Here is a 44,342-nt window from a genome sequence, read left to right as displayed (position 1 = left end):
TAGCTCAAAGAATTTCTCCTCATGGTTTGTCTAGCAACTACCATTGTAAAGAATTCTTTGGGTTTTTTGTTTTTCAATTATCGTTCGAATTAATTATAGAATCTGCCATTTACTAAAATAAAACTTTATTGCTCAATTATTCAGTAAAAGATATTTCTGCCACTTTAATTCTTCCTAAAATCTGGGGCTTTTTGCTGCTCTTTATTTCTTCTTTTTTCTCGGTTCAAATTCTGGTTTAAAGCCAATATATTGACGCTTGCGGTAAACCTGTTTTGCTAATTTACCAGAAACTTCGTATGGTCGGCCATATCGACTCTTAGCTTGAAAGTGGATGGTTTTGCCTGCTAATAAATCAGCAGTTTCTTGCTCTGTAAAGCGGTGACCTGAGAATTCATTGCTAAAGGAGACCTCGCTCCCCTGCCAAATGCCGGTTGCCTTTTCCTTTTTGGGAACGCTCTTTTTGGCCTTTGCTTGCGGCTTTCCTAAGACTGCTTCTAGCTGGTTAGCGTTATTCATCATCACGGGAATGTCATGATTCACGGTTTTAACGATTGAGTCCAGTGCCTGGTCGGCGTTCATTTCAAATTTGCCAACTTGATCAAAAATATCAAAGACCCGCTTGGTAGTCTTGGGGTTGGCTAACCAAGTGTTTTGGGCCAGAATGGCAACGGCCTGTCCGTCTGTTGTGAGGTCAATTTTAGCCTTTTTATCAATAATATAGGCATTTTTACCACTCGATAGTTCACCGTAGGTACTTGTCCGCGTGGCCCCTGTGCCAATCTCATTCTTTTCCAGAAAGGTCTTGAGCCACTGCCAGGTTGGCGTTGTTGGCTTTGGGCTCTGCCCCTCATGAACAAAGAGGTCCGCTGTTTGCCCCAGGGCTTTTTGCTTGGAGTCGTCCTCATCTTGGTCTTGATTTTGATCCTGGTAGACGGCCTTCCATCCCAACGAAAGTGGGTTATTCAGGGTCGTTTTAAAATCAGGGTACTCAACGATAGATCCTTTAATTTGCTGGTAATGATAGTCTTCGGCCAACATCGCTAAAAAGTTTTTCGCTAATGTTTGATAGATCCGCTTAGCAGATGGACCGTATGATTGTAGTGCTGCTAGACTTGCGGGAACCTTTGTTCCGGGCCGGTTCGCCCCGTGGGCACCCTCTTCCTTGACATGTTTTTTACGAGGATTCCTATGAGTAAGTAAACTTACGTCGGCACCCACTACTTGCGCAATTTGGTTGACTAACGGCAGCATATCTTGGAATTGCTCGGGGGTAATCGTCTTATCTTCAGTTCGTGGATAAGACACGATTTGCACTTCGTATAGTTTTTGGTAGGTGGCGAGGACTTCCTTGGCCTTGTACCCCTCTTTGGCTAAAATGGCCGAGAGCGATGACAAGTCTAGCAACTTTGGTGGCTTAGTACTTTTTTTAGTCACTGAATCTTGCTGAACCTGTCCTGATTTTGCAAAGGATTCCGCGGCTTTTAGGGCCTCAGGGCTGGGATAGCGGAAAGAAACCACTTCCTGTTTTGAATCAACTACTCGAGCATAAACATTTCCCTGGTCATCTCGAAAGCGATACTCAAAATAAGGGACCTTTTGGTAGTTTTTAATGGCTTGAAGTTGTTGGTAAATTTTCAGCAGCATTGCTGATTTTAACCGCCCTTGCCGTGATACAAGTGAGTAGCCCTGCTTTTTGGTTAATGTCGTTGCCGCCCGGGTTAGCTGCATCGAGGCAAAATCCCACTTGTTGCGGGTTAGCCCCTTTTGATAGGCCCCGTGCCGGTCCTTACTTTCAATGGCGGTCAATTGAGTGAGTGCCTTGATCAAACTTTTTGGACTTTCATCTGCAAAATTGGCCCGAAAAACTTGCCCCTGCCACTTGATGGCATCAATGGCCTCCCAGGCTAACAGGTCGCCCTCCCCTGACGGATCAGTATCGGTCGCAATGATGAGTCCATCGACATTTTTGGCCTTGCTTTTGAGGTCGTCAATCAAGCTCTTGGTACTTTCTGATTTTTTACTGTGGGGGTTCCAGGAGCGAATGTAAGTTCGTTTCCAAGATAGGTCCTGCAAGTCCCATGGCAAATCAGCTAATTTCCATGACTTATATTTTGTTTTTAAATCAGCCGGGACTTGGTCTTCCGGTTCCCTTAAAGTCATGACATGGCCACGTAGGTTTGTTAACTCATAATCATAGTGGGCAACGTGACCAGTTGCCCCGCCCAGTGCCTTTTCAAAATTACGGCGAGCGCTTGGCTTCTCGGTGATAATTAAATACTTTGTCAAGCGTCAACCTCCTTTGTATTACGTCTAACGTTGTAAATCTTTACTAATGAGAAAAACGACGTAGTGGTTGCTACATTGTTTTGTAGTCAAAAGTCGCTTGAATAGTGACTATTTTCCCTTGTTTTCCTAATCAACATTATAGCATGAGTACTGGTACGAACCGGTTAACGCTCTTGCTGACTTTGTCCGATTAATGATCGAACATGCCGTAATTAGGAGTAATGGACCCTTTACGAGACACATTGGTTGAATCGATTATCAACGACCTAAAAAAAGTTTTGTCAAAACTTTCCACTGTGAAAAATGGCAATCAACGGTATCGAAATGTTTGTTGTGTAGCAGGTATTCCTTTGCTTTCAATACTAAGGGTGAACTATTTTGTTCTGTTAACAAATCAAGCGGGACAAATAAGGATCCAAGGGAATCTTGACCGGGAAATTGCAGTGGCGTTTTTGTTAATCCACCACTGACTCTTTCAACCTCATAAAAGACTGCAATATGCTGGTTCATATTGAAATCTAAATACTGCCATGGGTAAATAAAACTTGTCGTTCCGATTTGTTTGGCCTTTTTAACCGTTAAATCAGTCTCCTCTTTGACTTCGCGGACTAGTGCATGCTCAAGTGGCTCACCCGATTCAAGACTGCCACCTGGTAAATCATAGCGGTTCAAATAGGGACCCGCATTCTTCTTAATAACAACTAAACCGCGGTGTTCTTCATAAAGAATGGCATAGACGCCAAAGAAACGGTGATAATGTTCCATACTGATTTTCCCCTTTGTGATTAATAAAAAGCCCACAGGATTTTCAACCATGCACCGATTACGCACGCGGACATGACTCAGAATTCTTTGGGCTTTTTAGCAAATGTTCAACGTGTTTCTGTTTAGCACCCTTTTTGATCAAAGATAATGCTATAGAGCGATTGAACAAACATTCCACCGGCCATGACATACATAGCCAACATATTCTGCATGTGCATGAGTAAATAAAAAGTATAAATCCAAACACAGGCCATGACAAAGTGAAAAATACGATTACGTGTCATTGCTACTTCCTTCTCTGGCGGTTACTGATTGGCCGCCTAAATTAAGCTTAGCACACTTGTTAGAAAAAACGACCCGGGTCTTGTATACTAAGAGACAAATAGAAGGAGGAAGTATCATGTCAACAGAAGAAAAGCCTGTTTACCAGGATTACTTTTTTAACGAAACAGCTTATGACTATCATGATGGCGGCTATGTACCTTTAGAGGTTTACGATGCACCCCGAGTACCACTAACAATTCCGAGCATTTTAAAGCCCGACCGGGAAACGGATACAGATGTCTGGCTGACAGTCCATGCCCAACCGGGCGAAACACAAATTTTACCCGGTGCTAAAACCAAAACCTGGGGCTACAACCAGAGTTTATTGGGGCAAACTATTGTTTTTCGAAGCGGTAAGACCTATCACGTTACGCTAAAGAATAGTTTACCTGAATTAACGACTTTCCACTGGCACGGCTTGGATGTGCCCGGTCCCTTTATTGATGGTGGTTGCCACGCACCAATTTATCCCGGTGAGGAAAAAGAGATTACCTTTACCGTCAACCAACCAGCCGCAACAACTTGGTTGCATGCCCATCCTTGTCCATTAACCGGTTGGGACGTCTGGCATGGTTTGGCCGCAATGGTCTACGTCGAAGATGACCACGAAGACAGCTTGGCCTTGCCACACAACTATGGTGTTGATGATTTGCCAATCGTTCTTCAAGACCGACGTTTTCATGAAGACAATCAATGGAACTATGATGCCGATTATGATCCCGATGGGACCGCTGGACCAACAGCCCTCATCAACGGGACTGTCAACCCAAGCTTTGATGTGACAACCCAGAAGTTGCGTCTACGGTTTTTGGATGGTTCGAACCGGCGGGAATGGCGCCTGCACCTTTCAGATGGTTTGGTGATGACCCAAATTGCTTCCGATGGTGGCCTCCTACCAGAGCCAGTACAGATGACGAAGTGCATGTTAACCTGTGCCGAGCGAGCAGAGTTTATCATTGACTTTAGTGATTACAAGGCCGGTGACCAGGTAACGCTGTACTCGGATGATACGCCAATTCTGATTTTTAACATCAAGGATTTTGTAGCTGACGAAACAACCTTACCAGACAAATTAGCGGAAATCAGCTACCCAGACGTTGATCCAAACGCGCTAGTTCATCAAGTTGTCTTGGCTGGAACGGATGAGGAAATCACCATTAACGGTTTGAAGTTTGGGATGATGCGCATCGATGACCGCCAAGAAATCGGCAAGACCGAATACTGGGACATTACGAATACTAACGATTGCTGCGGGGGGATGCTTCACCCCTACCACATGCATGGTGGCTCCTTCCAGATTGTTTCCCGCAACGGCGAAGCCCCTTACCCAAATGAACTCGGGTACAAGGATACTGTGGCCGTGAATCCCGGGGAAACCGTTCGGATTAAGATGAAGTTCAACTTCGCCGGTGTCTTTATGTACCACTGTCACATTATTGAGCACGAGGATGGTGGCATGATGGCGCAGATGCAGGTTTATACGCCAGAGGAGCCGGAAAAGAAGTATGACTTAATGGCCATGGATACTTTAATGAACGCCCTGGCAGAAGAGCGCGGTTGCACCGTCGAAGATTTACAGATTAAAAGCCTGGATTCATACAAAAAGATGGGCATGGATATGTGTTAAAAGTTGCCCTATCATAATGCATAAAGGGCCTCAGCGTGTATGTACGCTGAGGCCTTTTTATAGTATATTGAAAGTCATTCGTTGATTCAATCAGTCCTGATTTAGCCTTTCACAACGCGGCGCATCAACGCATCAAACCATCGTGCCGGCAAGATGATGCGCAAAAAGACCAACGGTTTGGCTGCAAAACCAAGCAAATAACGAGCCCGAGGCTTCTTTTGGTTAACAATCTTCACCAAGGTCTTCGCAATTAGGGTTGGCTGTGATAGTAACTGCCCTTGATACTGCTGTTTCATGCCATTGGCTGTTTGGCGAGCAGCTACTTCATATGGACCACCGATCGATGAAGAGGCCAGATGGTCGGCGGCAATCAGACCCCAATCCGTTTTAATCAAACCGGGTTCAACTAAGACAACGTCAATTCCAAATGGTTTGAGTTCCATTCGTAATGAGTCACTAAAGCCCTCTAAAGCAAACTTGGTGGCATGGTACCATGCTCCAAAGTAGCTGGCCATTCGTCCAGCCATTGACGAAACATTGATAATCCGTCCGAACTGTTGCTGGCGCATTGTTGGCAAAGCTAATTTGATTAACTGGGCTAAACCAAATAAATTAACATCGAACTGACGTTTGGCCTCCTCGAGAGCCACATCTTCAACGGCACCATAGGAACCGTAGCCCGCATTGTTAATTAGCACGTCAATGTGGCCTTGGTCGGCTAAGATGGTTGCGACTGCTTGTTGGCAGGATTTTTCATCAGTTAAATCGAGTTTAAGGGGATGGACCCCCACTTTTTCTAGGGCAGCGAGTTTCTCGACTCGACGGCCAGCACCATAAACGATGTGCCCTTGTTCTGCTAATAATTGGCTAGTTTGATAACCGATGCCGCTAGTGGCGCCGGTGACAAGAATTACTTTGGGCATTCATTTATCTTTCTTTAATTAGTTGGGTCATCTGCCTGATAGCAGCCTTTCCCTCTGGAATCGGAATTTCGGGAAAATCATGGTACATTTCTGGGTAAATGGTCGTGTGCACGTCCCAGCCTTCATCGTCAGCAATTTCCTGAAACTTCACGGCATCAGGATGCAAGACATCATAGGTTCCCGTAATCACGTTAATAGCCGGCATATTGGCAAAATCAGCATAGAGTGGGCTAATCAATGGATCGTCCAAATCAAGTCCACCCTGGTAGCCGGCAGCCATAAGATCTAAAACAGCGATTTCTAACATCGGGTCGAAAGGTTGCACTGCCCTCATTTCGTGGTTAGTATCGCTGATATCAAACCACGGTGAAATCAAAATCAGCTGCTTTGGTAAGGCAAGTTTTGCATCGCGTAGTTGCTGTAAAAGTGACAGCGCCAGGCCGGCACCGGCCGAATCACCCATTAACACAATTTGATTGGCACCAATTTGTTCCTTTTCCAGTGTTTCCAGGAAAGCATCCTTGGTCCATTGAATGGTTTCTTGTGCCTGGTGCTGGGGCGCCTTTGGATAAATTGGCATGATAATTCGGTGTTGTGTTTGGTCGGCCAACTTTTTCAGCAAACGGTAATGCATGATTGAAGGTTGGTCCCAATAGCCCCCACCGTGGAGGTAAAAAATCAGCTGTCGGTCGTCTACGTACTTCGGGCTGATTTCCAAAACATCATTACGCCCATTATATTCTGTCGCCCCAAACAGTAACCGATACAAAAAAGACAAGCGATAAGGCTTTTGGCTAGCGATAGCCGCTCGTTGATAGGCCCTCTCGCTTGTTAAATCAGGCAGAACATGGAGAGCTTGCAAAATGTACTTCGTCAGACGTCCGGTCATGCTTACTTGTCTTTTTTCAGCCATTTAAATTTCTCCAGTCGCAAAACACATTGCCACCACTCGGGCAATCAGAAACATCGCAGAATATAGTCCTATTATAGCGGTTAAACGAAGGATGACTCAAATAAAAATCCCCGACAGGACGTCGAGGATCAAATTTAATTTATTATCTAATAAGCTAGCTACTTTAACTCAAATTTAACGTCAAGCCACTGATTTTACTTTGACAGACCTGCTGAAATCTTGTCCAAGTTCCACTTCATCATGCCATAGTAAGTATCGCCGGGCTTGCCTTCCTTGGCTAATGAATCGGTATAAATTTTGGCGTAAATTGGCAAACCAGTTTCCTTAGAAACCTTGTCCATTGACTTTGGTGATACAGAACTTTCAACAAAGAGAACGGGTACCTTGGTTGCACGAATCTTTTCCAAAACAGTCTTCATCTGTTCTGGTGTTCCTTGTGACTCGGTGTTAATTTCCCAAATAAAGGCTGGTGTGATGCCATAGGCTGCCGAGAAGTACTTAAAGGCACCTTCGGAAGTCACCAAAAGTTTCTTATCAGCTAGGATATTGTTAAACTTCGTCTTGGCGCTCTGGTCTAACTTCGTTAACTTTTCAATGTACGCAGCAGCGTTCTTTTGGTAAGTACTCTTATTCTTTGGATCCTTTTCAATCAAAACCTTTTCAATGTTTTGCACATACTTAATCCCGTTTTGGATATCTAACCAAGCATGGGGATCCATTTCGTTTTCTTTACCGGCATCCGTCAAATGCTTAGCGGCAACCCCATCTGAAACAGCAAAGACTTGTTCGTTGGCCTTCTTACCCGCATTTTGGTACATCTTCTTAAACCAACCAGAGCCACCATTTTCCAGGTTCAAACCATTGTGGAACAAAACATCGGCTTCCTGTGTTGCCTTCACGTCTTGTGGCCGTGGTTCGTACTCATGGGGATCAGTTCCGCGGGGAACAATCGTATGCAACTTGACTTTGTTGCCGGCAACCTCTTCAACCATGTTACCAATAATCGAGTTCGTTGCCACCACCTGTAACTTACCGCTTCGACTAGTTTTACCCGTCTGACTTTCATTGACAAAGTAAAAGACACCCGCTAGCAACGCCAGTGCGGCCAGCCCAATAATCGTTAATCGCTTAATCATATTCAATTTTCCTCAATTCTAAATGCGTTTATGACGCTTTTATCATCTTCTTTCGCTACAAATTTTAGTTCGCTGCTCGTTTTTTAATTAAAATGCCCTGCTTTGGCGAAAAGAGAAAGGCCAATAAGAAGAACACTGCGGCAGTTAATACAATCGCTGGACCGGAAGCCCAGTTAAAAGTAAAGCTGAAGTAAAGTCCAATGACCGATGCAAAAACCGAAAAGGTCGCTGCAATCATGATCATGGAGGACATCTTATTTGTTAATAGGTAAGCGGTTGCGGCCGGTGTAATCAACATGGCCACAATCAAAATAATGCCAACTGTTTGCAGTGCAGTCACGGTTACTAAGGTTAAAATCAGCATCAAACCGTAGTGTAAAACCTGTGTCTTTAAACCATAGGCCCGGGCAAAGGTATTATCAAAGGACGTAATCAATAGCTCCTTGTAAAAGAGCACGACGAACAAGACAACCACCACCAACACAATTGCTGTGGTAATCAGATCTTGGTCAGAAACGGCCAAAACATTTCCAAAGAGGATATGGTGCAAATTAGTGGTTGATTCCGCCATGGAAATCAAGATAAAACCGAGTGCGAAGAAGGAAGAGAAAACAATACCAATGGCGGTATCATTTTTTAATTTCGACTTCATCGTCACAAAGCCAATCAACATCGCGGCCAACAGACCAAAAATCGAGGCCCCAATTAACAGATTAATCCCAAGCATGTAGGCAACCGCTACCCCTGGCAGTACTGCGTGCGAAATGGCATCACCCATTAGAGACATCCCACGCAAAATAATAAAGGAACCAACAATTCCTGACATGACACCGACTAAAATGGCGGTAATCAGAGCTGTCTGCAAGAAGTTATACTTCGTTAAACCATCAAGAAAAAGCGTAATACTATTCATGTGCGGCCTCCCCTTCATCAAAAAGAATGTTTGATAGGTCGCCACTAAAAGCGGTGGTAATATTCTTTTTTGTAAACACATCCTGGGTCTGGCCTTGGGCCACAACCCCATGGTTAATAATAACGAGGTCGTCAAAGTAAGTCGTGACCTTGTTCAAATCATGGTTCACAACGATGATTGTTTTGCCAGCAGCCCGCCATTTTTTCAAAATGGCCATGATGTCGGCTTCTGATTTCATATCGATTCCAACAAATGGTTCATCCAAAATAATGACATCGGCATCCTGAACAATTGCTCGAGCCACAAAGACCCGTTGCAGCTGACCACCGGATAATTCGCTGATTTGTCGCTGACTAAATTCAGCTAGTTTAACATCAGTCAAGGCTGCTAAAGCGGCCTCTTCTTCTTTTTTACCCGGGACTTTAAAGAGACCGAGGTTTGGATAGGTCCCAGTTAAAACCGTATCTAAGACGTTAATTGGAAACGTCAGATCAAGCGCTGCCCGTTGTTCAACGTAAGCAATACGCTTAAGTTGCTTTGCAATCGGTTGGTCTGCCAAAGTGGCCGTTCCGGACTGCTTGCTGGTCAACCCTAAAAGCCCTTTAATCATCGTCGACTTACCAGCGCCGTTGAGGCCAATAATCCCGGTGATTTTTCCAGGTTCAAATTGGATTGACAGGTTCGTGAAGACGGGGGCGCTATCATAGGCGACCGTCATATCGCGGACTTTGATCATAATCTTTTGCTCTCCTAATGCTAGTTAGCATATATTCGAGTATTGATTTTAAAATATTCTGTTTTCAGCCTAAACTTTTCGCACGCAAAAAAGGCGCGTTTAAAATCTACAGTCGAAGTAGTGCGTCGTAACATTTACGTTTTTATTTTTTGAAATTGATGGACTATCAACTGGCTGCTTCTTGGCTGACACAGCTAGTTGATAATCCCCAACTACTTTTCTAGAATATCATGGTTATTTAGAACAATCAAACAGAAAAAAAATTCATATATTTAAATTAATTTATAAATTTAAAACGCTTTTATGCCGTTTTTTAGCATAAAAGCGTCGATTATCAAACGAATATTAAAATTAAATGACTGAGGTTTTTTGCCCTAATATTTTCATCGAACCTAAATAATCAGCAACGGAACATTCCAAATTGCTCGTCAACAGGTGGAAGTCTCTGCCCATATTGTGAGCAATTTTTTTAGTGTCAATAAAGCCATTTTTTAAATAAAAATGATAGCGGGCTTCACGTTGCTGCTGATTATCAGCATCCTCAAGCGTACTTTCAGATTCGAGGATAATCCCCTTTGGATAGCGTTCTTTGAAAGCCGATAGTGTTTTGCCACCAATCCCCTGTCCACGAATTGATTGATCAACAGCCAAATACAGGACAAAGGCTTTCTCCTTTAAATCCACGAAATAAGCAATCCCAACATTTTGTTCACCATCAACAAGCACCGTCATTTTGATTTGACCATGATCGGCGGCCTTTTGCTTTAACTCTTGAAGAGCAATTCGTTCACTTGATGGAAATGCCTCATGGTAAATTGTTTCCCAATAATCGCGATTGGTCTGGTCGAGCGAGATAAATTGCATGTTTTCTCCTTTGTTTTTAGCATTATAATAAGTCCACTTATCATAATAAAACTTATTTGAAAGCGTTAATTAGAATTAGAATAGCATGGATGATTGTTCTCGTCAAACGCATCTAAAAAACCACTCCCCTTGAAATTTTGGGAGTGGCTGAATGAAGATTCGTTCATCAATAGACGAAATGCAAAGCACGATTAACGCAACACCGGTTGATTATTCACATCGAGTAATTCAAATGGCTTCCGATCATAGATATCCATTTCGTATGGCAAGTAATATCGTCGCCCATCGATTGTCACACTGGAACCATGAAAGAGTTGCTTATACAATGTTGGCTGCCGGTACAAAATCAGCGGTCGCTTGGCTTTGGTTTCATCACGATTGATAATAACCTCAACCTTCTGGTTAGCCGCAAAATGTTTCTCCAAGACATAGTGGCCATTGATCGGCGTCAATTGCTGACCAGTACTAAGCGAGACACTTTGACCGGGTTCAGGGCGGATATCGACCTTTAAAACATTCACTGTCTCTGGTACGGGTAAAGAAAAGCGTAGTTCTGCTGGCGCTTTAACTGGTTGCAGAATAGCAAGACGAATCTGGTATTCCATGTTGCCATAGGCAATTCCGGGCATACTTTTGGCCGCTGAGAGTGTCAGTCCTAAGAAAAAGATACTCGTGACCGGCAGAACCAAAAGCTTTGTCCAATTAATGCTGGGTTTTGGTCGGACAATTTGTAAAGCAGGTAAGCGCTGGACGCCCCCCACCATACCAATCAGAGTTACTACTGGGTAGAGCATGGGCAAAAAGTAGCGTGGTTCAACTTCCCAAATAAAAGTATGAAAGATCGTCAAACCGATGGCTGCAATCCCCACTAGGTAGGAAAAGGCTCTTTGGGCTGATGTAATTGGTTGGTCACCATAAGGTTGCCAAACTTTAATTAATAGTTGGCCACCCGCTAGTAAGACGGTAGTCGTGGCAATGATGGCAAAAAAGGCTACCAGCATCATTTGGTGGTGAAGATAAAAGCCTGGCGCCTTGGCATAACCACTGGCATAACGGCCAAAGCCAAAGAGCGGTGTTCCAAGCAAAGTCTGCGACTTATCCAAGGCTAATTTGAACCAACCACCAAGACCAAGCATTTGTAGTCGGTCCTTGATGGAGTCCGTAGTTAGATAGGTTTTCTTTTCGAGCTTGCGCTCAATATCAAGGCTTTCATCATCGAAATCATAAGCCCCCTTACCACTCGATCCAAGCGGGTTTAACCCCATATTAATCCAATGAGTTGCCGGTAAAGCAATCTTTTTCTGTGCACTTTGACTGTAGCCGTTTGAGTTGGCAATTGACTTTGTTGCCACTGTTGCTGTGACGACCCCAAAAGCTAGCGAAAAAGCAATGACTACCACCCGCCATTTTTCGGGCATTTTTAAGAAAAAAGTCATGAAAATCAAAACTGCCACCGCCGGCAGTAAGATGACCATATTTGGCTTAATGGCGTATAGCAAGCCATACACAACCATCATGGCCACATTGGCCCCCACTACTACCAGCCTTCTCTGACTAGTGATCCCAACAGCTACCAAATAAAAGACAATTGTGGTACAAGCAATCGCCCAAGTATCGGTATAGGTCACCATATTAGGGTAAAGGTACATCACTGGGTAAAAGAGCAGAATAACGGCAGTTAAGGCAATTGCCTTAATATTTTTGCTTAAGCGCCAGCTCGTCAACAAGGTAAAAACCGTCACCATCGCTAATAGAAAAAAGTTCATCAACCGTAAGGCCAATTGTATGGATAAACCAATCGACTGGGCAAAGGCCATGACTTTACTAATTAAAACAGTAAAGAAAACGAGGTTTGGATAGATATAAAAGTACTCCTGGCCGCCATCAAAATTACTATGCCAATTCTGATTGCCATGGAGGAGTTCGGTTGCCTTAATTTGAACGTTCAACGGGTCTGAAACATCATTGATTTGAAAATGAAGGGCAACGTAAAGCAATAATAAGAGGTTGAGTCCGGTACAAATCATCGTAACGGCCAGCAAAAATGCCGGTTTTTTTACAAAAGCAAGACGCGTAATTGCTGAATAGCCGGCCATCAAGGCTGGAATCAACAGCAAAATAGCAATCAGATTTTCAAGGTGCTGGTTCAATGCCTGATTTAAAAGTAACAATACGATAAAAGCAGAAAAAGCAATTTGAAAGCTACGCTTAATAAACATCCATTTTCCTCAAATTCTCGCCTCTTTAAAAAGCGGAGTTCTTAACTAAATTATAGCATTTTTCTGCTAGTCAACTGCTGACAGACTTAAATTCTGTTCTTTTAAATTTTCTTAAATTAGTTCTTAGTTCTGACTGCCCAATTGTTACTATGTTAAGATAATACTAATGAGCACGTATTAAACAGCGACGTTCTGACATCGCCTAGTGACTTAGTACATATTAGAGAGGCTGAATCATGAAAAAGAATGAAAAAGTACAGGCAAACAATGCGCTCTGGTGCCTGGTTGACCACCGCGAATACGATTTGATCGATGGTAATTTTATCCATGAACTGGATCCATATATCGCAACACTGATTCAAAAAGACTACCCAAAGGTAGCCAACAATAGCTTTATTTGTAGTGAACACCTTGTGCGTTACCGGCTCCAAAAAATGGATAAGATGATTAGCGAGGATTCACACAAAAATCGGCAAATTAACGAGCGGATGACACGGTTAATGTCCAAGGACAGTTATCGCGTAATTGATGTTGAAAAACAATTGGAAACAACGTTGACGTTTGGTCAAAAAGTAGCCGATGCTGTTGCTCGCTTTGGTGGTTCATGGCCCTTTGTGATTACCTTTATTGGCATCATTATTGTCTGGATTTTTATTAATTCCGTTCACCTCTTTGGCCTTCACTTCGATCCATTTCCATTCATCCTTTTAAACCTCTTCTTGAGTATCATCGCTGCCATCCAGGCACCCCTAATCATGATGAGCCAGAACCGGTCAAGTACTTATGACCGAATGGAATCAAAAAACGATTACCACGTTAACCTGAAATCCGAAGAAGAAATCAGAATTCTCCACTCAAAAATTGATCACCTCATCCAGCAAGATCAACCGAATAATATGCAGATTCAAAAAATGCAAATGGAGATGCTGGCGTCAATCAATAACCAGCTAACAGAGGCCCGCAAACAACAAAAAGACGAAAAATTATAAGTTAACTTATCAAAAAGAGACTCACTTAACGATTATTAAGTGAGTCTCTTTTTTAATTAGTGAAAAAACTTTTGAAGCGCTGAATTGCTTTCGTCAGATCTTGTTCTGATTTGGCATAAGACAAGCGCAAGTATCCGGGCATCCCAAAGCCCTCGCCAGATGGTACGGCCATGAGTTGCTCCTTCAATAGTGCCATGGAAACTTCATTTGTATTTTGGTAACCATGTTCTTTCATAAAATCAGGGTCGACTTTAAAGAAAATATAAAACGAGCCTTCGGGTTTAAAGGGAATACTAATATTTGGAATATTCAGCATTGCCATATACATATAGTTCAAGCGATTTTCAAATGTCGCCTTCATCTTTGCCACACTGTCTTGGGGACCGTTCAGGGCCTCGATAGTAGCGTACTGAGCAGCGACGGTCGGATTTGAAGTCAGATGTCCCAAAATTTTATTCATTGCTTGAATAATTTCACTATCCGCCAGAGCCCAACCAATCCGCCAGCCGGTCATGGCATAGGCCTTGGAAACACCATTAATCACAATCACTTGGCTATTCTTGAGATCCGCTAGTTCGAGAACTGAATGGAATTGTGTCTGGCCGTAAACGAGTTTCCCATAAATTTCATCCACCAGCAGGTAGACGTCATGTTCTTTCGTCCAGTCAACGATTGCCTGAAGTTCATCAATGGTGTAAACCGCCCCACTTGGATTATTGGGTGTATTTAAAATTAACAATTTTGGTGTTTGATCTAATTGCTCTAACTGTTCAATCGTAATCTTAAAATCAGAATCCTCTGTTTGCACCACTTGCATGCTACCACCGGCCAGTTTTACCTGTTCCGAATAACTAACCCAGAACAGTGCCGGGGTCACAACTGAATCACCAGGGTTAATTAAAACCTGCATTAAAGTAAACAGCGCTAATTTTGCACCCGTTGTCACGGCAATTTGATCAGCGGCAACGGTCACATCGTAATCTTCTTTTACCCGATTGGCAATCGCCTTTTTTAACTCATTTAAGCCACTAGTGGCCGTATAAAAATCAGTCTGATGACTGTTAATCGCCTGAATGGCCGCTTCACTAATATTATCGGGCGTCTGGAAATCCGGCTCCCCCTGGCTGAGGTTAACAACATCCTCTCCAGCTGCGAGCATCTCTTTAGCGGTTTTTCCCATCGCTAATGTCGGTGATGCGGCGATTTCATTGACACGATTGGCTAACATTTTTTCTCCTTCTTACTGCTGTTGATACAGCATTCTAATTCTTTTGGCCATCATACGACTGGGGGTCACTAAATGCCACAAGCGCGCATGATAGATTTCGTCGATGGCATTGGCTTGGATTCGTAATTGTTCCCAGGCGGCTTCCAATGAAACTTGTCGAAACTGCAAGGCTTTTTTAACGGGCCACTGGGCTAACACGCCTAAATCAGCAGCAATCACTGGGTAGCCACCGTGAGTCGCGCGATCGGCAAGTAAAATAATTAATTTCCCATCACGAGAAACTTGGATGCCACCGTTCAAATTAGCTCCTGACAGCAAATTTTCTGATTTAAACGAGAGCTCCGGGCCCTCAATTCGGTAACCCATTCGGTTAATATGCTGACCAAGCTGGTAGGGCGTCGTTACAAATTTATGCCATTCGTTTTGATCAAACCACTCCTGCTCTGGTCCAGGGACAACATCAAGACAGTCTTGCTGAAGAAAACTCGAGGGAATATCGATTTTCGTTTTAGTTAACCGGCTATCAATCTGCTCGATTTGTTGATAATCGGCAATACAAATTCGATCACCCTTGGCTAACTGACGACCATGAAAACCGCCTAAATTAACGGAAATACTTGTGGACTGTGAACCTAAAATGCTTGGGACCTGGACACCACCAGCGACAGCTAGGTAGGCAAATCGCCCCTCCAGTAAGTGGCGAAAATTCAAAATGTCTCCTTTTTGAACATAGACGGGACGGTCTTGCATAATTTCTTCACCATTCAACGTTGGCTCTACTCGGGCACCGGTAATTGCCACCACCGTTGGGGCGGTGAATTCTACCACACCACCAGTTATCGCAAATTCCACACTAGCTTTATTTTCACTCGGATGGTTACCAACAAGGGCATTCCCATATTCGTAAGCATAGGCGTCCATCGCACCAGAGTTTAAAAAACCTTCGCCCTGGTGACCAATCCGTCCTTTATCTTGGACAGTTGCTAAAATACCGGGATCAACCATGATCATTTTATTCATTGGTCTTCTCCTTTGAAAAATAATCGTTTACACTCACATTTTTTAGTTGGCGAAATTTTTGCTCGTCGATTGGTAAAAACTTGATGGCGTCGCCTGCATGAAAGATAACCGTGGGCTGCTGTGAATCAAACATCTTTAAAGGGGTTTGCCCAATAATTTGCCAGCCACCCGGTGAAGTCACCGGGTAATAGCCAGTCTGTTCGCCACCGATGGCAATCGATCCGGCAGGTATTTCTAACCTGGGTGTTGCTTTGCGGGCCGTGTGCAACCGTAGATCAAGACCGCCCAAGAATGAAAAGCCAGGTAGAAAACCAAGCATATAGATTCGGTACTCACGATTGGCATGCAGGTCAATCACCTCATCAATTGATAGGTCGTGAATGCCAGCCACTTCCTTTAAATCAAGGCCAACTTTTTCGTTGTAGAGTACCGGAATTTCAAAAACTGATGTGGTGCGAACCGACTGATTTTGCGTCTTTAACATCAGCTCATGAGCTAAAATTTCCTTAAAATTGTCTAAGTCGATGACCAAGGGATCAAACATAAAACTAACTTCACGATAAGCCGGCACAATGTCCAAAATACCCGGAATATGCAGCGCTTCAATCCTTCTAGCGATGCTTAAGATACGTTCACTTACTTCTTCAGACATGACGTTAGGAAATTCCAAATTAATACAGGTATCGCCTGCCATTTTCATTTTGGGTTCCATACGGCCTCCTTTTAAAATGTTGTGATTAGCGTTTCAACACCGGAAAAAGTCATGAAAGCGACTACAATCCAACCAAGAACACTTAGCAAGATTGGATGCTTATAGGCTGCACCCATAATTTTTGTTTTGCTCGCACCAATCAAAAGAATACCCAAGGCGACTGGTAAAATCAGGCCATTAACGGCTCCCACAATCACGAGGATTTGAGCTGGCTTACCAATCAAATAGAAGAACAATGTTGACAGGACGATAAAGGCGAGCACCAAGATTGGCCGTGCTTTTTCGAATTTTTGATTACCAGCAGCATCATTTGAATAGTTCAGGAAAGAAACGGAAGTGAAGGTTGATCCCAGAATTGACGTCATACCGGCTGCAAACAGCAATAGGCCAAAAAACTTAAAGCCAAAATTACCGGCAGCAATTTTAAAGATATCGGCTGCGGGATTCAGAGCGTTCAACTTATGACCAGCCATGACAACTGCCAAGCCGGCTAGAAAGAGCATAATCCGGATAACAGATGCGATACCAATGCCCGTTAAGGCTCCTTCATTAACGTACTTCAACCCTTCTTTTCCACGAACACCACCCTCTAATAAGCGGTGGCCGCCAGAAAATGAAATATAACCCCCCAACTGTTCCACCAACAATCGTCACGATTGAATAAAAATCAATACTCGTTGGCGCAAAAGTGTGTGTTAAGGCGCTGCTAACGGGAACGGTTGTAACGGAGAGAATGTAAATCAAAATGGCAATTTTAACGACTGCTAGAACTTGAACCGTGTGATCCATCACAACAAGTGCGTTGCGAACCAAAAAAATAACGATGGCAAAAATGGCGGCCAACACAGCCCCATTTTCTGGCGAAATGCCAAACAGTACATTTAGTCCTAATCCGGCTCCGGCAACATTACCGATATTAAAGAAAAAGCCGCCGACAACAATTAAAAAGGTTAAAAAGTAGCCCAACCCTGGGAAAATCTCGTTGGCAATTTGCTGGGCATGCTTACCAGAAACGTTGATAATTCGCCAAATGTTCAGTTGAACGATAATATCAATGACAATCGTTGCCAAAATCGTAAAACCAAAATTTGGTCCCAGCTTACTAGTAAAGGTCGCCGTTTGAGTTAAAAATCCTGGGCCGACAGCAGCCATGGCCATCACGAAGGCCGCCCCCATTGCTACTGAACGGGCGCTGCGCTTTTGTGGCGCTGTTTCATTTACAATCGCTTTACTTTCCATATCAATGCTCCGTTTTATTTTTATAGTTGACTAGTAATCGAAATTTCCTCTTTAGTTAATGCTTCTCGAATCTGTTTAACCAAGGAAATAGCCACCTGATTATCGCCATGCACGCAAATCGAATCGATGGCTGTTGGCAAGACATCACCATTAATGGCGGTAATTGCTTGGTCTTGAATCATTTTGACTGCCCGTTTGGCAGCGATAGCTGGATCGGTAATAACGGCGTTTGGTTGGCTACGTGAAACGAGCGATCCATCTGCCTCATAATTCCGGTCGGCAAAGGCCTCTTGCGCAAATTTCATTCCAGCGGCTTTGGCTGATTTGATTAATTCACTGTTAGCTAAGCCGTAAATGACCGTTTGCTCATCAGCGGCTTTGATGCCAGCAACAACGGCATCAGCAACTTGGCGGTCCTTTGCTGCTAAATTATAGAGTGCGCCATGCGCTTTGACGTGATGGAGTCGGTGCCCCGGCACAAAAGCAGCTAAAGCGCCAACTTGATATTGCACCAACGCCTCAATTTCTGCTGGCGCCATCTCAATTTTTCGGCGACCAAACCCCTGAAGGTCATGGAAGCCTGGATGAGCCCCAATCGCTGTTTGATTTTGTAACGCCAAGGCCACCGTGTTTTTCATGACGGTTGGGTCACCGGCATGGAACCCGCAGGCAATATTGGCTGATGTGACCTGTTTTAGGACTTCTTCATCGAGGCCAATTTTATATTTTCCAAAACTCTCGCCCAAGTCCGAATTTAAATCAATTTGCATCGCTTTCTCCTTAGATGATTAATTCTCGGTTTGCTAAATCAGTAACTAGCATGTGGCCCGGAGCATGAGTAATCGCCAGATGTGGCATTGTGTTCATAACCACTGCCTGAGGCGTCACACCGCAGGCCCAGAAGACAGGAATTTCACCCTCTTTAATCGTGACGGCATCACCAAAATCTGGACTGTCTAAGTGCGTAATCCCAATTTCTTCTGGATGACCGATTTGAATTGGGGCCCCATGGACGCTTGGAACCCGGCTAGTTACCTGAACCGCCTTGGTCACCTGGCTGGCCGGAATTGGCCGCATACTAACCACCATATTGCCGGAAAACTGACCGGCACTCTCTAATGGAATATTCGTTTGCTACATTGGCACATTTACTTTTTCTTCGATATGCCGAATTTCAATTCCAGCTTCCAGTAGCAGGTCTTCGAATGAAAAACTGACAAAGTCATCTGACCAATACTTTTCAATTGATAGGGGCTCGTCGACTAAAACGCCATCCTGGTAAACCCGATACTTTGGAATATCTGTCGCGATATCCAGGTCCTGACCTAATCTTTTTAACCCGCGTTGCCCCAATTCACTCACTTCCAATATTGGAATCGGTTTTGGATTGCGCTGCGCTAACAATAAGAAATCATACGCGTCTTCTTTTGGTAAAATAATCAAGTTTGCCTGTGAAAAGCCCGGGCAGATGCCAGCGGTTGGGCTGACAAATTGATTATTGCGGACCAAATGACGAAATTCTGCTGGTGCCATTTAATTTTCTCCTTCCAGCTGACGGTCAAGCCAATTGATATCCGTTCGGCTATCTTCAGCAATAAAATCAGGATGATATAAGATTTTGCTTAACAAATCCAAATTCGTTTCAACGCCCAGGATAACGGTCTCATCAATGGCTACTCGTAGGCGTTTCAACGCATTTTCTCTTGAAAAATCAGTCGCAATGATTTTTAAAATCATGGCATCATAATTCGATGGTACCCGATAGCCTTGATAGATAGCCGTTTCAATGCGGATACCAAGACCGGCTGGTAGGTGCAAGCCGGTAATTTTTCCAGCGCTTTTAGCGAGAACTCTGGCCTCGATTGCTACTACGGGCTGTTCATGATGTTCAAGGGCTTGGATACTCGTCCCAAAGGCCAATGCCAACTGGGTACCAATCAAGTCAATCCCTGCCCTTTCCTCTGTCACGGCATGTTCCACCTGAATTCGAGTGTTCATTTCCATAAAGTAATAGCGACCAGGACCCTGATAAAGAAACTCAAAGGTACCGGCACCTCGGTAGTTCAATCTTTCTGTGGCCTTCAATGCCAGTGAAAACATTTCCTGACGTGTGCTCTCATCCAGATAAACGCTTGGTGCTTCCTCAATCATCTTTTGATGGCGGTGTTGAATGGTGCAATCGCGGTCGCCAATCACCAATCCGTGACCGTTGCCATCGCCTAGAACTTGAATCTCAATATGACGGGGCCGGTCAACAAATTTTTCCAAGTACATACGTTTGTCATTGGCGACGGCCATCACTTCCTGCTGAGCTAGTTGAAATTCACCAGTAAAACTTTCTGCTCGCTCAACCACCCGCATGCCTTTTCCGCCACCGCCGCCGACTGCTTTGAGCATCACCGGATAACCGATTTCTTCTGCCTGCTTCAGGCCCCGGGGTGCTTCGGTAAATGATTGATGGCTTCCAGCCACAATGGGGACGCCAATCTTAGCCATTTCCTGTCTCGCTGCTGATTTATTCCCCATCATGCGAATGGTTTTGGCCGTTGGTCCGATAAAAATAAAACCTTTTTCTTCGACAAGTTGCGCAAAATCAGCATTTTCTGATAACAAGCCATATCCGGGGGGAATGGCAGTACAGCCTGTAATTTCGGCTGCGGCTAAGATGGCATCCTGATTAAGATAACTTTCAGCAAGACTCGCTGGCCCCACTTTAACTGCCTCATCGGCCATGGCCACATGTAAGGCATCTTGATCAGGTTCCGCATAAACAGCAACCGTTTGCAGGCCCAATAATTGAGCCGCTCGAATAATGCGGACAGCAATTTCACCACGGTTGGCGATTAAAATTTTATTCTTTCTTTTTTGAATTTCCATCACGGCACAATCCTAAATAAATTTTGACCATATTCAATGGCGTCACCGTCAGCCACAAGGACTGCATCGATTCGGCCATTAACCCCGGCTGAGATTTCAGTCATCATTTTCATGCTCTCGATAATGGCAACAACCGTCTCTGGGGTCACCAGGTCACCAACCTGGACAAATTTGTCCGACTCTGGTGATGGCGCGGAATAAAAGGTCCCGACAAGAGAAGAAGAAATGAACTGCTCAGCTGATGCGTTCGTTTCGACACCCTTCGTTGGCTGACTAACGGTGGCCTGTTGCCCTGGTTCCTTGCTCAGTTCGATTTCATAATCCTTATTTTTAAAGTGAAGATGGGTTAGATTGTTCTCAATTAACAAACTAACAAATGAATTAATGTCTGTATTGTTCATCATTTCCCCCATCAATATCATAATAGTCTCATCATTATTTAACATATTAGGTTTAAAAAATGGATTTTACATTATTTGATCAGCTTTCATGACACAGATTAGAACCACTTTAGCGCTATTTTTCTCATATATCTTCTAAAAAAGCCGATATTAAACCGGCTTTTCTTCTTTATTTTCTTCTCGGATTTTAACCAACAATTGTCGCATTCGTTCATTATCGGCTGGCTGGCCCAGGGTAATTCGGACCCAACTTGGGCTTAAACGCTGGCTGATTTGCAAGCCCTCTTTCAAGAGAGCTTGTCCATAGGGCTTAGCGTCACCCACTTGAACCCATAAAAAGTTTGTTTGTGAAGGGTAAAATTCAAACTGATTTTCTCGCAAAAAATCTTCAAACTTGTTGCGTTCAGCCTGAACCTTTGCAACCGTTTTTTGCAGGTAGTCTTGATCCAAAACAGCAGCCGTGCCGGCCTCAATTTGAAAATCAGACAAGTTATAGGGCAAGCGAACAGCATTCAACTTTTGGGCTAATGCTGCATCCATCATGCCGTAACCAATCCGCAGGTTGGCCAATCCGTAGGCCTTCGATAAGGTGCGTAAGATAATCAGATTTGGATAGTCAGCCAAAAGTGGCACGACAGTATTGTCGCTTGTATCAGCAAAATCGATGTAAGCCTCATCAACGACTAAATAAACGGACTCTGGTAATTGCTGCAAGAGTCCTTGAATGTCTGCAGCAGATTCCAAAACGCCTGTCGGATTGTTGGGATTCGCCAACCAGACCATCGATGTCTGGTCATCCACCGCAGCCAAAATGCCCTCAAAGTCCACATGACCAGTGCTGGCATCAACGGCAACCGACTTCGTTTTTGCCTGCTCAATTTGGGCATGAATGGCATATTCACCAAAAGTTGGTGCAGGGACAATGATGTTTTGTCCTGGTTCTAGCGCTAGTCGGGTTAACAATTGAATCAATTCATCGGCACCCACACCAAAAACTAACATTTCGGGATCCACTTGGTTTAATTGAGCCACCGCCTGGCGCAATTTTTGCGCGGAACCATCTGGATAATAGTTCAATCGGTCAAAGGTCACCGCCGCTAACGCTTCTTTAACTTTTGGTGTTGGACCATACACCGACTCGTTGGCCGACAAACGGGCCAACGTTTCCAATTGGTACTGGTCTTTAATAGCTTCAAGGGGTTGTTCTGCCTGATAGGCTTTCAATGCTGCAACTGATTTTTTCATAAGTTCACCGCCAATCTGATCGTTCGTGTAATTTGGACTTTTGGCCGACCCGCGAGCCAAGTTCTGCTTGAATGTCTGCTAAGCTAATCCCCTGATCAACCAACAGGACCATCAAGTGGAAAAACAGGTCAGCGGTTTCATACGTTAGTTCTGCTTGGCTGTTTTTGGCACCAACAATCACCTCGGTGCTTTCTTCGCCAACCTTCTTCAAAATTTTGTCCAGTCCTTTATCGTAAAGGTAAGCGGTATAAGACCCCTCTACCGGATTTTCTTTTCGTTCCAAAACTTGGTCATAGAGTTCTTGTATTGTTTGTTCCATTTTGTTTTCCTTTCAAAGAAGTAGCGATAAACGATTTTGACGAGCTTATCTCACGACTGACTGCCCACTGTGTCTTGACTGAACTGATTTTCCAGTGAGTCAACCGGATTGAAAAAACAGGAGTAAGCATTCGTGTGGCAGGCCGGTCCTGCTGGTTCAACTTCAATTAAAACCGTATCTTGGTCGCAATCCAACGTCATCGAAATCACTTTTTGGGTATTGCCCGAGGTTGCGCCCTTGTGCCAAAGTTCTTGCCGTTCGCGCGACCAAAACCAGGTTTGGCACGTTGCAATCGTCTTCTCATAGCTTTCTTGATTCATATAAGCAAGCATCAGCACCGCCTTGGTCTTGGCATCCACGACAATTGCTGGAATCAAACCGTTTTGGTTATCCTTATTAAAATCAGCTGTTACCTGGGTCATAGACGGACCTCCACTTGTTCTTCTTGCAAATCTCGTTTCAAATCAGGAATGGCAATCTGGTTATAGTGAAAAACCGAAGCAGCCAAAGCAGCATCAACAAAACCGTCAGCAAAGACATCAACAAAGTCCTTGGTTGTACCAGCCCCGCCAGAGGCAATAATCGGAACATCGACAGCCGCGGTTAATTGCTGATAAAGCCGTAAATCATAGCCCTTTTTCTGGCCATCAGCATCAATACTTGTCACCAACAGTTCTCCAGCGCCAGCCTGAACCAACTCTTGCGCCCACTTAATCGCATCGAGTTCCGTTGGCTTCGTCCCTCCTGAAACATAAACGCGATAAAATCCCTTGGCAGGGTCCCATTTCGCATCAATTGCCCCGACCATTGCTTGGGCACCAAAGACTTGTGCCCCGGCCGTCACTAGACCTGGATCTTTAACGGCAGCCGAATTCAGAAAAATTTTGTCGGCCCCCGCCTGAATCAAACTCGTCATCTCATCCAGTGAGCGAATTCCACCGCCAACCGTCAGTGGAATGAAAATTTCTTTTGAGACCTGGTCGACAACTGATTTCATTGTGGCCCGGCCTTCAATCGTGGCCGTGATATCTAAGAAGACCAGTTCATCGGCACCCATCTCTTGGTAACGCTTGACCAATACCACTGGATCGCCAACGGCGCGAATCTGGTCAAAGGAAATTCCCTTGACAACTTGGCCGTTTTTAATATCCAAGGCTGGAATAATTCGTTTCGCTAACCCCATCTTCTGCCTCCTTTAAATCAGCCAACGTCAAATCACCGTCATATAGCGCACGACCAACAATCATATCGACCAACCCGTTTTCCTGTAGCGTTGCAATATCGGCCAGTGTGCTGACACCGCCACTGACAACAAAACGACTTGCGGGAAAGTCTTGCTGCAATTGCTTTAGTAGGGCCACATTCGGACCCGAAAGCGTGCCGTCACGACTAATATCGGTCACGATAAAGTTGGTCACTCCCAGGGCAGTCATGGCTGAAACGACTTCTGCAAAACTTTGTTGACTGGCCTCAGTCCAGCCTGCCGTCTTCACTTGACCATCTTGGCCATCAACACCGACCACAATTTTTTCTGGGCCAAAGAGGGTAACCGCTTCCTGCACCAATTCAGGATTTGTCACGGCAATTGATCCGAGAATAACCCGATTAATCCTGAGTTGCAGGTAATCATCAATCTGTTGCAGGGTGCGAATTCCACCGCCTAATTCAAGGAAAATATCGCTATTTTCTCGTAAGCGTCGAATCAAATCAGCGTTAACGGACAACCCTTTCTTGGCACCATCCAAGTCAACCAAGTGAACCTGCCGTAGACCTGCCGCTTCAATGGCCTGCAGTTGGGTAAGTGGATCCTTTTCGACCACCATCTTCTTTTGGTAATCACCTTGATAGAGACGAACTGATTCGCCGCCAAGCAGGTCAATCGCTGGAAAAATCATACGCCCACCACCATTTCTTGGAAACTTTGCCAAAGTGACAGCCCATCCAGTCCTGATTTTTCAGGGTGGAACTGGACGCCAATCACATTCTTATTCACCACAATGCTTGGTACTGCAACCTGACCGTAAGGAACCGTTGCCGCAATATATTTTTTGTCCGTCACCACGTAATAGCTGTGGACGAAGTACGTATACTTATCATCAATCGTCTTAGCCAACGGATTTTCCAACCGAACCTCGTTTTTATTCCAGCCCATTTGCGGCACTTTATAATTTTTTTGTTGGGGTAAGGCAACTACCTGACCTGGAATCAAACCCAAGCCCTCCGTTTCACCAAACTCTGTCGATGAATCCAACAAAAGCTGCATGCCCAAGCAAATGCCCAACAATGGGCGGCCCGATTTTGCATAGTCCTTAATGGGCTCCACTAGTTCAGCTGCTTTGAGTTGGTCCATCGCCTTCGCAAAAGCCCCCACGCCCGGCACCACCAGGCCATCCGCGCTGGCAATGTCTGCCGGATCCTTTGAAATCTTGACCGACATACCCGTGTATTCAATGGCCTTGGCCACATTCAACACATTACCAGCTCCATAATCAACAATCACAATCGTCATCTGATCCTCTTCTTTCTCAAATCGTCCCTTTGGTCGAATTGACACCCTTGATTTCCGGATTAATCGTCACGGCTTGGCGCATCGCCCGCCCCATTGCCTTGAACATACTTTCAATTTTGTGGTGAGTATTACGACCATACAAAACTTCGATGTGGACATTGGCTCGTAGCTGGTCGCTAAAGCCCTGCCAAAAGTCCTCCACGACTTCCGTTTCAAAGGTCCCAAGTCGTTGGGCTGTTAAATCAGCTTGGAAGACGAGGTATGAACGGCCAGATAAGTCAACCACCGCCCGGGTCAACGTTTCATCCATCGGCACAAATTGGGCACCATAACGTTCAATACCAACTTTGTCTCCCAACGCTTCTGCAAAGGCCTGGCCCAAGGCGATGCCGATATCTTCTGTCGTGTGGTGACTATCAACTTCCAAATCACCCGTGGCCTTAATTTCAAGGCCAAAGCGACCATGCTTAGCAAACAAATTGAGCATGTGGTCTAAGTAGCCAATGCCACTGGAAATTGTTGCAGGACTCTGGTCATCCAAGTCCAATTTCAGGCTGATTTGCGTTTCCTTTGTGTTGCGAACAATCGTCGCTTGTCGTTTAGTCATCTGCATTCACCCGACTTTCAATTGCTCGTGCGTGCCCTTCTAGTCCCTCTTCTCGTGCTAAGGCCGTTACGAATGGGGCATCTTTTACGAGCGCTTATTGGTCATATTCTAAGTATTGAATTTTCTTTTGAAAATCCCAAACCCCCAAGGCCGAAGAAAAACGAGCTGTCCCTCCGGTTGGCAAGATGTGGTTCGGTCCAGCCAGATAGTCTCCGAGCGGTTCAGAGGCTAAAGGTCCTAAAAAGACGGAACCAGCATTTTGAATTTGATCTAGATACGAACTTGGGTTCTTCAATTGAATTTCCAAGTGCTCAGGAGCCAGCTTATTCATCGTATCCAGCATTTCTTGGACCGTTTCTACCAGGTAAATCACACCATTGTTGGCAATTGATTGGCTGGCAATCTCGCGCCGAGGTAGTTTAGCCAATTGTTCATCAACCTCTTTCATTACCCCCTGTGCCAGATCGGCCGAATTGGTCACGAGCATGGCTTGTGCCCGCACATCGTGCTCAGCCTGGGATAATAAATCAGCGGCCACATTCTTGGCATTGGCCGTCTCATCGGCCAGGATACCGATTTCTGAAGGACCGGCAATCATGTCGATGGCCACGGTCCCATAGACCTGACGTTTTGCTTCGGCGACGTAGGCATTCCCCGGTCCCGTAATTTTATCAACTTGCGGAATTGTTTCAGTCCCAAATGCCAGCGCTGCAATGGCCTGGGCACCACCGATTTGGTAAATTTCATCAACACCAGCAATCGAGGCAGCCACGAGGACCGCCGGATTAATCCCCTTTGCTTGTGGTGGCGTCACCATCACAATTTGGTTCACGCCAGCAATCTTAGCTGGAATGGCGTTCATCAAAACAGAAGATGGATAGGCGGCCGTCCCACCCGGAACATAAATTCCAACGGCAGCTAGTGGTGTCACCTTGGTACCTCGAATCACACCCGGACGACTTTTATCTTCAAAGGACTGAGCCCGTTCCAACTGGTGAAAGGACCGAATATTTTCGGCGGCTTCTTTCAACGCCGTAACGACCTTTTCGTCAACTTGATCAAAGGCGGCTTGAATCGCAGCCGCTGGCACCCGGAGGTCGTTTAATTGAACGCGGTCAAAGGCTTGGCTATATTCCTTTAACGCTTGGTCCTCCTTTTTTTGGACCGTGGCAATGATATCTTGAACTTGCTGCGTCAAAACTTCATCCTGTCGATTCGTATCTGACCGCTGTCTCAATTCGGCTAAGGCTGTTGGTGTCATTTTTTCAATAATTTTCATTCTTTTACCTCTTCTTTCGGTGCAACTAGGTTTGCTAAGCGCTTAATAACGGTCGTCAACTCATCTTGGTACTGGAGCAAGGACCCCTTACGAACCAGGAAGTGAGTCGCTACTGGGCCAACTCGGTCGAAAATTTGTAAATGATTTTCAACCAGCGTTCGACCAGTTTGGGTAATATCAATAATGCCATCAGCCAAACCGGTAATTGGCCCCAATTCAACGGACCCTTCGAGCTTGATTAATTCGACATCCTCTCCCTGGTCGTGAAAGTATTGACTGGCTAACTTGGGATATTTCGTGGCGATGCGGAGTCGGCTGATTTTTTCCGGTTCGAAGTCCTCGCAGGCTGCTAAAACGAACTCTGCCTTCCCGGTTTGCAAATCCAACACGTCATAGTGATTTTGTTCCTGTTCGGCAATCGTGTCCGAACCGACAATGCCGACATCACCAATTCCCTGGTCCAAGTACTTCACCACATCGTTGGCCTTTACTAGGATAAAACGGTAACGGTTGTCGGCCGTGTCGAAGACTAATTTACGCGCCGGATTGTCCAATTGACTCGTATCGACACCGGCCTTTTTCAGTAATGGACGCACATCCTGTTCGACCCGTCCCTTGGCCAAAACCACAACAATCGGGTCTTGGGCCGATAAGGAAGACAAATCACGTTGCCGGTCAGCTAAGACCGTTTCAACTTTTAAGGCCATGCCCATGGCCGGAACCGTTTCTTGGTCGGCTTTTGAAAGCAGTCGGTCGTAGCGCCCCCCAGAAAAGAGATAGTCACCTAGACTTGGGACAAAGCCACGAACTATGGTGCCGGTGTAATATGGTTGCGGTGAAACGGCGGCCAAGTCGACCGTCACGGCCACATCGGGATAGTGGAGGTGCGTGTAGTCTGCTAAACGCACCCAATCATCCATAATTTCCTTCACTGCCGGAATTCGTCGGAGCTTTTCCATGGCCGACTCCCCGTTTTCGCCAAATGCCAGCGGCCAGTTGGCTAACTCGGCTGGGAAATCAGGAATCTGTGCCTTTAATTGCTCAAAGCGGGAAATGTTTTTTTCCTCAATTGCCTGCTTCATTTCAATACGGATGCGGTCGTCCAAATCAAATTGCCCCAAAATCAAGTCAATCAACCGGGCATCACTCAGGACAACCTGAACATCGACAATGCCAAAGCGCTGGGCAAAGGCTAACATCGTCTCTAAGGCTTCAATTTCTGCCTCGAAGCTTTGTTCGCTAATAATTTCAATCCCGGCCTGCGTTTCCTGGTTGTAGTCACCCGATAGATTCACGATTTGGTGAAAGACATCGCCGAGGTAGTACAAACGGGTCACAGTTGACGTCGTTTGGTTCGCCGCGAGAAAGCGAGCAATTGGTAGGGTCAAATCAGGCCGTAAAACTAATTTTTCACCCATGTGGTCAAGCAGATGGAAAACTTTCTTTTCCTGATATTGGTCAAAGACATTCTCTTGCTCGATCAATGGTGTGCTGACGGGGATATAACCTTGATCGTTCAAAACATTAATAATGGTTTGCTCAATTTCCTGCTTCTCTTTCAACGTTTCACCATATTCATCACGCGATCCTGCAGCTAACATCTTTTTGTTCATTGTTTGTACCCTTTCTGATTGGTTCAACCAACTAAAAAAACGCCCAAACAAACTCGAATCGAGTTTGTAAGGACGTTTTCACGTGTTCCCACCTACATTCCACTTCTTGCTTACGCAAAAAATGCTCAATAACCTTCTAACAAAGGCCTGTTTGATATCGGAAACAACCGGGTTAGTTTTTGGACTAATCTGCTCGTTAGTGTGTTTTCATCTTGGTGCTGGCACTCATCTCAATGCGTTAGCTTGAGCACTCCCTGTACAGTTAACCAATAATTACTTGTCTAACTTCTGCGTATTACTATTAAGTTATTTTCATTCTATAACTTTATTTTCCTTTCTCAATACTTTTTATCATTATTTTTTAATCAAATAATAAACATCCTCATTGTTTTTCATTAATAATCGCCGACAATTCGTTATAGACCAGGCCTAAATCGGCCACCTCGTGGGCATCTGATCCATAGGTCATCGGCACCTGTAAATCAACAGCCTGACGTAAAATTGTTGAATTTGGATAGCTTTCACCACAAAATTCTTTGCGCAAACCCGCGGCGTTGACGTCTAATTCATAACCCTTTTCTAGAATGCTCGTCAAAATAGCAGTGATTTTCTGTTGGTTTTCCTGGTCAAAACCAGGAAAGTCAAAATACTTTTGAAACTTACGAATCAATGTAATATGACCAATCCGAACTGGTGTTGACAAACCCGTGTCAAAATCAATACTTTGCTGAACTGCAGTTAAGTACTTGTTAAATAAGGCCTGCGGATCCTGTAATCCCGTTGAAAAAAACGTTTTAACTGGTCGGGATCGTAATCAATCGGTCCAATCAAACCATAATCATTTTCCAAAAAATGCACCGATAGGACAATTTCATCAATCCAGTCAGCATTTTCTTGCAAAAAGACCTGCGTTTCAGCCTCGTATCCCGGTAAGTAATCAACCTCAAATCCCTGATGGATACGGATTTTTTCCCCGTATTTTTCTTTCACTCGAGCAACTTCTTCTTTGTAAGCGACCAGTTCACTGGCAAGCATGGCCGAGTCATCATCCTGACTTCTCGGTCCGGCATAAGTAGCTAAAAAGCTCTCTGGTAAGGGCGCATGCTCCGTCACCACATAATCGGTAAAACCAAGTTCGATTGCTCGTTCAAGATATAAATCAAGGGGTTCCTGACTTCCGTGGTGTGACAAGCGCGTGTGCGTGTGGCCATCTTTCTTCATCGTCTCAAAGACTCCTTCTCATCTTTTCTTCATCAAGACTAATAAAACACCACTATGCTATCATATTCCTAGGTAAATAGATACTTTTACTCAAAAAGACCTTTCAAACAATCAGTTTCAATTGTACCCACTAATTATGAAATCTAACCGTCCATCTAAATCGGTTTTTGCTCTTTTAACCAAAAAATCGCCATGGTCCAGCTGAGTTTTAAGCACTAAAAAACCCCGAAAGTGTAGGCCTTTCGGGGCACAGTCCATACGACTGCAAGATTTTAACTTGTTGTAGGATGAATTTTTTGTGACTTCGCTTCCATCCTAACCTGGACTGACCAAGTTGGCCTCACGTTTCATAAAGAACGATGCCTGCAAGGATTTGGCGTTTGCCAAGGAATTGTTTACGATTGCTGAGTTTTTGCCCAACATCATCTTTGTGTTCAGAGAAAACTTGTTCTTCATAGACAGTACCTCCAAGAACTTAATCCTTTTAGGAAACGGCCGGCCATTTCCTTAATTGAATTATACAACGCTTTGTCAAAATAGCAACATTAATTTTTAATTATTTTTTTGACAGCTGTAATCTCCCTTTCATAGTTTCTTCATAAAATCAGTGATCGGTTCCCTACCTTCCTTCCACCCATTCAAGGGGTCAAGGTCATCACCCACCGCCATTTTCCTCTTATCCAGCCACAGTACAATTGTTATTTTGTTGACTTTGCATTTCGTTGAGCAATCATGTTAAAATCGTACCTGGATTCAAGAGAAGTAAAAAATTAAGGAGAAGATTACTTGTTTAAAAATCAAAAAAGAAATCCACTGTTCCTACTGGCATTAATACCCTTAGCGTTGACAGGCTTATCCAGGCACCTCAGTCCAATCGAGTATAATTTGGCCTTTAGCCTTTTTGTTGCTACCGTGGCAATTGCCCTTTTGCCACTACAGAAAAATAGCGAAAACGATAACTTGGTTCGTCCCCGCTACTTCAAGTTGATGACCATGATTTTAACTGGGCTCTTTGCCTTTTCGGGTAATTTTCTTTACCAGCAAGAAATCGATTGGCAAATGGCAACACAAAATAGTGTCAGCGTTTACCCAGTCTTCATCGCAGTAATCTTGCTGCCGGCGGCACTAGTATACCTACTCGAATGGCACACTCATAAAAATTAAAAAAAGGCCAGCACTCAAAATCTGAGTGCTGGCCTTTTTTTACTTATTGAGGGGCAAGAATACCACTTTGAATGCGACGTTGTTTCAAAAACCAATAATCTTCAGGATTACCAATAAGGGCCGTAAACGGCACCGGTTCTCGACCTGCTAAGCGAATTTTTTCTTCTAAAAAGCGCTTTAAAATCCAGGGTTCTTCAATATAGGCCGATTCCAGCGACAAAACAGCTTGTAAGTGTTCCGGCGTTGTTTGCAATGCAGCCGCAACCCGGTCAACCGACCAATTCAGAATCGCAAAATTTTTCTGCAATTCTGCCCGTGTGGCGACTTGCTCATCTACTGTTAATGACATCAAATCCCCTCCTGATTTTTCCTAGTTTTCTTTTTTAGCAGGATCTTGCAACAAGCAGAAAGCCAAAACACCACCAACAGCAGTAATCAAAAGTGAAGCAACCGTCACACCACGCATGCCGGCAAAGAAGGCGTTATCAGTCACGGCCTTCAATGTCGAGTGGAATGGTAAGTGCGTCATCTTAGCACTGGTCACAAAAGCTTGGCTGGCAAATGGACCGGCATCGATTAAGGCATGCTTAATGACAGCAAGAACTTCTGTCGGAACACCCGTAAAGGTCATGTGGTTGTTCAAATAGTTGTCATACTGGTTCGTTTGTGACAAACCAAGGATGACGACACCAAAAGAAACACCCAATTGACGGAAGACGTTAATCAAACCAGACGTCATCCCGATTTCTTCTGGCTTGGCACCGGCCAAACCGGCAGTATTCAACAATGGGTTAATCAAAGCGTTTGAAATTCCCAACAAAGCCATTGGCACGAGCAAATCAGTATAAGCTAACTTGGTTGTCATTGCGTTTAAGAAGGCCAAGAAAGACAAGGCAGACAATAACAATGAGCCAGAAATCAGCTTCCGCGTTGAAAACTTGCTACTCAAGTAACCCGTCACTGGGCCAAGAAAAAGCGCCCACATCGTTAATGGAATCTGACGGACACCCGTACTAAAGGCTGAATAACCCATATAGTTTTGCATCAAAGACGTCAAGAAAACGTTGTTTGAATAAATAGCGGACCCTAATGCAAAGGCAACAAAAACCGCTCCGACAAAGTTCTTGTTCTTAAAGAGTGCTAGATTCATCATTGGCTTGTCAATCTTCAATTCAACAAAGATAAAGATTGCCAATAAGACAGCTGCAGCTAGCAACCACAGCGCAATTTTAGGACTCGTCCAAGCCAAATGTGGGTTATCTTCCTTTTGAATTAAACCAAAGACGGCTGAAAAGATGGCAACAGCTGAAAGAAACATACCCGCAAAGTCAATCTTTTGTCCCTGACCATAACTTGGTGTTTCTGCTACCGTCAAACAAACTAAGATGGCTGCAAAAATACCAATTGGCACATTAACGTAGAAAATGGCTGGCCAACCAAAGGCCTCAGACAAGATACCACCAATCAAAGGACCGGAAACCGTTGAAAGTCCCATCACAGAACCTAGAATTCCCATGGCAAAGCCACGTTCCTTTCCTTCAAAAATGGAAGCGACCAAAGCCATTGAGATGGTCATCAATCCACCACCACCAAAGGCTTGAACGGCACGGCCGATGTCCAAGACTAACAAGCTTGGTGCTAATCCGTTCACTCCGGAAGCAACCACGAAGATGATCATACATGTCAAAAACATCTTCTTGCGACCATACATATCGGCCAATTTTGACAAAACTAAAATCACGACAGCATATGAAATGGTATAGGCACTAATGACCCATTGAACGTTACTGAAAGTCGTATGAAAGCTCTTCACCATCGTTGGCAAGGCAACATTGACGATATTCACGTCCAACAAGCCCATGAAGACACCCAAAGATAAGGCTAAGAGTGCCCACCAGCGCTTCGTCGAGCGCTCGTTTGTATTATTCATGCTTTATTCTCCTTTAATTCTTGCAGAGATTCATCAATCCAGGCCAGCTTGGCTAGCGCCAGGTTATCCTTTAAGGTAATTGTTTTCAGCCCCCATCGGTAAAAATCAGCCCGCTCGGGGTGATCTTTTGTCTCTTTTCGATAGTGCGTGGACAAGTCCTGGTAAACATTACGGTCCGTTAAAATGGCATTGCGATAATCGGTTAAAATTTCTATTTTCTTATCTTTTGCCAAATACGAAAAGGACCGGAACTTAAAATGATAGGAATTATCACGATTGGCATCCTGGGCGACCGGCTCGTTGATTAATTCGATTAGTCGCTCGTGGCCTAACTCGGTAATATGAAAGATTTTTGAATTCCGGACATTCCCGTCGACACTTTGAATGAAACCGGCCTTTTCCATCCGATTTAAAACTGGGTATAGAACACCATTTGATATCTTGCGTCTGGGTACCACTGTCGAGCCTAAAACAATGGCGAGCTTATAGCCCGACATGTCTCGTGAACTCAACATTGATAAAATCAACAGATCGTACATCAACAGCCTCCTTTTAATGAATTTCCTTTAACAAGTCGAAATGACAGGTCGTTTCAACTTGTTAACCGAAATTACTATACACCCATTTCAAAAAAAGGCAAGGCTTTCAAACCAACTTAGAAAAAAACGGTTGAAAATGATATGAACCCCGAATTTTAGGGTTCATCTACCAAACAAAAAAGTAGCCATAAAAATAAAAAAAAGGCAAAAAAGGATGGTCATCTCAGCGATGACCATCCTAATTTTTATGCCACAGATTTCTTGGCAGTTAAAGTTTTTAACCTTGTTCTGTTTAATAGCAGTGAACTTGTTACAACCGATAACGAACTAAAGGCCATGGCGAGCCCGGCTAATTCAGGACTTAGAATAAAGCCGATGCCATAGAAGAGACCCGTTGCAACGGGAATACCCAAGACGTTATAAATAAAGGCCCAAAATAAGTTCAGCTTAATCCGATTAAAGATTTTGGCACTCAACTCAATGGCTGTCGCCACATCCTGCAAATCGTTCTTAACTAGGATAATATCCCCAGATTCGATGGCAACATCTGTTCCAGACCCCATTGCAATCCCGACGCTGGCAGTTGAAAGTGCCGGTGCATCATTGATTCCATCACCAACAAAGGCAACAGCACCTTCTTGCTGGAAGGCCAGAACATGATCCGCCTTATTGTTTGGCATCACTTCCGCAATCACCTGGTCGATACCAACTTGGTCAGCAATTGCCTCTGCTACCAATTGGTTGTCACCAGTCAGCATAACGGTCTTCAATCCACGTGCCTTCAAGTCAGCAATCGCCTTCTTCGAGCTGGCCTTTGGTGCATCTTGAATCGCAATCAAACCAATCACACGCTCTGCTTCACCAACTAAGACCACGGTTTTGGCTTCGGCCTGTAATTCTTGCATCTTCTTTTGCAAGTCAGGATCAATTTGGCGCTCGGCCAATAACCGGGTATTCCCAACAAAGACCGTTTGACCGTTCACTTCGCCTGTAACACCCTGTCCCTCAATCGCTGCAAAATTCTTCGCACTCTCTTGGTTATTCAAACCTAATTTTTCAGCATAATCCAATACGGCAATTGCCAAAGGATGTTCTGAATTCTTTTCCAATTGCCCAGCCAAAGTCATAATCTTTGTTTCCGGACCGATAACATCAGTCACGACTGGTTGACCAACCGTAATCGTCCCAGTCTTATCAAAGATAACCGTCTTCACTTGGTTCACGGCTTCCAGTACTTCACCGTTCTTAATTAAGATACCGTGCTTTGCACTCAAGCCAGTACCAACCATCAGGGCGGTTGGTGTCGCCAGACCCAATGCACAAGGACAAGCGATTACTAAAATTGAAATAGCGAAGACCAACGCCGTTGACAAGGCGGAGCCAAGGAAGACGTACCAAATCAAGAAGGTCGCAATCGCCAGAATCAAGACAACCGGCACAAAGATACTCGAAACCCGGTCCGTCAAATTCTGAATTGGTGCCCGACTGGTTTGAGCCTTTTTCACCATCTCCACAATCTGAGAAAGCATTGTTTCTTCACCAATTTTATCGGCCTTAAAGACAAAGGAACCATTGGTGTTGATGGTTGCACCAATGACGGCATCGCCCGCCCTTTTCTCGACTGCCATACTTTCCCCAGTTACCATTGACTCATCAACCGTTGACTGACCATCAACAATGGTCCCATCCACGGCAATTTTTTGTCCAGGTAAGACTTTGATTAAGTCGCCAGTGACTACTTGGTCTAATGGAATTGTGACTTCTTGCCCATCGCGAATGACGATAGCATTCTTCGCCTGAAGGTCTAACAACTTTTCAACGGCACTGGAAGCATTTTTACGCATCCGTTCCTCAAAAACTTGTCCTAACAGGATAAAGGTTACGACCAAGGCCGCTCCTTCGAAGAAGACTGGCTGTCCAACAGTCATTGCATAAATACTATATAGGTAAGCCGTCATTGTCCCAATCGCCACAAGGGTATCCATGTTGGAATGGTGCTTCTTAAAGGATGACCAGGATGACTTCAAAAATGGTGCAGCAGAAACCGCCATGACAATCGTCGTCAGCCCAAATTCTGTAATGGTGCCACCCGGCAAGTGAAAACCAAAGGGCATCAAAACCATCTTAACAAGCATCGGCACTGAAAAAATCAAAGCAATAATAAAGCGCCGACTGGTTGTCAATTTTTGCATTTGTTCTTTACCTCTTAAACCCTTTGAACCTATTGAACGATGACCTTTCCCTTGACCATGTTCATGCCACAAGCAAATTCAAATTCGCCGGCCTGGTCAGTTGGGATGGTAAAACTGATTTCTTCGTTTAATGGCAACTTTGATTGGAAGCCAAAATCATGTGACTGAACAGTGTCTAAACAACCACTTTCGCTGACGCGCTTAAAAGTTAAGGTTGCTTGATCTCCTTTTTGGAAAGTCACCACGTTTGGTTGGTATTGTCCGTCAACTGTGACTGTTTGTTCTACTTTTTCTGCCATGATTATCTCCTTTTTATAAGTAAACTTATTAATTTTATATTGATATGAAAAATTTTATTCCACAGTTATCTGGCCATGGAACATATCCATGCCACAAGCCCATTGGTATTGACCTGGTTGGGCAGTATTAATTTTTAGCGACACTTTTTGTCCCTGTGGCAACTCTTGGTTAATGCCAAAATCAGTAAATACCACGTGATCCAAACATCCAGAAGGATCGGTGCGAGTGAAATTCAAGGTCGCTGGCACTCCCTGCTTCAAAACAATATGCTCAGGTGAATAACCACCGTCGACATGAATGTCAATCGTTTGCTGGTTGTCATCAAGAGTCGCTTCTGCACTATCAACCTTATGTTGACCAAAGAACCACCAAATAATAAAGGCGATTGCCGCTAGACCAGCCAGCATAATCAAAATTTTATCCATAAAATACTCCCGATTTTTGTTTTTGTGAACACCGCCTGTTAGTTCGTCAGTCTTTGTTTTAATGATGGGCCATTGCACAAGAATCATCATCTTCATGAAGGCAATGACAAGCAACCTGGTCCGGAGCACTTGCTTCGCGTTCATCTAATATCGCCCGGATATTTTGAATATCCGTTTTACTCAATGGTTCTTTTTTGATGAGTGCCGTTAAGAGCGTCCCCTTATAGGCATCACAAACAGAATCAAAGAACCGGTTCGCGTTATAGTCGGTTGCCTCGTTTTCAGCTACAACCGGTACGTAGGTAAAGACCTTTTCTGATTTGTCGACTGCAATCATGTCCTTATCTGTCAAACGCCGGATGAGCGTTTTAATGGTTGAAGCTGACCAGTCATGCGATAACTGAGCTTCTTCAACAATTTCACGACCCGTTGCCCGTTTCTTCGTCCAAATAATCCGCATAACCGCTTGTTCGGTATCAGTGATGTTAATGATAATCCTGTCCTCCGTTCATCAAAACAAATCGTGTTTACATTTGTAAACAACACAATGAGTATAACTTGATAGTTTACGTTTGTAAATAGTAAAATAAAAAAACATTCCCAAATTTGGAAATGTTTCTGATTAATCATTGGTTAATGGCTAATACAAGCCTTATTTTTCTTGCGTTAGGTTAATTAAAATCTTCGCCTGCGATTGGTCGGTTGTCAAAACATCAAAACCATCCGTGATAATATCGTCTAATTTAATCTCACTGGTAATAATCGGTGCCACATTAATTTGGCCACTTGTTACCAGGTTCACCGTCTGCTGAAAAGTTTGCCGCGAATAGGCAATCGTCGAAGTTAAATTGACCCCACTATTCGTTAACGCCATTGGATTAAATTGGATAGCATGAGCATAAATGGAGACCACAACCATATAACCACGCGCTTTTGTCGTTTTGATGGCTTGATCAAAAGTTGCTTGCACACCAGCAATTTCAAAACTAGTGTCTGCCCCCTCCGGTAGTATCTGACGGACAGCTGCCACGACATCGCTGACCTCACTTGGATTAATAATATCAGTAGCACCCATTTTAAGTGCTTTTTGCAACCGAATGGTCGATAAATCAACAACAACAATTTTGGTTGCACCGGCCGCTTTCGCAGCAGCTGTGACCATCGCGCCAATTGGACCAGCACCAAAAATCACAACGGTTTGTCCAAAGGTGAGATGGGCCTCCTTAATCGCTTGCACAGCGACCGCAGTTGGCTCAATGACCGCTGCTAATTTCAAGGAAAAATCCTTCGGTAATGGATACAAGTTTTCAACTGGGACATTGACGTAACCAGCAAAACCACCGTCCGTGCTCAGTCCGATAAAGCTATAACCATCGTAGACATCCACATTATCGGGTAGCACACCCTTGGTAATCGTTGGGTTAACGGACACATGATCGCCAATTTGGAAATCATGGACATTTGCACCAAGCTGATCAATTTGACCAGAAAACTCGTGCCCCATTGCGATAGGTGCCTGCCCCCCAGTTAAGGGGTCAGGAAACTCAGTCGGAATAAAAACCGGCCCCTCTAGATATTCATGCAGGTCGCTACCGCAAATACCAGCATAGGCCACCTTAACCCGGACTTCATTTTCTTTAGGCTCTGGTAAATCAGTTTCCTCAACCCTTACATCCTTTTTACCGTGCCAAATAGCTGCTTTCATGACCAACCTCTTTCCATTAACTAACCAGTGTTAGTTAATTATTGTGAACTTTATATCATGATACAAGTACATTATAACACTGTTTATCAGTAAAAACGCTGTTTTTATGCTGATTTTGTTTTTTATCAAACAAATTAATGCGAAAACCGTAACTAATATCTAAACATTCTCCCTCACCTTAGAACAAACAAAAAAGCTTTCATCGTTGAAAGCTTTTTCGCACGATTTATTTGCTTTTGGTTAAGTTCACCAAGATTTTTTCTTCAGATGGATCACCGATTAACGGTAATAAACCCTTCTTCAAGAAATCAGCTAAGCGAATCTCAGAAGTAATTAGCGGTTCGACCTTAAGTTGGCCACTGATTACTAAATCAACCGTTTGTTGAAAAGTTTGGCGTGAATAAGCAATGGAAGTCACAATCCGCACACCCGCATTCATGAGCTTACGGATATCTAAACGAATTGGCTGCGGAAAAATCGAAACCACCACAACAAAGCCACGCGGTTTTGTTACAGCAACTGCTTGGTCAAAGGTTTCCTGAACGCCCGCGACCTCAAAAGATACATCCGCTCCGTCCGGCAAAATCTGAGCAATTTTTTGTTCAACATCCACTACTTGACTCGCGTTGACCGTGTCAGTCGCCCCAATTTCAAGAGCCTTTTGCAAACGAACTTCTGCTAGGTCAACAACAACAATCCGTGAAGCACCTGCGGCACGAGCGACCTCTGCTAACAACACGCCAATTGGACCAGCACCAAAAATGACCACAGTCTGACCAAAAGACAGGTCCGTTTCCTTGACTGCTTGAACGGCAACAGCTGCTGGTTCCATTACTGCGGCCGATTTTAACGAAAAGTTCTGTGGCAAATGATAAAGGTTTTGAACCGAAACATTCACATAGGGCGCTAGACCACCATCATTACTCAGTCCAATAAAGCTATAACCATCATAAACATCGACATCGTCAGGGGATTCTCTCTTGGTAATTGCAGGATTGACCGCCACGTGATCGCCCACCTGAAAATCGTAAACATCGGTTCCAACAGCTTCAACCACTCCTGAAAATTCATGACCAAGAACAATCGGTGCCGCTTCATTTGTCAATGGATCAGGGAAAGTCGTTGGAATTAAGACTGGTCCTTCTTGGTATTCATGAAGGTCACTGCCACAAATCCCAGCATAAGCCACCTTAATCGTCACTTCATCGCTGGCCAGTGGTTTAAGATTCACTTCTTCAATTCTGATATCTTTGGTTCCATGCCAAACAGCTGCCTTCATGTAAAACTCCTGTAAAAATCAACGAATTTACCGCAATATCATTGCATTAATATTCCAAATTAGTTACAGCATAACAGGAAATCGGATATTTGTCATCACTTTGACGCTGGTTATTTTCTAAATGACAATTTAGAATGCTACCTCATCAAAAAAGCTGAAAAATGATTGCCAGTCCGACTATCACCCCACTGGCAGTGAAAACAGTGCATCATTCCCCATTCCACTTTTTTAGTATTGATTACCCATTTGAACAAAATAAGTCATTAATTTAGATTGAACATTTTAACACCTCTCACTTTCACCATGCTTTTCTATTAATTCTCATCAAATCCTTACTTACGAGAAAAAACTTTATATGCTAAGTTGGAATTACTAAGAAAAGGAGCATTGATGAATGCCACGTAATTTTAAAGAAGAACTGATTTTCATGTTGATGATGGCTGGCCTGATGGTCTTAGGCATGTCCATTTACAATATTTACCTCGCTCAGGGACTGACGGATGGTTTCTGGCACGAAGTCGTTGTCGGCTACCCCGTCGCTTTAATCGTCGCCATGGCTTGCGACGGTTTCCTCGTTGGTCCATTAGCTAAGATGCTGGCCTTTAAACACATCATCCCCCGCTTCAAAGCAACTGATGGTCTTCAGATTCCTCTGACCATTTCCATGCTCATGGTTCTGGGCATGGTTACTTGCATGTCCCTCTTTGGTGTTTTAATCAACGGTCACTCACTGTCAGCTTATCCAAAGGCTTGGATTTTTAACCTGCTTTTGGCTTTACCTATGCAAATCTTGGTGGTCGGCCCAATCGCTCGCGCTGTTTTAGCAAAGGCCCAAGGGCCCGTTGCACCAGCTAAAAACTAAGCTAGACAAAATTTCAACCAACACAAAAAGTATCCGCCAATGCCTCGCTGATTTAAAATATGTCAGACAAACTGACGGATACTTTTTCTTTACGCTTCAATTGCTGTGAGCATTTTAATCCTTTGGCTCAACTTGCTTTGGCAAAAAGATTGCCGGAATAAACATCACGATGGTGATGGCCACGGACCACCAAAAGGCATGTTGATAAGCAACAATGTTAGCACCCAAAACACGGTGCGTTGAAACGTAAGCAGCAACGACAGTCGCTACCAAGGCAGAACCAAAAGCACCGCCAACGTTTTGGAAGATCCGTGCGCCAATGTTGGCTTGCGGAATCAATTCCTTTTCCATACCCAAGAGAATCGTCGTCATCAGTGGCATAATCATACCACCGACTCCAAGGCCACGAACGAAAAGCGCAGTACTGACAATGACCATGTTCGTGCTGGCATTAATCCAACCAAACGGAATCATCCCAATTAATGCCAATGAAAGGGCCAACCAAACCACGTAGCGAACACCAATGCGATCGAGTAATTTCAGCAAAACCGGACGAATCAACAACATCCCAATTCCTTGAGGCAACAGCCAGAGCCCCGTTTCCAAAACGGACATCGACCGACCCTGCTGGAAGTACAATGGCAAAATCAGCATCGGTCCATTGGTGACCATCCCAGCCAAGATCAAGTTAATCGTCGTCGCTGAATAAACCGGTGACTTAAACAAAGCAAGTGGCAAGACCGCCTGGTCCTTTTTGTACCGGCCCCAAATCCAGTAGACAACAAAGGCCAACAAACCAGCAATCACATAGAGACGGGTATCGGGATTGTTAAAGCTGGCTAAATCGCCTGCACGGGAAAGGCCATAAATAACAGCAGCCGAACCCAAGCCCAGCAAGGCAATACCGAAGGCATCGATGCGTGCTGATTTATTAAAGGCCGGAATATCCGGCACCTTCCAAAAATTCAAACCGGCTGCAATAATCATAATCGGCACATTAATCCAAAAAATCCATTGCCAGTTACCATATTCAACAACAAGTGCTCCAATAATTGGCCCAAAGATGGGACCAACCATAATCGGCAACATCACTACCATCATCAGCTTTTGCAAATGTTCGCGTGGCGCAATATTCACTAACATCGTTGTCACCAACGGAATGATCAAGCCGGCCGCAAAGCCTTGGACGCTTCGGTACAGAATCAAAGCATTGATATCATGACTCAATGCAGCCCCCACCGAAGACAAACCAAAGAAAATCTGTGCTGCCAAAAAAACGCATTTCCCATTAAAGCGCTGCGTTAACCAGCCAGAGAATGGGACAGCAATACTCATAGCCAAAACGTAGGCCGTAATAATCCACTGCACATTCGCTAGCGTGGTATGCAAATCACGACCGATATCATTAATGGCGATATTGGTCATGGTCGTATCAAGCATGGGCGCCAAAAGGCCAAAAGCCAAAATTAGCGCAACATTGCGTATTTTTTTAATTTCCATTTTTCCATTTCCACTCTGTTTAATTTATTTGAGGAAATAAGGAACAATTTGTTCTCTATTTCAATCCGCTGATTAATATACTTGGCTGCTAACTAAAAGCCAATAAGAAACATAACGTTCCTTATTTTTTGTGTTAAACTATTTTTATGGAAAAAGAAACGCAAACAAGAAAACGTGGGTTAGCCCTCGAGCAGACAATTTACGCAGTGGCACTACGTCTCTTTGATCAAAAGGGCATTGATGCGGTCACTTTTAAAAATGTTGCGCACTACGCCAAAACATCCCGCAGTGTCTTGTATCGCCGTTGGGATTCACCATCTGCCCTCTTAGTGGATGCCGTCCACCATTGGGCACACGAAAATTCTGGATTCCCAGAGGATTTGGATACGCAATCCTTTCCCGATACTGGTAGCCTTCGTGGCGACCTGATTGAAAACGCCAGGAAAATCGAAGGCCTGCATGAACGAATCAACCAATATTTAATTAAATTTACACTCTACCAAGCTGTCAACGGTGAAACTATCAATGATGATTTTTTGAAAAAAGCCGAGGAAGGTGCCGTTGAGCTTGGAACTTTGTTAGCTACTAGGGCCATCAAGCGCGGTGAATTAAAGATAGTTCCCAGCAAAGAGGTTCTCATGCTCTTGGGTAATATTCGCCGCTACTACTCCTTTATCGCTACCCAGCAAGCGCCTGACCCCGAAGAATTAATTGACCAAATTGTTTTACCAGCTTGGTTAGCCAACCAGCAGTAAAATCAGCATTGGCCTGCGGGCCGTTATTCCACCACCAAACAAAAAAACCTTTCAGAAAAACATTTCTGAAAGGTTTTTGTTATTAAGGAAGGTTTGAGGCCGGCATGCGTTCAACCGAAAGGGTATTTTGAACGATAACCGAACCAACATTAGCCCTCAGATTCAATCAACTGAGATCCTAATTCAAAATTATGTGAATAATCAACTGGTACATCAACAACAACCGGTCCTTCTGTTGCAAAGGCTTCTGTCAAAACAGCATCAAGGTCAGCTGGCGTTTCAACCCGCAGTCCCTTAGCACCAAAGGCTTCGGCATACTTCACGATATCAATATTACCAAAGTCAACACCGGCGGCTTGGCCGTCATACTTCATTTCTTCTTGGAACTTGACCATGTCGTAATGGGCATTATCGTTCCAAACGATATGCACCGTGTTCAACTGCAAGCGGACAGCCGTCTCCAATTCCATTGCGGAGAAGAAGAAGCCACCATCGCCAGAAACGGAAACTGATTTAGCATTTGGACGAACCATCGCAGCGGCCATTGCCCAAGGAAGGCCGACCCCAAGTGTCTGCATGCCATTCGACGTCAAGAAGTGACGAGCGACGTATGACTTAAAGTGACGGGCCATCCAAATATAATGTGAGCCAATATCAGTCGAAACCGTCATGTCATCGGTCACGTGATTTTGCAGAGCCTTGATGACATTCAGTGGATGGTTCAAGTTGGCTTGTGCCGGCGTGTAAGATGGTTCATCCGACGCCTTCAAATCAGCCTTTAACTCTTGCAAAGTGCCATGACTTTCTGCCGGCACCTGATAACTCGCAACCTTCTCCGTCAAAAGCGTCAATGATTGGGCCAAATTACCAACTAATTGGCGCGTTGGCACAAAGTTATTGTCAATTTGAACTGGCGTAACATCCATTGCGACAATCTTCAAATCGTTTTCCTTGTTCCAATTTCGTGGTTCGTACTCGATGGCATCGTAGCCAACCGTCACAACCAAATCAGATTGCTTGAGTAACTTGTCCCCTGTCTGGTTACGGAAAAGACCAACCCGACCGAAATATGATTGGGCCTCCAGTTCACGGGAAATCACACCAGCGCCCTGGAAGGTTTCAACGACAGGCAAAGGCGTTTGCTTCAACAATGTGTGCAAAGCCGCCACTGTATCGTCGTCTGAGCCACGGGCACCAACAAGCAAGACGGGCAACTTGGCATTCTTAATTTGTTCGGCCAACCAGTCTAAATCAGTTAAGGCCGCTGCCCCCTGGCGCGGTTGGTTGACAACCGGCAATGCAGGGCTGGTCACTTCAACATCATCGACATCCTGTGGCAAAGAAACAAAGGCTGCTCCACGCTTCGTTCCGTTCGCTGCTCCAAAGGCATTAGCGATAATCTCAGAAATATTGTTTGGATCTTGAATCTCAGAACTAAACCGGGTCACGCTTTGAAACAAAGCGGCCGAATTTGTCGATTGGTGCGTCAACCGATACAAGTCACGACGAGGAACCTGACCCCCGATGGCCAAAACTGAATCACTTTCGGCATTAGCAGTCATCAAGCCCGTTACCAAGTTTCCAACCCCAGGACCAGAAGTGGCAATCACAACACCAGTCTTACCAGTAATCCGCGAAAATGCCTGGGCCATAAAGGCGGCATTTTGCTCATGACGAGTCACGATCAACTTTGGTACCCGCTGTCCTGGTTGTGGGTGCTCCAGTG

General features: G+C 44.4%; 45 protein-coding genes and 3 pseudogenes (1 of these 48 only partly in view). 5 read left to right on the top strand and 43 right to left on the bottom strand.

The features are described 5' to 3' along the window. Positions 1 to 201 precede the first annotated feature (201 nt). The 3 genes from AABI20_RS06875 to AABI20_RS06865 form a co-directional block, all read right to left on the bottom strand. A complete protein-coding gene (locus tag AABI20_RS06875; protein ID WP_338347252.1) occupies positions 202 to 2,286 on the bottom strand; it encodes a DNA topoisomerase in 2,085 nt (694 codons plus the stop codon). Between the two features lie 258 nt (positions 2,287 to 2,544). Further along, positions 2,545 to 3,051: an NUDIX hydrolase gene (locus tag AABI20_RS06870; protein ID WP_338347251.1), complete on the bottom strand. Its 507-nt coding sequence runs from the start codon at positions 3,049 to 3,051 to the stop codon at positions 2,545 to 2,547. Between the two features lie 122 nt (positions 3,052 to 3,173). Beyond that, a complete protein-coding gene (locus AABI20_RS06865) occupies positions 3,174 to 3,335 on the bottom strand; it encodes a hypothetical protein (RefSeq protein ID WP_338347249.1) in 162 nt (53 codons plus the stop codon). A 116-nt stretch (positions 3,336 to 3,451) separates the two neighbouring features. Between AABI20_RS06865 and AABI20_RS06860 the strand changes: the two genes are divergently transcribed. Then, the gene (locus AABI20_RS06860; RefSeq protein ID WP_338347247.1) at positions 3,452 to 5,002 is read left to right on the top strand and encodes a multicopper oxidase family protein; all 1,551 of its coding nucleotides are present in this window, start codon (positions 3,452 to 3,454) and stop codon (positions 5,000 to 5,002) included. A gap of 101 nt (positions 5,003 to 5,103) precedes the next feature. Here the strand turns inward: AABI20_RS06860 and AABI20_RS06855 are convergent, their stop codons facing one another. The 7 genes from AABI20_RS06855 to AABI20_RS06825 all read right to left on the bottom strand — a co-directional run bounded on the left by AABI20_RS06855 (position 5,104) and on the right by AABI20_RS06825 (position 12,706). Then, entirely contained in the window at positions 5,104 to 5,925 is an 822-nt protein-coding gene (locus AABI20_RS06855; RefSeq protein ID WP_338347244.1) for an oxidoreductase, read from the bottom strand. A 4-nt stretch (positions 5,926 to 5,929) separates the two neighbouring features. Beyond that, the gene (locus tag AABI20_RS06850) at positions 5,930 to 6,838 is read right to left on the bottom strand and encodes an alpha/beta hydrolase (RefSeq protein ID WP_338347242.1); all 909 of its coding nucleotides are present in this window, start codon (positions 6,836 to 6,838) and stop codon (positions 5,930 to 5,932) included. Positions 6,839 to 7,032: 194 nt separating this feature from the next. Beyond that, positions 7,033 to 7,971 (bottom strand): metal ABC transporter substrate-binding protein, encoded by a 939-nt coding sequence (locus AABI20_RS06845; RefSeq protein WP_338347261.1) that lies wholly within the window; start codon positions 7,969 to 7,971, stop codon positions 7,033 to 7,035. A gap of 67 nt (positions 7,972 to 8,038) precedes the next feature. Then, complete coding sequence (locus AABI20_RS06840) at positions 8,039 to 8,887, bottom strand: metal ABC transporter permease (RefSeq protein WP_338347240.1); 849 nt, start codon at positions 8,885 to 8,887, stop codon at positions 8,039 to 8,041. Then, a complete protein-coding gene (locus AABI20_RS06835) occupies positions 8,880 to 9,623 on the bottom strand; it encodes a metal ABC transporter ATP-binding protein (RefSeq protein WP_338347238.1) in 744 nt (247 codons plus the stop codon). Before AABI20_RS06835 ends, AABI20_RS06840 begins: the two co-directional genes overlap by 8 nt. A 351-nt stretch (positions 9,624 to 9,974) precedes the next feature. Next, entirely contained in the window at positions 9,975 to 10,487 is a 513-nt protein-coding gene (locus AABI20_RS06830) for a GNAT family N-acetyltransferase (protein WP_338347236.1), read from the bottom strand. Between the two features lie 191 nt (positions 10,488 to 10,678). After that, complete coding sequence (locus AABI20_RS06825; RefSeq protein WP_338347234.1) at positions 10,679 to 12,706, bottom strand: glycosyltransferase family protein; 2,028 nt, start codon at positions 12,704 to 12,706, stop codon at positions 10,679 to 10,681. A gap of 236 nt (positions 12,707 to 12,942) precedes the next feature. On the opposite strand from AABI20_RS06825, the gene AABI20_RS06820 reads away from it, so the two are divergent. Beyond that, positions 12,943 to 13,695 (top strand): DUF1003 domain-containing protein, encoded by a 753-nt coding sequence (locus tag AABI20_RS06820; protein ID WP_338347232.1) that lies wholly within the window; start codon positions 12,943 to 12,945, stop codon positions 13,693 to 13,695. Between the two features lie 52 nt (positions 13,696 to 13,747). Here AABI20_RS06820 and AABI20_RS06815 read toward each other — a convergent pair whose 3' ends face one another. The 22 genes and pseudogenes from AABI20_RS06815 to AABI20_RS06710 form a co-directional block, all read right to left on the bottom strand. Continuing rightward, the gene (locus tag AABI20_RS06815; protein ID WP_338347230.1) at positions 13,748 to 14,923 is read right to left on the bottom strand and encodes a pyridoxal phosphate-dependent aminotransferase; all 1,176 of its coding nucleotides are present in this window, start codon (positions 14,921 to 14,923) and stop codon (positions 13,748 to 13,750) included. Positions 14,924 to 14,935: 12 nt separating this feature from the next. Further along, positions 14,936 to 15,943, bottom strand: a complete 1,008-nt coding sequence (locus tag AABI20_RS06810; protein WP_338347228.1) for a 5-oxoprolinase subunit C family protein — start codon at positions 15,941 to 15,943, stop codon at positions 14,936 to 14,938. Next, positions 15,936 to 16,655 carry a 5-oxoprolinase subunit PxpB gene (pxpB, locus tag AABI20_RS06805; RefSeq protein WP_338347226.1) on the bottom strand — a complete coding sequence of 240 codons (720 nt, stop codon included), beginning with the start codon at positions 16,653 to 16,655 and terminating at the stop codon, positions 15,936 to 15,938. Before pxpB ends, AABI20_RS06810 begins: the two co-directional genes overlap by 8 nt. Before the next feature lie 11 nt (positions 16,656 to 16,666). Further along, positions 16,667 to 17,894: pseudogene (locus tag AABI20_RS06800) on the bottom strand (NRAMP family divalent metal transporter). 20 nt (positions 17,895 to 17,914) lie between these two features. After that, positions 17,915 to 18,664, bottom strand: coding sequence for a LamB/YcsF family protein (locus AABI20_RS06795; protein WP_338347224.1), 750 nt, complete (start codon positions 18,662 to 18,664; stop codon positions 17,915 to 17,917). A 10-nt stretch (positions 18,665 to 18,674) separates the two neighbouring features. Further along, on the bottom strand, positions 18,675 to 19,019 hold the full coding sequence (locus AABI20_RS06790; protein WP_338347259.1) for a D-glutamate cyclase family protein: 345 nt from the start codon (positions 19,017 to 19,019) through the stop codon (positions 18,675 to 18,677). A gap of 9 nt (positions 19,020 to 19,028) precedes the next feature. After that, on the bottom strand, positions 19,029 to 19,427 hold the full coding sequence (locus tag AABI20_RS06785; protein ID WP_338347222.1) for a putative hydro-lyase: 399 nt from the start codon (positions 19,425 to 19,427) through the stop codon (positions 19,029 to 19,031). Beyond that, complete coding sequence (locus AABI20_RS06780) at positions 19,428 to 20,771, bottom strand: acetyl-CoA carboxylase biotin carboxylase subunit (protein WP_338347221.1); 1,344 nt, start codon at positions 20,769 to 20,771, stop codon at positions 19,428 to 19,430. Then, positions 20,771 to 21,172 carry an acetyl-CoA carboxylase biotin carboxyl carrier protein gene (locus AABI20_RS06775; RefSeq protein ID WP_338347219.1) on the bottom strand — a complete coding sequence of 134 codons (402 nt, stop codon included), beginning with the start codon at positions 21,170 to 21,172 and terminating at the stop codon, positions 20,771 to 20,773. The genes AABI20_RS06780 and AABI20_RS06775 overlap by 1 nt, the downstream gene beginning before the upstream one ends. A 150-nt stretch (positions 21,173 to 21,322) precedes the next feature. Next, on the bottom strand, positions 21,323 to 22,417 hold the full coding sequence (gene hisC / locus AABI20_RS06770) for a histidinol-phosphate transaminase (RefSeq protein WP_338347217.1): 1,095 nt from the start codon (positions 22,415 to 22,417) through the stop codon (positions 21,323 to 21,325). Between the two features lie 4 nt (positions 22,418 to 22,421). Next, complete coding sequence (gene hisE / locus AABI20_RS06765) at positions 22,422 to 22,736, bottom strand: phosphoribosyl-ATP diphosphatase (protein ID WP_338343816.1); 315 nt, start codon at positions 22,734 to 22,736, stop codon at positions 22,422 to 22,424. 50 nt (positions 22,737 to 22,786) lie between these two features. After that, complete coding sequence (gene hisI, locus AABI20_RS06760; protein ID WP_338347215.1) at positions 22,787 to 23,158, bottom strand: phosphoribosyl-AMP cyclohydrolase; 372 nt, start codon at positions 23,156 to 23,158, stop codon at positions 22,787 to 22,789. Next, positions 23,155 to 23,919, bottom strand: a complete 765-nt coding sequence (hisF, locus tag AABI20_RS06755) for an imidazole glycerol phosphate synthase subunit HisF (protein WP_338347213.1) — start codon at positions 23,917 to 23,919, stop codon at positions 23,155 to 23,157. Before hisF ends, hisI begins: the two co-directional genes overlap by 4 nt. Beyond that, complete coding sequence (hisA, locus tag AABI20_RS06750; RefSeq protein ID WP_338347210.1) at positions 23,879 to 24,631, bottom strand: 1-(5-phosphoribosyl)-5-[(5-phosphoribosylamino)methylideneamino]imidazole-4-carboxamide isomerase; 753 nt, start codon at positions 24,629 to 24,631, stop codon at positions 23,879 to 23,881. The genes hisF and hisA overlap by 41 nt, the downstream gene beginning before the upstream one ends. Beyond that, positions 24,628 to 25,245, bottom strand: coding sequence for an imidazole glycerol phosphate synthase subunit HisH (gene hisH, locus AABI20_RS06745; RefSeq protein WP_338347256.1), 618 nt, complete (start codon positions 25,243 to 25,245; stop codon positions 24,628 to 24,630). Before hisH ends, hisA begins: the two co-directional genes overlap by 4 nt. Positions 25,246 to 25,261: 16 nt before the next feature. Further along, the gene (gene hisB, locus AABI20_RS06740; protein ID WP_338347208.1) at positions 25,262 to 25,852 is read right to left on the bottom strand and encodes an imidazoleglycerol-phosphate dehydratase HisB; all 591 of its coding nucleotides are present in this window, start codon (positions 25,850 to 25,852) and stop codon (positions 25,262 to 25,264) included. Further along, a pseudogene (hisD, locus tag AABI20_RS06735) lies at positions 25,845 to 27,131 on the bottom strand (histidinol dehydrogenase). Before hisD ends, hisB begins: the two are co-directional and overlap by 8 nt. Beyond that, positions 27,128 to 28,744, bottom strand: coding sequence for an ATP phosphoribosyltransferase (gene hisG / locus AABI20_RS06730; RefSeq protein ID WP_338347206.1), 1,617 nt, complete (start codon positions 28,742 to 28,744; stop codon positions 27,128 to 27,130). Before hisG ends, hisD begins: the two are co-directional and overlap by 4 nt. Positions 28,745 to 29,126: 382 nt before the next feature. Next, positions 29,127 to 29,213, bottom strand: a complete 87-nt coding sequence (locus AABI20_RS06725) for a PHP-associated domain-containing protein (RefSeq protein WP_235271962.1) — start codon at positions 29,211 to 29,213, stop codon at positions 29,127 to 29,129. Between the two features lie 3 nt (positions 29,214 to 29,216). Further along, positions 29,217 to 29,471: pseudogene (locus tag AABI20_RS06720) on the bottom strand (histidinol-phosphatase HisJ); the annotation flags it as partial. An 11-nt stretch (positions 29,472 to 29,482) separates the two neighbouring features. Next, the gene (gene hisJ / locus AABI20_RS06715) at positions 29,483 to 29,965 is read right to left on the bottom strand and encodes a histidinol-phosphatase HisJ (RefSeq protein WP_338347204.1); all 483 of its coding nucleotides are present in this window, start codon (positions 29,963 to 29,965) and stop codon (positions 29,483 to 29,485) included. A gap of 315 nt (positions 29,966 to 30,280) precedes the next feature. Beyond that, a complete protein-coding gene (locus AABI20_RS06710; RefSeq protein ID WP_161795091.1) occupies positions 30,281 to 30,421 on the bottom strand; it encodes a hypothetical protein in 141 nt (46 codons plus the stop codon). A 330-nt stretch (positions 30,422 to 30,751) separates the two neighbouring features. Here AABI20_RS06710 and AABI20_RS06705 point away from each other — a divergent pair, with 330 nt between their 5' ends. Then, positions 30,752 to 31,129, top strand: a complete 378-nt coding sequence (locus AABI20_RS06705) for a hypothetical protein (RefSeq protein ID WP_047975055.1) — start codon at positions 30,752 to 30,754, stop codon at positions 31,127 to 31,129. Between the two features lie 43 nt (positions 31,130 to 31,172). Here the strand turns inward: AABI20_RS06705 and AABI20_RS06700 are convergent, their stop codons facing one another. The 9 genes from AABI20_RS06700 to AABI20_RS06660 form a co-directional block, all read right to left on the bottom strand. After that, entirely contained in the window at positions 31,173 to 31,478 is a 306-nt protein-coding gene (locus AABI20_RS06700; RefSeq protein ID WP_338347202.1) for a DUF2316 family protein, read from the bottom strand. 21 nt (positions 31,479 to 31,499) lie between these two features. Further along, entirely contained in the window at positions 31,500 to 33,059 is a 1,560-nt protein-coding gene (locus AABI20_RS06695; protein WP_338347200.1) for a DHA2 family efflux MFS transporter permease subunit, read from the bottom strand. After that, a complete protein-coding gene (locus AABI20_RS06690; protein WP_338345464.1) occupies positions 33,056 to 33,598 on the bottom strand; it encodes a PadR family transcriptional regulator in 543 nt (180 codons plus the stop codon). Before AABI20_RS06690 ends, AABI20_RS06695 begins: the two co-directional genes overlap by 4 nt. Before the next feature lie 245 nt (positions 33,599 to 33,843). Further along, positions 33,844 to 35,790 (bottom strand): copper-translocating P-type ATPase, encoded by a 1,947-nt coding sequence (locus tag AABI20_RS06685; protein WP_338347198.1) that lies wholly within the window; start codon positions 35,788 to 35,790, stop codon positions 33,844 to 33,846. Between the two features lie 29 nt (positions 35,791 to 35,819). After that, positions 35,820 to 36,089 (bottom strand): cupredoxin domain-containing protein, encoded by a 270-nt coding sequence (locus tag AABI20_RS06680; RefSeq protein WP_047975050.1) that lies wholly within the window; start codon positions 36,087 to 36,089, stop codon positions 35,820 to 35,822. 54 nt (positions 36,090 to 36,143) lie between these two features. Next, positions 36,144 to 36,515: a cupredoxin domain-containing protein gene (locus AABI20_RS06675; RefSeq protein ID WP_338347196.1), complete on the bottom strand. Its 372-nt coding sequence runs from the start codon at positions 36,513 to 36,515 to the stop codon at positions 36,144 to 36,146. Positions 36,516 to 36,573: 58 nt separating this feature from the next. Beyond that, entirely contained in the window at positions 36,574 to 36,999 is a 426-nt protein-coding gene (locus tag AABI20_RS06670; protein WP_255360191.1) for a CopY/TcrY family copper transport repressor, read from the bottom strand. A 168-nt stretch (positions 37,000 to 37,167) separates the two neighbouring features. Continuing rightward, on the bottom strand, positions 37,168 to 38,220 hold the full coding sequence (locus tag AABI20_RS06665) for a 2,3-butanediol dehydrogenase (RefSeq protein ID WP_338347194.1): 1,053 nt from the start codon (positions 38,218 to 38,220) through the stop codon (positions 37,168 to 37,170). Between the two features lie 226 nt (positions 38,221 to 38,446). Beyond that, positions 38,447 to 39,499 (bottom strand): 2,3-butanediol dehydrogenase, encoded by a 1,053-nt coding sequence (locus tag AABI20_RS06660; protein WP_338347192.1) that lies wholly within the window; start codon positions 39,497 to 39,499, stop codon positions 38,447 to 38,449. A 394-nt stretch (positions 39,500 to 39,893) separates the two neighbouring features. Between AABI20_RS06660 and AABI20_RS06655 the strand changes: the two genes are divergently transcribed. Continuing rightward, entirely contained in the window at positions 39,894 to 40,361 is a 468-nt protein-coding gene (locus AABI20_RS06655; RefSeq protein WP_047975045.1) for a DUF2798 domain-containing protein, read from the top strand. A gap of 114 nt (positions 40,362 to 40,475) precedes the next feature. On the opposite strand, the gene AABI20_RS06650 is transcribed toward AABI20_RS06655, so the two are convergent. Next, positions 40,476 to 41,861, bottom strand: a complete 1,386-nt coding sequence (locus AABI20_RS06650; RefSeq protein WP_288846229.1) for an MDR family MFS transporter — start codon at positions 41,859 to 41,861, stop codon at positions 40,476 to 40,478. Positions 41,862 to 42,007: 146 nt separating this feature from the next. Here AABI20_RS06650 and AABI20_RS06645 point away from each other — a divergent pair, with 146 nt between their 5' ends. Then, a complete protein-coding gene (locus AABI20_RS06645) occupies positions 42,008 to 42,616 on the top strand; it encodes a helix-turn-helix domain-containing protein (RefSeq protein WP_047975043.1) in 609 nt (202 codons plus the stop codon). A gap of 149 nt (positions 42,617 to 42,765) precedes the next feature. Here the strand turns inward: AABI20_RS06645 and alsS are convergent, their stop codons facing one another. Further along, positions 42,766 to 44,342, bottom strand: partial view of an acetolactate synthase AlsS gene (gene alsS, locus AABI20_RS06640; RefSeq protein ID WP_338345460.1) — the 3' portion only. The gene runs 103 nt beyond the window's last position; 1,577 of the gene's 1,680 nt are visible here — the last part of the coding sequence; its start codon lies beyond the right edge, outside the window; it ends in the stop codon at positions 42,766 to 42,768.

The organism is Fructobacillus cardui, assembly GCF_963580785.1.
Classification (GTDB): domain Bacteria; phylum Bacillota; class Bacilli; order Lactobacillales; family Lactobacillaceae; genus Fructobacillus; species Fructobacillus cardui.
The sequence above is the reverse complement of the archived record's forward strand: the minus strand, read 5'-3'. Positions and strand labels throughout refer to the sequence as shown.

Coding starts and splice junctions, on each gene's coding strand:
- AABI20_RS06865 (WP_338347249.1), bottom strand. CDS start 3,335: ATGACACGTAATCGTATTTTTCACTTTGTCATGGCCTGTGTTTGGATT.
- AABI20_RS06775 (WP_338347219.1), bottom strand. CDS start 21,172: ATGAACAATACAGACATTAATTCATTTGTTAGTTTGTTAATTGAGAAC.
- AABI20_RS06870 (WP_338347251.1), bottom strand. CDS start 3,051: ATGGAACATTATCACCGTTTCTTTGGCGTCTATGCCATTCTTTATGAA.
- hisA (WP_338347210.1), bottom strand. CDS start 24,631: ATGATTTTTCCAGCGATTGACCTGCTTGGCGGCGAATCAGTTCGTCTC.
- hisI (WP_338347215.1), bottom strand. CDS start 23,158: ATGACCCAGGTAACAGCTGATTTTAATAAGGATAACCAAAACGGTTTG.
- AABI20_RS06860 (WP_338347247.1), top strand. CDS start 3,452: ATGTCAACAGAAGAAAAGCCTGTTTACCAGGATTACTTTTTTAACGAA.
- AABI20_RS06700 (WP_338347202.1), bottom strand. CDS start 31,478: ATGTCATTAACAGTAGATGAGCAAGTCGCCACACGGGCAGAATTGCAG.
- hisB (WP_338347208.1), bottom strand. CDS start 25,852: ATGACTAAACGACAAGCGACGATTGTTCGCAACACAAAGGAAACGCAA.
- AABI20_RS06810 (WP_338347228.1), bottom strand. CDS start 15,943: ATGAATAAAATGATCATGGTTGATCCCGGTATTTTAGCAACTGTCCAA.
- pxpB (WP_338347226.1), bottom strand. CDS start 16,655: ATGGAACCCAAAATGAAAATGGCAGGCGATACCTGTATTAATTTGGAA.
- AABI20_RS06645 (WP_047975043.1), top strand. CDS start 42,008: ATGGAAAAAGAAACGCAAACAAGAAAACGTGGGTTAGCCCTCGAGCAG.
- hisG (WP_338347206.1), bottom strand. CDS start 28,744: ATGAACAAAAAGATGTTAGCTGCAGGATCGCGTGATGAATATGGTGAA.
- hisC (WP_338347217.1), bottom strand. CDS start 22,417: ATGAAAAAATCAGTTGCAGCATTGAAAGCCTATCAGGCAGAACAACCC.
- hisE (WP_338343816.1), bottom strand. CDS start 22,736: ATGGAACAAACAATACAAGAACTCTATGACCAAGTTTTGGAACGAAAA.
- AABI20_RS06675 (WP_338347196.1), bottom strand. CDS start 36,515: ATGGATAAAATTTTGATTATGCTGGCTGGTCTAGCGGCAATCGCCTTT.
- AABI20_RS06855 (WP_338347244.1), bottom strand. CDS start 5,925: ATGCCCAAAGTAATTCTTGTCACCGGCGCCACTAGCGGCATCGGTTAT.
- AABI20_RS06795 (WP_338347224.1), bottom strand. CDS start 18,664: ATGCAAATTGATTTAAATTCGGACTTGGGCGAGAGTTTTGGAAAATAT.
- AABI20_RS06850 (WP_338347242.1), bottom strand. CDS start 6,838: ATGGCTGAAAAAAGACAAGTAAGCATGACCGGACGTCTGACGAAGTAC.
- AABI20_RS06655 (WP_047975045.1), top strand. CDS start 39,894: ATGCCACGTAATTTTAAAGAAGAACTGATTTTCATGTTGATGATGGCT.
- AABI20_RS06840 (WP_338347240.1), bottom strand. CDS start 8,887: ATGAATAGTATTACGCTTTTTCTTGATGGTTTAACGAAGTATAACTTC.
- AABI20_RS06830 (WP_338347236.1), bottom strand. CDS start 10,487: ATGCAATTTATCTCGCTCGACCAGACCAATCGCGATTATTGGGAAACA.
- AABI20_RS06725 (WP_235271962.1), bottom strand. CDS start 29,213: ATGACCTATGGATCAGATGCCCACGAGGTGGCCGATTTAGGCCTGGTC.
- AABI20_RS06680 (WP_047975050.1), bottom strand. CDS start 36,089: ATGGCAGAAAAAGTAGAACAAACAGTCACAGTTGACGGACAATACCAA.
- hisF (WP_338347213.1), bottom strand. CDS start 23,919: ATGGGGTTAGCGAAACGAATTATTCCAGCCTTGGATATTAAAAACGGC.
- AABI20_RS06690 (WP_338345464.1), bottom strand. CDS start 33,598: ATGTACGATCTGTTGATTTTATCAATGTTGAGTTCACGAGACATGTCG.
- AABI20_RS06685 (WP_338347198.1), bottom strand. CDS start 35,790: ATGCAAAAATTGACAACCAGTCGGCGCTTTATTATTGCTTTGATTTTT.
- AABI20_RS06665 (WP_338347194.1), bottom strand. CDS start 38,220: ATGAAAGCAGCTATTTGGCACGGTAAAAAGGATGTAAGGGTTGAGGAA.
- AABI20_RS06780 (WP_338347221.1), bottom strand. CDS start 20,771: ATGGAAATTCAAAAAAGAAAGAATAAAATTTTAATCGCCAACCGTGGT.
- AABI20_RS06650 (WP_288846229.1), bottom strand. CDS start 41,861: ATGGAAATTAAAAAAATACGCAATGTTGCGCTAATTTTGGCTTTTGGC.
- AABI20_RS06825 (WP_338347234.1), bottom strand. CDS start 12,706: ATGTTTATTAAGCGTAGCTTTCAAATTGCTTTTTCTGCTTTTATCGTA.
- AABI20_RS06785 (WP_338347222.1), bottom strand. CDS start 19,427: ATGGCACCAGCAGAATTTCGTCATTTGGTCCGCAATAATCAATTTGTC.
- AABI20_RS06695 (WP_338347200.1), bottom strand. CDS start 33,059: ATGAATAATACAAACGAGCGCTCGACGAAGCGCTGGTGGGCACTCTTA.
- hisH (WP_338347256.1), bottom strand. CDS start 25,245: ATGACGATTGTGATTGTTGATTATGGAGCTGGTAATGTGTTGAATGTG.
- hisJ (WP_338347204.1), bottom strand. CDS start 29,965: ATGAAGAAAGATGGCCACACGCACACGCGCTTGTCACACCACGGAAGT.
- AABI20_RS06835 (WP_338347238.1), bottom strand. CDS start 9,623: ATGATCAAAGTCCGCGATATGACGGTCGCCTATGATAGCGCCCCCGTC.
- AABI20_RS06820 (WP_338347232.1), top strand. CDS start 12,943: ATGAAAAAGAATGAAAAAGTACAGGCAAACAATGCGCTCTGGTGCCTG.
- AABI20_RS06660 (WP_338347192.1), bottom strand. CDS start 39,499: ATGAAGGCAGCTGTTTGGCATGGAACCAAAGATATCAGAATTGAAGAA.
- AABI20_RS06710 (WP_161795091.1), bottom strand. CDS start 30,421: ATGAAGAACAAGTTTTCTCTGAACACAAAGATGATGTTGGGCAAAAAC.
- AABI20_RS06815 (WP_338347230.1), bottom strand. CDS start 14,923: ATGTTAGCCAATCGTGTCAATGAAATCGCCGCATCACCGACATTAGCG.